Origin of the sequence: Vibrio sp. 10N.247.311.13 (genome assembly GCF_041467595.1) — a bacterium.
Lineage (GTDB): Bacteria > Pseudomonadota > Gammaproteobacteria > Enterobacterales > Vibrionaceae > Vibrio > Vibrio crassostreae_C.
On the sequence record NZ_JBFSUX010000029.1, the window covers coordinates 1 to 55,259 of the forward strand.

The window sequence follows — 55,259 nt, forward strand, 5'->3', positions numbered from 1 at the left end:
CTGAGCCCGTAGAGGACTTTCACCTCCTAGATCAACGCCATGCTCGGCGCACAATTTGAAAGCCACCAAATGCAAATTTGGTGGCTTTTTTGTTTTCTAAAGATCTACAAAGAAAATACGAATGAAACACCTACAGCTTCGAAGCGCAAACACTCTCGAAGCGAAGCCTATCTGCATCTTTAGGGTAAAGTCCGTACTCGTATCTTTCTTTAACCGTTAGTGCTTTCGAAGATCTTGTCAGCCGATGCTGCCACAAAACCGGTATAAAGCTCACCATTAGCCATCGCATAACGCTTAGCGAACTCATAGAAGCCGCCAGGAATCATCTCATTGCCTTCAACAAATGAAACTGGGACTTTGTCTGCCATTGTTGATGATTGCTCTAATAAGACCTCTGGAGAGCCTTTAACCTCACCGCCAGATGCGTTGATAGTAAAGCCAGACTCGCTCAGGTAGTCATTCACCGCCTGCACTTCATCAAAGTTATTCAGCTGGTTCACACTTACCGTAAAGTGGTTTGCACCATATCCATGAGCCGCGAGCCAAGATGCGTATTCGCTCTCTTTAGCTAGTACTTGGAAATCAGCGAAGCTCAAATCCCATTGGCGACCGCCAAACAAGAACTCATGACCTTGAAACTTGCTTGCATCAACCTGCTCAACTAACTTAGCAACGATCTGTTGTAATTCACTAGAACACTCTTCGACCTTCAATTCACTAATGAACACTTTTGGCTGCTTCGGGTCTGGGTGCTCGTAGTGTTTAGCCACTAGCTTCTTGCTCTCAAACAGGTAGTCGCCACACGCCTTGTAACCCAGTTCCAGGAAAGGCTTAGCTAGTGTTTCAATACCGAGAGGGGCAACATTAAAAGTACGCAGTGCAATATGGTCGTTGATCAGCGCTTCATCTTCTTTCAGCAAGTGATGCACTTTCTCAGCCGATGGACACAGCCTGTGAATGTAATCGTCCCAAAGTGATTTAAAGAGTAGATCGGGCGTCATGGTGACTCCTTGTCAGAGGTTCTAGCAAGCTAGTAATTTGGATTAGAAAGGGAGAGGCTGAGACACAGAGTCAGCAGCCATCAGCCTGTGACATACTTTTCTATTATTATCTACCGCCCAATCTAGGTGTTGGGCGTGATGGAAAAAGGAAGCGATAGCACCGCTTCCTATTTCAAACTTGACGCATAAGCCTAAGACTCATTAGCCTAAATTAAAGCTCAATACCTGGGCTAAACGTTGCCGGAAGTTGAGTTTCGCCACCTTCCATTGAAGCCATAGGGTAAGCACAGTAGTCAGCCGCGTAGTAAGCACTTGGGCGTAAGTTGCCCGAAGCACCTGGACCACCAAATGGAGCATCGCCACTTGCGCCTGTTAGCTGGCGGTTACGGTTAACAATGCCCGCACGGATATGGTCAACAAAGTATTCCCATTCAGAATCATCTGTTGATACTAAGCCAGCAGATAAACCAAAGCGTGTGTCGTTAGCTAGCTCAACCGCTTGCTCTAGCGATTGATAACGGACCACTTGTAGCAATGGACCAAAGTACTCTTCATCCGGCAGTTCAGCAATGTTGGTTGCGTCGATAATACCAGGAGAAACAAACGCCGCCTGACCCGCTTTTGCTTCTACTAGACTTACACCGCCTAACGATTGCAGATTCGCTTGTGCGTCCAGAATGAACTTAGCCGCAGCTTCAGAGATCTGTGGGCCCATGAAGGGTGCTGGCTCAGCGAATGGCTGATCGACACGAATTTTCAAGGTCGCAGCAACGAGCTTATCCAGTAGTTGATCGCCCTTATCTCCTATTGGAACATACAAGCGACGTGCACATGTACAACGTTGACCCGCACTGATGAAAGCTGATTGGATGATAGTGTATACCGTTGCGTCTGCATCACCGTATTGGTCGCTGATCACCATAGGGTTGTTGCCGCCCATTTCTAGTGCCAGCATCTTGCCCGGTTGGCCCGCGAATTGACGATGCAGGATATGACCGGTATTGGCACTACCTGTGAACAGCACGCCATCAAGGCCTTTAGCATCAGCCAGTGCGATACCTGTCTCTTTAGCGCCTTGCACTAGGTTGATTACGCCAGCAGGAAGACCCGCTTCTTGCCATAGCTTCATTGCGAATTCACCCGTCCAAGGTGTCTGCTCTGAAGGCTTGAATACTACGGTGTTGCCCGATAGCAGAGCTGGAACAATATGACCGTTAGGTAAGTGACCAGGGAAGTTGTAAGGCCCAAATACCGCCATCACGCCCAATGGACGGTGACGAAGTACAATTTGGTTGCCAGCCGCTTCACGTGAAGCTTCACCTGTACGCTCGTGGTAAGCACGGATAGAGATAGCAATTTTGCCTGCCATCGCGCCCGCTTCAGTGCGAGTTTCCCAAATCGGTTTACCCGTCTCTTTTGCAATAATCTGTGCAATCTCTTCGCTGTTCTCTTTTACCTTCTCAGCAAAGTTCAACACGATCGCTTCACGCTCTGCAAAGCTCAATTTTTTCCAAACCAAGAAGGCTTCACGAGCTGCTGCTACTGCAGATTCAACCTGCGCTGGTGTTGCGCTATCACCCTGCCACACTACTTCATTGTTGTATGGGCTTACTGATGTCATGGCGTCACCTTGACCTGCCACCCACTGTCCTGCTATCCACTGAGTCATACTTCTATCCTTAAAATCTTCGACAGATAATCGCCGCTCTTACTGAGCCAACATGCGAACGAATTCGCCTTCTTTTACTTCAAGAGCGCTCGCTACTTCAGATGATAAAATCACTGTGTCGCTTGCTTGGTCATACGCACCTTTCGCGGCTACTGCGCGGAAGTTCTCAAACGAGGTATTACCAATTAGGAAGTCTTTAGAGCTAGAGTGCTCTGCAATTTGAACCTGTGCTCGAATTGAGTGACGCACAGATTCGATGTTTCTTAGATCACACTCAACCGTTGGGCCTGCATCAAAGATGTCGACATAACCACGGTTGGTGAAACCTTCACGTTCCAGCAACTTAAGTGCAGGGCGCGTATTGTCATGTACCTCTCCGATCACCGCTTGAGCTTCTTTGCTCAGTAGGTTCACGTAGATAGGTAGCTTAGGCATTAGGTCAGCAATGAAGCCTTTCTTACCAATACCGGTTAGGTAATCGGCAAGCGTGAAGTCAATCGAGAAGAAATGTTCTTGCAGCCATTGCCAGAAAGGAGAATTGCCTTCCGCATCTGATACACCACGCATCTCAGCAAAGATCGTTTTTGAGAAACGCTCTGGGTGCTCAGCCATCAGTAGGAAACGACACTTAGACATCAGTCGACCGTTTAAGCCTTTGCGGTAATCAGGACGTAAGAACAGCGTACAAATTTCGCTGCAGCCTGTGTAGTTATTACCAAACGTCAACAGCTTAACCACGTTATTCACTTTAAGGCGCTGTGAAGAGTGAACCACTTTACTGATGTGGTACGAGTAAAAAGGCACATCCCAGCCAATGGAAGCTTCGATACCCGTTGTACCAGCAACTTCGCCAGTTTCAGCGTCGAAACCCACCATTAGATAGCCTTCATCACCGGGTTCGGTCACGTCTGCTTTCGCAAAGCTGTATTCAGAATGGGTAATTCGGTTAGTTAACAATTCTTCGTTAACCGGAAGAGATGTGAATCCATGACCTGATTCAACTGCACAGGTGTGCAGCGCATCGTAATCAGACAGTTTTATTGGGCGAACAACTAGCATCAATATTCCCTCCAGATGCAAAATAGGCCCAAAACCAGAAGCTTGGGCCTTTAGCAGTACGTCATGAGATCGCTCTAATGGCGATCATTCCTATGACGCCGCTCAGGCTAAACTAGCGTAGCGATTGCTTTGTCTAGTTTTGATAAACCTTCTTCAATTTCTTGTTTAGTGATAACCAGTGATGGAGTAAAACGAACCACGTTTGCACCCGCAACCAGTACCATTAGGCCTTGCTCGCCTGCTGCTACTAATACGTCACGCGCACGCCCTTGCCATTCGTCATTCAGTGCAGCACCTAACAATAGGCCTTTACCACGAATCTCACTGAAAATTTGGTATTTGTCGTTAATCTTAGTTAGACCATCACGGAATAGCGCTTCACGCTCTTTTACGCCTTCTAGAGTCTCAGGTTGGCTAACTACGTCAACCACTGCTTCAGCTACCGCACACGCCAGTGGGTTACCACCGTATGTAGAACCGTGCGTACCAACCTTAAGGTGTGTAGCCAGTTCAGACGTCGTCAGCATTGCGCCGATAGGGAAACCGCCACCTAGAGACTTCGCTGTGCTTAGAATGTCTGGCGTCACGCCCAGACCTTGGTAAGCATAGAAGTTACCAGTACGACCATTACCTGTTTGTACTTCATCAAAAATCAACAATGCATTGTGCTTGTCACACAGTTCACGAACCGTATTCACGAACTCAGCCGTTGGAGAGATGATACCGCCCTCGCCTTGCAGAGGTTCCATCATGATGGCACAAGTGCGATCAGAGATATGCGCTTCTAGAGCGGCAATATCGTTGTAAGGTAGGTGAGTTACATCGCCAGGTTTTGGACCGAAGCCATCTGAGTAAGCTTCTTGACCACCAACGGTTACAGTAAAGAAAGTACGACCGTGGAAACCTTGTTTGAATGCAATGATTTCAGATTTCTCAGGACCGTGAACATCCGCAGCCCAACGACGAGCTAGCTTAAGTGCTGCTTCGTTCGCTTCTGCACCAGAGTTCGCAAAGAATACTTTTTCTGCAAAACATACGTCAGTTAGCTTCTTCGCTAGACGCAGTGCAGGTTCGTTAGTCATTACATTACTTAGGTGCCAAATCTTGTTTGCTTGCTCGGTAACAGCATTAACCATTGCTGGGTGACAGTGACCCAAACAGCTCACAGCGATACCACCAGCAAAGTCGATATACTCTCGGCCTTGTTGGTCCCAAACGCGTGCGCCTTCCCCTTTTACTGGGATCATTTCCATTGGGTTATAACAAGGCACCATCACCTCATTAAACAGACTACGTTCTACTTTATTTTCCACTGTCATCGTACATTCCTTCTCGATACCGCAAGCTTCGCAAATAAGCGTAATGGTTCATAAGTGAGACAAAGATATTTTGTCTCGCCATAATCCCGCTGCAGCATTATATTTACATTTAATTAACCTTTTCAATAGTAGATTATTCTTTAGCCATCCCTTACAACCAGCTAAACGTCACTACCTATGACTATTTATGCATCAATTAATCTGTTTTATGAAGCTTTTTTTACCTAAACGTATAACCAGCAACAGCAAAGCCTTACTGGCATTGCGGTATATTGGGTTCGAGACGAAATAACGCGAATAATTTTGCATAGGCTAAAAACTTAGCCTGACGAGGGAGAAATGTTATAAAAAGTGATCGGCGTCAGAGGGATGAAGACGCGTAGCGCCCGAATTTAAACGCTTAACGGGTAATGGAATACGTTAAACTGGCTTATTTAGACGGAGAAAGAGTCAAATTTAAACACTCAGCGTGCTAGGAAGTTAGCGAGAAGCTGGTGTCCTTGCTCTGTTTTAATCGATTCAGGGTGAAATTGGACGGCATCAATCGGCAAGGTTTTGTGTTGATAACCCATGATCTCATCCATGCTACCATCTTCAAATTCCGTCCAAGACGTCAGCTCAAAACAGTCTGGTAATGTGCCGTTTTTCACCACTAAAGAGTGGTAACGAGTCACAGTCAGAGGGTTATTGAGACCTTGAAAAACACTCTTCCCGTTATGACGAATAGGCGAGGTTTTACCGTGCATCACTTGTCTGGCTCTCACCACTTCACCACCAAAGACTTGAGCAATGGCTTGATGACCAAGACACACACCTAAGATCGGCAGCTTACCAACGAAGTGTTCAATCACCTGCAGCGAAATTCCCGCATCATCGGGCGTACATGGGCCCGGCGAGATAACAAGATGGCTAGGATTTAGCGCTTCGATGCCCGCAATATCAATCTCATCGTTGCGAACAACTTTTACAGTTACCCCTAACTCACAGAAATACTGATACAAGTTATAGGTAAAAGAGTCGTAGTTATCGATGATAAGTAACATGGGTCGAAATCGTTTGCTAAATACTAAAGGATTGGGAGATATAGGGGCGGTATTGTGCAATACCCATAGCGAAAGGCAAGTGGAAACTGCATTTCGCCAATAATTAAGGCCAACCTAAGTTGACCTTAATTGTTTACAGATAGCGTTAAGTTATCTGAATTGGCTTACTTGTATGGCAAGCCAATCTATTTGTGATTGAGCTACTTACGACGACGCCACATTGCTAAGCCAAATAGTGACATAAGAGCACCGAAGCCAAATGAACCGCCTACTCTTAGCTCAAGAACGGCAGGATCATGATCCGATGAACGGAAGTGATCTTGGTACTTAGGTAGGTCACCTTTGTACTCTTCGTTGTAGTCAAACAACGTCGACTCACCACCATTGATGTGCCAATCGGTAGCATCGACAACCCTATCTTTCAGGCTTTCGCTGATCAGCAGGTGGTCTAGAGCGCCAACTTCATCATTGTATGAGTAGCTCCAGCTGTCTGGGTGCTTTTGAGCCACAGCATTGATATAACCGTAGTTCTTCGTAATCACCGCACCGCTATCACCAAACTGCTCAACACCATCAATGTAGGTATTACGAGCTGCTTTGATCTGCTTGCCGTATTTCTCTTCCGAGTAATCGGTTAGCACCAGCATTGGATCTTCCATGCCGTACGAGTTCATATCACCCAGGATCACTTTGTGACCTTTGATGCCATCGAGCGCTTCACCTAATGCAACCGCCGCAGCAACACGGAAGTTCTCACATGAACCTTGCTTATCGGCATCAACGCCGCCTTGGCCGCCCTGCTCAATCGGAGCAGCATCTTCCCAACACTTAGAGCCTTTCGATTTAAAGTGGTTGATCGCTACGGTGAGTTTCTCTTTGGTGCCTTTAACTTTAAAGGTTGGCGCCAATGAGTCACGTTGGTAGTTCTTACCGTCTTCAATCACCTTGCCTGAATCGTCTAACACCTCTGGTGCTTGTTGGCTTGGCATCGCGATAACACGGCTGTCTTTAAGCTTAACCACCTTCTTACGGTAGATAACACCCGTTGTGATAACGTCAGTACCAATAGAGTCCATCTCGTCGGTTACGCCGTCTTCGTTCGAGTCGACAGCCACAAAGGTATAACGGTCTTTCTTACGCTCAATGCGATCATTCAGTTGGTTTACAAGTTGCTGAATGGCAGAGCCTTCACCAAAGCCATTGTTCTCAATTTCCATCAAGCCAATGATGTCTGCATCTAAGCGAAGAATCGCGTTCACAATCTTCTCTTGCTGCATCTCAAACTCAGTGATGGTGTTCGCGCCACGGTTATTGCCGTGCTGATTCGCGTCGCCACCAAATGGAGAGTTGAAGTAGTTCAATACGTTGAAGGTCGCAATACGTAGGTCGCCTTCATCCATGTCTGGTTTGTCGGTACGCGGATCGTTACGCACATAGTTTTCAGCCGAGATCTGGTTAGTCGCAATTAAACGGTACTCACCGTAGCTGTAAGTCAGCACGCCTTCTAGGCCAACAATGGTGTCATCAATGCGGATGTAATCTTCTGTTGAACCATCTTGGTCGATATCAGTGCGGCCAAAATCTGGGTAGAAAGGGACTTGTCCATCAGCCGCTTTTTGATCGGTTTCAACGAAAAGACGGCGGTCTGCGTTGTCTTCAGTTTGCTGCTTCGCTTCGTCAGATCCCGCGGCGAAAAGCTGGTTCGGCTGCATGTTAATACGCTCATGCGCCAGTACCATGTTGTTACGACGACCTGCGTAGTCATAACCAAAGGCACGCGTCACACGCATATCAAGCGCTTCGGTTGTTTTCACCAACATGCCTTCGTAGCGTTCAAGCGTTGCAGCGAAGTTCTCGTCACTGTCTAGCACTTCAATCGCCGTAGCTTCAGGTGCCTGCTGCTCGCCCTGTTTTAGCCATTGGTTGTTTTCTACTTTCAGCTGAGTGTGGCTGTAGTATTCTTGAACCTTGCCTTTCACACACACTACATCACCGGCTACTAGCTCTGAGCTCGACTGGTTGGTATGAATAAATAGACCCTCAGAAGTGCTTGAGTTGAAATCATCCTCAAGTGCTTGCAGGTAGAAGCCTTTAGTTAGGCCTGTTGTTACCGCACTTACCACACCTTTTACGAAATATTCATCGTCGGTGATGTATGGGTAGCCATCGATGAATGGCGATGTAGCGCCCTCACCTTGGATTTCTTGAATGGTGGTGAATACTGGGTCAGAGCCATCTTGTGTACAAGTGAACGCTTCTGGCAGTTCAACGCTGTCTAGTGAACCTAGGCCTTCAATGCTGTCTTTTGGTAGCGATACCCATTGTGAAGCATCAAACGTCGCAGAAGGTGTTTGTGTCGCACGAACCAAAGTAACATCTTTGCCCCAGTCCACATCGCCCATCAAACCAACAACATCATGTACCGAGCCGTCTGAATTCAAGATAGCCAGCGGGTCGTCACCATTATGATTGGCGATAGAGGCATTAATGATGTCAGCTTGAGCTTTAATCTCATCACTCGCACTAGAATGTGCGACCACGAGTACTTCACCGGGTGCTAAAACGTGTCCATCTAAAGGTAAAGTGGCACCCCATGATCCGTTGCCATTGGCAGATTTCGCCAATGAGTAACCATCTAAACTAATGCTGCTATCGCCACTATTGGCAATCTCAACCGCTTTGTTATAGCTGCCGCCTTCCACATATTGTGAAATAAACAAATCAGCGTGTGCGCTTGTAGTTAACAAGCTACCAATTGCCACTGCTAGCAATGAAGGTTTGTGTAAAAGAGCCATCCGTTTCACCTGAGTTCATCGAGTTATAGTCACTGCCATCTATGGGCAGTCATGTATTTTGTGGTAACTATCAGGTTTATTTATGAAAGGAATAAGTCAGTTGGCAAGAAAATGAGGAACTTATCACTTTGGAATCATCAATTGTTTGGCACGTTATATATTTCCAACATATATAGAAACGAGTATGATTTTATAAAGCTTGAGGGTACCAAATAAGATCATCTGCACAGCATTACAGCGATGGATATGCTAGCTAAATACTGGGTAAATTATCAATTCAAACAAGGGGGTTTCGAGGAAGGCAAATGGAATGGGCATGAAAAAGCCCAAAGTAAACAACAGCTACTTTGGGCTCAAATTCTCAAGCGAGTTGTGTTAGTTCACCCTATGGGCGAGTAACAAAACCTACTGCTTCGTATGCTTTTTTCAGTGTCACTGCAGCACGTTCAGAGGCTTTTTCAGCACCGGCTTTCATTACTGCGTCCATGTAGGCACGGTCAGCACGGATACGGTGATATTCAGCTTGAATCGGCTCAAGCATCTCAACCAATGCTGCGCCTACGTCTTTCTTGAACGGACCGTACATTTCAACGCCTTGGTACTGCGCTTCGATCTCTTCGAACGTTTTACCTGTCGCTGCAGAGTACAGACCCATTAGGTTAGAGATACCCGCTTTGTTTTCCCAATCGTGAGCAATGCGTGGTGGTGTTTCTGCATCGGTTTGCGCTTTGTTGATCTTCTTGATGATCGACTTAGGTTCTTCTAGCAAAGTAATCACGTTCTTACGGTTGTCGTCTGACTTAGACATCTTCTTCGTCGCATCTTGCAGGCTCATTACACGTGCATTCACTGTTGGAATGTAAGGTTCTGGTACTTGGAAGATTGGCGTTTCAGGACCGTAGATGTTGTTGAAGCGAGTTGCGATATCACGCGCTAACTCTAAGTGTTGTTTCTGGTCGCTACCTACAGGCACTTGATGAGCACCGTAAAGCAGGATGTCTGCAGCCATCAACACTGGGTAGTCGTATAGGCCTACGTTTACGTCATTTGAGTGGCGTGCAGACTTATCTTTAAACTGAGTCATACGGCTCAGTTCACCCATTTGCGTGTAACAGTTAAGAAGCCAACCAAGTTGAGCATGCTCTGGTACGTGTGACTGAACAAATAGCGTGCTCTTCTTTGGATCAACACCGACAGCAAGACAGATTGCTAGTGCGTCTAGAGTCGCTTCATGCAGTGCTTTCGGGTCTTGGCGAACCGTAATTGCGTGAAGGTCTACAACACAGTATTGGCAATCGTAATCATCTTGCATCTGTTGCCATTGACGTAGAGCACCCAAGTAGTTACCGATACTTAGTTCACCAGATGGTTGAACACCACTCAATACGATGGGCTTGCTCATGGTTTTAATTCCTTTGCTTATTCGCTAAGTTTATTGAACGCTTAGCTTCTTAACTTAAATATAGAAAAGCCGCACAGCTCTTCTGTACGGCTCATCCAGTGTACTCATTGATAAGTATTTTGCTAGTAGGTTAGCTAACTTTTGTCCGCTTTATGCTGAAACTAGAACGACATCTAGTAATTGCGCGACGTTATCCGCGACATAGTCAGGGTTTGATGCTGAAATCGGCTCGCCGTGGTTATAACCGTAAGTCAGACCAAACGAGTGACAACCTGCATTCTTAGCCGCTTTAATGTCGTTGCTTGAATCGCCAACCATCAACATCTCTTCCGCTTTTACATTGTGCTTTTCTAGCAACCAGTTCAGAGCGACTGGGTTCGGTTTTTTCTCTGGGAAAGAGTCGCCACCCAACACATCAACAAAGTACTTATCAATACCGTGTTGCGCCAGTACGTCTGGTACAAACTTCGATGGCTTGTTGGTAACCAGCGCCATAGTGAAGCCGGCTTTATCCAGCTCAGCCAGCGTCTCTTTAACCGATGGGTAAAGGTGACTTAGCTTGTGACCGCCCTGCTCATAGAAATCATCAAACAGGATGCGTGCTTTTTTCAGTAGCTCTGGCTCTAGGCTTGGGTCAACCGTCAAGTTACGGCTGAGTGAACGTCCGATAAGAACATCAGCACCATTACCTACGTAGTCGCGAACTTGTTCTTCGCTCACTGAAGGGAAGCCCAACTCCTGACAAGCTTGGTCAGCAGCAACGGCCAAATCAGGCACGCTGTCTAACAAGGTTCCATCCAAATCAAAGGCGATCAGTTTTATTGAGCTTAATGACATCTTACTTTCCTATTTATTATGTTCATCTTATGAGTTGAGCTAATAAGACGTAAAAAAGGGGCAAATTAGCCCCTTAATATTCAATCTATCTGTAGTTTTACGATTATGCGTTTACTTTTGCAAGCTCTGCACGCATCTCATCAATCACTTCTTTGTAATCTGGTTGATTGAAGATAGCTGAACCCGCAACGAACATATCTGCGCCCGCTTCTGCGATTTCACGGATGTTATCCACCTTCACACCGCCATCAATCTCAAGGCGAATGTCGCGGCCTGACTCATCAATCAGCTTACGAACAGCACGTAGTTTATCTAGCGTGTGAGGAATGAAAGATTGACCGCCGAAGCCTGGGTTCACAGACATTAGTAGAATCATGTCTACTTTGTCCATGATGTAATCTAGGCAAGAAAGCGGTGTTGCAGGGTTAAGAACCACACCCGCTTTACAGCCGTGCTCTTTGATTAGCTGTAGAGTGCGATCGATGTGCTCTGAAGCTTCAACGTGGAAGGTAATCATTGATGCGCCGGCTTTAGCAAACTCAGGCACGATGCTGTCTACTGGCTTAACCATAAGGTGAACATCGATAGGAGCCGTAATACCGTAGTCGCGCAGCGCTTTACAGATAGGCGCGCCAAAAGTCAGGTTAGGTACGTAGTGGTTGTCCATCACATCGAAGTGCACAACATCAGCACCAGCTGCGAGTACTTTTTCTACGTCTTCACCAAGACGAGCAAAATCTGCAGACAAAATCGATGGAGCGATTAGAAAATCTTTCATACCAAACCTCTTAAGAGTGAGTAAATTGCGAATATCACCGCCTTGTGACATCTCATATACAAATACAAGACTCAATTCCAAGACTATTTGGTGTGCAATTCTACCTAAGCAACTAAGCAGATCCTAGCAGTTCGAAAGATTAGTTTATGAAAGTACCCGTTGGTCACTCAATTTAATGAGTTCGAGGGTTATGTTGGCCGCTACAATTCTTCTGAAGCGTGTTGCTGGTTTTTCTCTTTATGAAAAAGTGCCAGTAACTCATCGACTTTATTGCGCCCTGCGCCATTACGGCTAATGGTGCGCTTAACCTTGACCACGTTCAGTTCTGCACCATGGTATAAACGGCGCGTTAAGGTGGTGTCATGGTTTGAGATCAAGACAGGGATGCCTCGTTCCATCGCTGCTTTTTCAGCAACATCCGCCAGTGCAGCTTGGTCATCTAAGCTAAAGCCATTACCTGCGTAAGAGGTAAAGTTTGCCGTGTTCGACAGTGGTGCGTATGGAGGATCGCAGTAAACCACACAGCCTTTGCGCGCGCGGCTAAAGGTTTCATGGTATCCCTCACAGACGAAGGTGGCTTTTTTCGCTTTCTCGGCAAAAAATTCCAGCTCAGCTTCTGGGAAGTAAGGTTTTTTATAAGAACCAAATGGAACGTTAAAACCGCCCTTCTTGTTGTAACGACATAGGCCATTGAAGCCAAATCGGTTCATATACAAGAAAGCCAATGAACGATACATGACGTTATCTGTACCATTGAACTCAGCGCGAATATCTAAGAAGGCTTCTTTACGGTTGTTCTCAGGACAGAACCAGCGCTTCGCTTCCGTGATATAAGTTTCAGGATCGGTTTTAAGCAGGTTGTACAGGTTGATAAGATCGGGATTGATATCTGCAAGCAGGTACTGTTCAAAGTCAGTATTCAGAAATACTGAGCCGGCACCGACAAACGGTTCTACCAATTTACGAGCAGGTGGCAGGTGACGTTGGATGTCTTCAACTAGGCCATATTTACCACCAGCCCATTTTAGAAAGGCACGCTGCTTTTTCATTTACTGCTCTATCTATCAACTCAAAAATAAGGCTGCGGAATGTAACATATTTTGAGGCTAAGCTCAGGGTTATTTCGCACGTTCTATCTCTCGATGCACTTGATTCATCGATTTTGCCCAAGGTTCCAACTGTTGAAGGGGTTTTGATAACGCACTTACCGCGTCTCTCGCCACTTGAATCGTTGGGTAATCTTGATAAGTGATAATAAACCACTTGGTGTCGTTGCGAAGTGTTGGGTAAATACGAACCTTGTTCTCAAGGTCATACTCTTCAATGAAAGACTGTACGTCGTCCAATGAGGTCATCGCACTCAACTGCAAAGTATAAGCTCGCGGAGAGATAGCTTGTAACTCTTCGCGAGAAAATGAGAATGTAATTTTCTTAGTCGGTGGCGTGGACTGTGTTAGGTCTGTTGCTTCATCGGCTGAAGGCTGTGACTCCACTTTGTCTGCATCTGATTGCGAACTCACCGCGGCACCTGTGTTTTCTTCAACAGCAGCATCAATCGCACTGGTATCGGCACTTTCAGGTTTATCATCAAGCAAGGCATCAACCACATCAGAGGTGATTACGACACGCTGCTGATCTTGTTCGACTTCTCCAACACTCGCGGTATCTTCAACGACAGTCGGTGGCAAAGATGAGCTGTCGTCATCAGCACCTTGATAACTCATGTCAGCTTCGGCTTCAGAATCGTCCATTCCGTCGATTCCAGCTTGCTCGGTACCACTTTCCACTTCAAAAGTTGGGATAGCTGTCTGTTCAATCGGAGCGATAAGAGATTGCGCTTTATCGTCAGGGGTTGGTTGACTGAACATCCACCAATAACCACCACCAATTAAAATCAACAGCAAGGCCACCACAATCGCGATATTGATGGGTGAGCCAATAATTGAGCGAATAATAATCCTTTTTTCCACTTTCAATTCTCCTAAAGCCATTAACTCACCGGGCAGAGGTTGCGCTTTATTAAACGCACGTCGCACGCAAGTTTCAGACTCATCATCAACATATCGAATCACCAGTGATTCAAAGAAATGTTCAGCTTCTGGTTGCGAAAGGTCATCGATCTCAAGATCGATAGGTTTGTGTTGTTGACCGTAGCTCAAACGCGTTAATAACGTATCTAAGTGGCCAGGTTCCGAGAAGAGAACGATATTGATCGTCCATTGAGGGTTTGATTGAGCTTCCAGTACCAACATCCATAATTCGGATACCAATAGCTCAGAAAGTCGTTGGGCATCATCAACGACGATAACCACATTACACGGTTCTCCATCCAGTAACCTTGTTAGGCTATCCGATAAAGAATCATGTTGATTAAACAGGGGATCAGAAACAATTTGGCTAAGAATGAGCGCACGGCGTTGTTGATCGTCTTGGCTTGGATGACAAAGCAGTAAACACTGATTTTTTTCTGTCGACCATGCTTCAAGATAACGCTGAGCCAACCAAGATCGGCCAGAGCCAGCTTTGCCCGCCACCGTCACAAGGTTTGAACCAAAGTTAGTCAAAAGCTGTAAGCGCTCTAGCAGCTCAACTTGAGATTCTAACTCTAATACTCTTAATTCATGAGCCAAACTCATTGGGGATCCCTACTGATAAGATCGATCAGTAAAACGCTTCAGTTGCCTAGAGTTTAGCTAGGCAACCTCACAACCAAATTTAAAGAGTACGGCAGAAATCGATCGCTTGTTTAATGATGTCTTGAGGCACATCAGCAACCACTTCAGCAGTACCAATACTTGTTGGTAATACCAAACGCAACTGACCAGACAGCACTTTTTTATCGCGCATCATGTGCTTCATAAAGTCTTCAAAAGACATGCTTTCTGGCGTATGGATTGGTAGTTTCGCATTCTTGAGTATAGAAATAATTCGCTCAAGTTGCTGCTGAGAGATCAGTCCCTGTAATTGAGCTGTTTTAGCTGCCATTACAGTGCCTGACGACACAGCTTCACCATGTAGCCAATTACCATAGCCTAGTTCTGCTTCAATCGCATGACCAAATGTATGACCTAGGTTCAATAACGCTCTGATTCCTGACTCTTTTTCATCTAGAGCCACCACTTCAGCCTTAATTGCACAACAACGAGCAATCGCGGTAATCAGTGCTTCTTCATCAAGTTGATAAAGTTTCTCTAGATTCTGCTCCAACCAATCAAAGAAGGCTTCATCGTAAATGATGCCGTATTTGATCACCTCAGCAATGCCCGCTGCAAACTCACGCTCTGGAAGCGTTGATAAACAGTTGGTATCGATGATCACAGATTTCGGTTGGTAAAAAGCGCCGATCATATTCTTACCAAGAGGATGGTTTACTGCGGTTTTACCACCAACAGAAGAGTCCACTTGAGAAAGAAGGGTCGTCGGGATTTGAATGAAATCAATACCGCGCTGGTAACAAGAGGCAGCAAAACCGACCAAGTCACCGATAACACCACCTCCTAAAGCAATCACCACCACATCGCGGCTGTAATTTCCTTCAAGCATGTAGCTCATCACTGAATTGAACGTTTCAAGGGTTTTGTACTGTTCACCGTCTGGCAGCTCGAGAAGAGATGTCTGACAGCCGACTTGATCCAATAGCGATAAAATTTTATCAGCATAAAGAGGCGCTACTGTCACATTACTGATAACAACAACTTTCTGCTTACCTGATAAAAAAGAAAGGTACGCCGGGTCTTCAAATAACCCGGCGCCAATAGAGATAGGGTAGCTACGCTCAGCTAGATTGACCGTAATCCGTTCCATGGGTTTGCTCTCCGAAAAAATGAACTTAACGTTCTTCTAGCATTTTTACGATCTGGTTGGCTACCACTTTTGCACTTTGGTCGTCAGTACGAACTGTGTAGTCCGCCACTTCTTCGTATAGTGCGTTGCGAGATACAGCTAGATCTTCTAGCACATCACGCGGGTTGTCTGTTTGAAGTAGAGGGCGTTTCTTGTCGCGGTTAGTGCGAGCAAGTTGCTTTTCAATTGTTGTCTCTAGGTATACAACAATGCCTCGTGCAGATAGACGGTTACGGTTTTCTTTGCTCAACACTGAACCACCACCTGTCGCAAGAACAATACCTTGTTCTTCTGTCAGATCATTGATTACAGATTCTTCGCGCTTACGGAAACCTTCTTCGCCCTCAACATCAAAAACCCATGCGATGTCTGCGCCAGTGCGCTCTTCGATCACAGTGTCAGAGTCTAGAAACTCCATATGAAGTTGGGAAGCTAGGTGTCTACCAATTGTACTTTTGCCGGCGCCCATTGGGCCAACAAGAAAAATATTGCGTTTCTCAGCCATGTTTTTAGCAGTAATTTACAACGTTAATTCAATGACATCGCCACAAGGTAGGTCAGTACAAGTACTGAAATTAAAAGGCCCGTGGCACCGATTCCTCACAGATAATTCGTGATAAGACCCGAAATTATCAAGGTTAGGTGCCACTAATGCAACTTTATTTTTAATCTAATTGTTCATTACTGAATCACAACTTTGGGTGTGACAAAAATAAGTAGTTCACTTTTACCCACATTTTCATAGCTGCGACGGAACAATGCGCCCAAAACTGGCAGGTCCCCCAACAGAGGAACTTTATCCACTGTACTGCTCACGCTGTGCTGAAATATCCCGCCAAGCACGACAGTTTCACCATTATTAACAAGCACTTGCGTACCTATTCTTTGCGTATCAATGGCGACCGCTTCACCGGTTCCAGTTTTTACCACTTGCCCTGGCCTATCTTGAGTCACGCTCAAATCCAATACCAAACGATTGTCGGGTGTGATCTGCGGTGTCACCTTAAGACTCAACACGGCTTTCTTAAATGCAACCGACGTAGCGCCACTTGAAGATGACTCTAAGTAAGGAATTTCAGTACCTTGCTCAATATAAGCCGGCTTTTTATTGGTGGTGATTAAGCGTGGACTAGAAATGATTTCAGCTTTTGACTCTTGTTGCAGTGCCGACAGTTCAAGATCGAGTAAGGTATCTGAACCCAGTTTGGCCACCTGAAACGCAATACTCGAGGCGTTCGGCGATGTTGCCCCTAAATTGACGTTGAGATAGTCATCAATCACGCTGCTGCCGCTATCGTCGTCATACGGCGTAATCGCTGATGGGTGGTTACCTTCGATTGAGCCACCAACGGTGAAGCTTCCGTTGGTTGAGGAAACGCCCCAGCGCACGCCAAGCTCATCAAGATTACCCTCAGTAACCGTGACAATACGTGCCTCTATCTGTACCTGCTTCACGGGAATGTCTAACGATTCAATGATGCCTCGGATCACGGCAATGTTTTCTTCCAATTCACGAATGAGCAGTGAGTTGGTGCGCTCATCAATGGTAATCGAACCACGATCGGACAACATGCTGACCGCACCTTCACCTCCAATCATGTCAGCGATGTCGGTGGCTTTAGCAAAGTTAATCTTGATGATTTCCGATTTAAGCTCCCCTAACTCCTCTTCTAAGCGCGATTTCTCTAACGCTTGTTGCTCTCGAAGGTCGAGCTCCGCTTTCGGCGCGACCAAGATAACATTGCCATCAACACGCTTATCCAAGCCTTTAACTTGCAAGATAATGTCGAGAACTTGCTGCCAAGGTACGCCATCTAAGCGTAACGTCAGGTTTCCGGCTACCGAATCAGACACCACGAGATTGAAGTCGTTGTAATCGGCAATCAGTTGCAGGACATTTCGTACCGGGATATCCTGGAAGTTAATCGATATCAGCTTGCCCTCTTTCTCTAGAACGCTTTTTTCTTTGGTCGCTTCATCGAGCACCGGTTTGCTGATCACCACCTCAATAAAGCGCCCCTTTAGGTTGTATTCATACTGATAGTCATTGCTAATCGTCGCTAGAAGCCGAGTGCTTGGTGTCTCTTTATAGACTTCAATGCCTTCAACCAAGGTAGCGAAATCCTTCACATCCAGCAGGTAGAGCTTGTCATCATCAACTTGAGTATTGATTAGCTCGATACTTAACCCTTCCTGAGCTCGTTGAACATCCACCACTGCTGTGCTGGTCGCCAGCTCAATAATGATGACGGCGTCTTTATCCTTATTGACCCTAAAATCAATATTCTCCAATTTGTTCGGTAAGCTCTCGGCATGGCTGAGCACGCTAACAACCAACATCACAGACACAGCAAAACCTTGTAGAGCCTTGCTCACTAATCCACTTATTCCTTCAATCATATTTACATCTCATATCCACATCATGTGACATTGGTTTACTTCAGAGCCAGCCTAACGTTGCGCTTATGCCAACAACCTAAGCCATCTGGAAGAGTTTCATTAATCTGAACGTATTGGCTCGTCACCTTAGTAACTCGGCCATTGTTTAAGCCGATAAACTGGCCTTTCTTGACGTTTACCACGTTGCCTTTGGGTGTTTGCACTAAGCCGAACACGCTTGAGCCACTGCCCATCACGCCTCTTAAACGAAGCTTACTCAGCGGGTACTTCTCTAACTTTCCGTTACGAGAGCGAGCGCTAGGTTGCCAGCAGTCTTTCTTAACCAAAGGCTGGTTTTGCACAATGGCTTCTTTAGGGAGTTCAAAGGGAGGACGAAAGGCGCGGCGCTGATAAGTTGCTGCCAAGAACTCAGTCGCAGGGACAAGTTGCTCGACGTCTTTTCTCGCCTTGGCTTCAACCTGCACCACAAAGTCTTCGAGTGAGTCCTGATTGGCTTTGCAGCCTGACAGTGCAAGCAGCAACACGATTGAGTAAAGCGCGCTATTGGGTTTCATCATTGACCTCCGATTTAAACTGGTAGGTATAAGCTCGAACCCTAAAGTGCAACGTGCTGCTTTCTTGGCTGACTCGTTGCCAATTCACATCATCAAAGCTAATGATGCGCGGTAGCTTAGCGATGGCCGCAGAGAAGTCGCCAATCTCATGGTAGTCACCCGTCAGTTCGATATTGAGCGGTAAACGATAGAGGAACTCCTTGTTCTGCTTTTGTCCCCAATCGATTCGAGTGAAGGTCAGCGAGTTATCCAAGCCGAGTTCATTCACAGACGCCAACATACTGGCCAGCTCTTTTTGAACCGGCAGCTGCTCCAACAGATAATCGTAGCGACTAGTTAGCTCATCCAACTGGCTCTGCAACTTAGGTAAGGCTGCAACCTTGTTGGCCTTTATTCGCAAGGTCGCCTTTAAGGTTTGTTCTTGTTGCTTCATCTGTTGCAGTTCATCGTCGAGTGGCAACACATAAAGCCAAGTGCCGACACCTTGAATTAACACCATCAATACCAGAATGACTAAGAGCTGGGGCAGCAACGGCCACTCGGTGATCTCATCTATATCAAGCTCTTGCAGACTCATCATGCTTTGAAAGCTAGCCATGGTTAGCCCCCTTGCCTTTTCTATGTGCGGTCGTGCCCTCTAATGACACTGGACTGAACACAAAAGAGACCTTGAAGGTCGGAAACTCTTTATTGAAGCGCTTGCGATTATGAACGATAGAGTGCATCTCAACCCCTTCCAGAGAATCAGATCGTTCTAAGTTGTCCAACATAGTGGCGAGACGAGCCGTACTGTCGCTGATGCCCGACATCTCTATCTCCTGACCATTCATCTTTATCTTGTCGACATACACGCCCTCAGGGATAAGCTCCGGCATCAAGTTCATGAAGTCGGTGGTCTTATTGCGGCCAAGCTGTAAAGACTCCACTACATCCAGTCGAGTCAGAATGGCTTTGTGCTCTTGCTCGGCGACTTTCAGTGACTGAATTTGTCGATCAAGCTCAGCGATGTATTGATTGAGATAATTAAGGCGCGCTTGCTGCTTGGCTTGTTGGTCGTGAAAGTAGTTACCGACCGCCCATTGCCCACCAAGCGCAATGATGACGCCAAGAATGACCAGATGGATAAAACGCTTCTTGTGCTGAGCACGAATCTCATCACGCCACGGCAGCAGGTTAATTTGATGCAACATGCTTCTCTCCCTGCCACTTGAGTCCACTCATCGCCATACCCGCCGCGATACCAAAGTGTTGCCAGTCCATCGGCAGTCGGCGTCTCTTTGCGACCTTATTCTCAAACAGAGACAAAGGATTTAATGACTCACAGCTCAGCTGAAAATGCCGTTCTAGCTCTTCGGTTACCATAGGAATACTGGCGCCCTCGCCCATCAACCAAATCCCAGAAATAGGTTGTTGCGCATTTCCCGATGAATAAAGCTGCAATTGACGCTTGAGCTTCTCAATCAGGTTAACGATGAATTGATGTGTCTCTTCCATAGTACCGAACACGCTCTCGATATCACTCGGGTCATCTGAGCTGCGAAGATCTTGAGTGCCAAAGGCGATGTCTTTATAGAAAGGCGCCGAATTCTGCGGGATAACCCCTAGCGAGGTTTGGTCGATTCCAACATCCACTAGCAACCAGTTTTTCTTATCGGGATACAGGCGCGAGGCCAATTGCCAGATATTAAGTAGCCCATGCGCCTGTGTATCCACCACCACAGGTTTGAAGCCAGCCTTGGTTAATGCATCCGCTCGGCTATCCACAACTTCTTTACGAGTGGCGTATACCTGATAACTGCTTGTCGAACCTTTACCAAATCGTTTGTCTTCCAGCTTTACAAAATCTAAACTCAGCTCCTCGATAGGGAAGGGAGATTGATGGGCGAAGGTTTGATAGATAGAAAACTCTTTTTCTCTGTCTTCTAACTCACTCTCTATTTGCAGTACTTTGCTGATCACCGTGTTATCAGGTACCGAAATGGCGACGTTGCGACAGCCAAAAGGCAGTCCTTTCCTAAGTTCTTTAAGTTTCTTAACAGTTTTCTGATACTCCAAAGTATGGTTAGCTGTAAAAATGTCGTCCGAAATCGGCAGCTCTTTGTATCCCACTAGGGCATACAACTCCCCCACGGGTTTTAGTACCACGGCTTTGATGCTGTGATGATTTATATCTATACCTGTAATTAATGATGAACCCATGTGACCTAGCTCCTGAAGTGCCAAGCATTTCGTTGATTATCTAGGGGTTGTGATTATTAGTTAAATAAGCGTTAATAAACGAAAGCTAAGTTTTTAGCCTAGAGTACAAGGGTTTGCTGCTTATCAGCCTTAACTAATCAGGGATTATCCGGTGAAGTTCATAAAGCGATTATTCATATTTACATTGATTTGCATGATTCTTGGAGTCAGTACAATTTTCGGGTTTTATTTTTACGTAAAACCAGAGTTGCCTGATGTTGCCACTTTGCGCGACGTAGAACTCCAAACGCCGATGCAAGTCTTCAGTCAAGACGGTAAGCTGATCTCTAAATTTGGTGAAAAGCGTCGTAATCCAGTCACTTATGACGAGATTCCTCGCCACTTAGTTGAGGCTCTGATTGCCACCGAAGATAGCCGTTTCTATGAACACCCAGGTATTGACCCAATCGGTATCACACGTGCAGCACTCGTGGTTGCAATGTCGGGTTCAGCCAAACAAGGTGCGAGTACCATTACTCAGCAGCTTGCGCGTAACTTCTTCTTATCTAATGAGAAAAAGATTATGCGTAAGATCAAAGAGATCTTCATTGCGATCCACATTGAGCAACTTCTTAGTAAAGAAGAGATCATGGAGCTTTACGTCAACAAGATCTTCCTTGGTCACCGTTCGTATGGTTTTGGCGCGGCAGCACGTGTTTACTTCGGTAAAGATCTTCCTGATCTCACGCTGAGTGAAATTGCGACCCTTGCGGGTATGCCAAAAGCACCTTCGACAATGAACCCTATTTACTCTGTTGAGCGCGCGACTAACCGTCGTAACGTTGTATTGCGTCGTATGTTAGACGAGAAATACATCACTCAAGCAGAGTTCGATGACGCTCGTAGCGAAGAGCTTATCTCGAAATACCACGGTGCAGAGATCGAACTGAGCGCGCCATATGTTGCTGAAGTTGCACGTGCTTGGATGGTGGAACGCTATGGTGAAGAAGCTTATACATCAGGCATGAAGGTCTACACGACCGTTGATTCGAAACTGCAAAAAGCAGCGAACCAAGCCGCAATTAAGAACCTACTTGGCTACGATGAGCGTCACGGCTACCGTGGTGCTGAAAAAGTATTGTGGCAGACTGCGCAATCAGCGTGGGATCAAGAACAAATCGTTAAACACCTTAAGTCTCAACCAACCTATGGTGACCTAGTCCCTGCTGTTGTTACCGCGGTTGATTCGAAAAGTGCTCAAATTTGGGTTAAGAACCAAGGCGAAGGCACTATCGAATGGCAAGGCATGAACTGGGCGCGTAAATTCCTAACGGATAACCGCCAAGGACCAGCGCCTTCTCAAGCGAAAGAAATTCTGGCGGTTGGTGAACAAATCTGGGTTCGCCATGAAGCCGTTACCGGCGATGAAGTCTCTGAAGAGCCGACAGAAGAGTCAGCGACTGCAGAATCAGAAACACCGATTGTATGGCGACTAAGCCAAGTACCGAATGCGAACACAGCATTTGTTGCAATGAACCCGAACAACGGCGCGGTATTGTCGATGGTCGGTGGCTTTAACTTTGTCCACAACAAGTTCAACCGTGCAACGCAATCTATTCGTCAGGTGGGTTCTGGTATCAAACCCTTTATCTACTCAGCAGCGATTGAGAAAGGCTTAACGCTAGCCTCACTGATCAACGATGCACCGATTAACCAATGGGATAAGAGCCAAGGTACCGCATGGCGACCAAAGAACTCGCCACCGACTTACGTGGGTCCAACTCGTTTACGTATTGGCTTAGCTCAGTCTAAAAACGTAATGGCGGTACGTGTACTGCGCGAAGTAGGTCTAGATGATACTCGTAACTACCTAACTCGATTTGGCTTTGATATTGATGAAGTTCCGCGCTCTGAAACCATTGCTCTGGGTGCGGGTAGCTTAACGCCAATGAAAGTAGCTCAAGGTTACTCAGTATTCGCTAATGGCGGCTACTACGTTGAACCTTTCTACATCAGTCGCATTGAGACACCATTTGGTGAGACTGAATTTGAAGCGACACCAAAAGTGGTTTGTAAAGACGATTGCCAACAGCAAATGACCTCAGACCCAATGGCTGATGAGTTTGCAGAGCAAGATGTGGATGCCAAAGTACAATACGCACCTCAAGTTATCTCTGAACAGAACGCATTCCTTGTTCGTGAAATGATGTACAGCAACATCTGGGGTGGCGGTGATTGGAGCGCAGGTACGGGTTGGAACGGTACAGGTTGGCGTGCACAGCCGTTGAAGCGTCGTGACATTGGCGGAAAAACGGGTACCACCAACGATTCGAAAGATACTTGGTACAGCGGTTACGGCCCTGGCATGGTTGCAACGGTATGGGTTGGTTTTGATAACCACAACCGCAACCTAGGCAGAACCAAAGCGAACTCAAATCTTGGTAAGAACCAAATTACGGGTGCAGAAGCTGGCGCGAAAACAGCAGAACCTGCATGGGTTGATTTCATGGGTACGGCGTTAGCGGGTGTTCCTGCTGAGCGTAAAGAGATTCCTGAGAACATCGTCCGTGTTCGTATCGACCGTGAAACTGGCTTACTGACCAACAAGTTCGATAGCTCATCAATGTTCGAGTACTTCGAGAAAGGCACAGAGCCAACCGAGTACATCACTGAACGTTTCAATGATGACATCTACTCAACCTCATCAGGTGAAGCAGTAGAAGAACTGTTCTAACTAAGGTTTGTAGAACCTAGTAACATGAACCAACAAAAAGGGTTGATATGAATTCATATCAACCCTTTTTATATATCTATATCTGACCAGACTAGGCTCTAAATTCAAGCGCTAAGCCGTCTTCTCCAGTTGAGTTCGAATCGTCTCAGCCAGTTGCTCGAAACGTCCCTTCAATGGAGAGCCCGGACGATAAGCCACGACAATTCGACGTGAAGGTGTTGGATTCACCGCAGGTACGTAACACACACCATCTTTCTGCTTTTCCTTTGGCACCGATAACTGAGGTAGCAAGGTAATGCCCGCCCCCGCCGCGACCATGTTACGCAGCGTTTCTAAGCTGGTTGCCTTAAAGCGCTCGTCATCTTTGGCACCCGCAGCAAAACAGAAACCCAAGGCTTGGTCTCTTAAACAGTGACCGTCACCTAGCGCCAGTACGGTTTGTCCATTTAGCTGCAGCATATCGACAGTGTCTTGTTGAGCCCACTCGTGGTCACATGGAACGGCAACACTTAACGGCTCGTCATACACATCAATCTCTTTAAACACCGCCGTTTCATCAACCGCAGCCAGTACCAAGCAATCAAGCTTGCCGTCTTCCAGTTGACTCACTAACTGATGGGTCTGAGCTTCATGCAGGTAAAGCTCAAGATCTGGGAAGCTCTCTTTAAGATGAGGAACAATCTTAGGCAAGATGTAAGGACCCACGGTTGGAATAAAACCAATGTGCATTGGCCCCGTCATCGCTTCACCGTGTCCACTCGCCATATCTTTAAAAGTTTTCACTTCATTGAGAATACGCTTGGCTTGTTCAACAAGTTGTAACCCTGATTCTGTAAATATCACCTTCCTTGGACTACGCTCGGTTAACTGAAGTCCAATTTCATCTTCGAGTTTGCGTATTTGACCGCTTAGTGTCGGCTGACTGACAAAGCACGCTTCTGCCGCTTTTCGGAAGTGTTTATGCTCTGCGAGCGCCACCAAGTATTCAAAGTCACGAATGTTCATGATCAGTCTCTTACCTCAGGTTTTAATAAGAACAAGGGTTCTAATAGAAACATTTAAAAGAAAAATGCTCTTGATAGAATTTACCTATCAAAACCATAACATCAAACGATTAGAGCTATCAAAGGATTTATCTAATAATGGGCTCAACGAAACGAAACAGAGCGAAGAAAAACGTTAAGCTCTGATAGAACAAAATTAAAAATACTATTTAAGGAAATCAATATGTTTGCATCTAAAGAAGGTCAATCAATCCCTCAAGTAACATTCCCAACTCGCCAAGGTGATGCATGGGTTAACGTAACTACTGAAGAGCTATTCAAAGACAAGACAGTTATCGTATTCAGCCTACCAGGTGCGTTTACGCCAACATGTTCGTCAAGCCACCTACCTCGTTACAACGAGCTACACTCTGTATTCAAAGAAAACGGTGTTGATGACATTCTGTGTGTTTCAGTAAACGACACATTCGTAATGAACGCTTGGAAAGCAGACCAAGAAGCGGAAAACATCACATTCATCCCAGATGGTAACGGTGATTTCACAGACGGCATGGGTATGCTAGTTGAGAAAAACGACATCGGCTTCGGCAAACGTTCATGGCGTTACAGCATGCTGGTTAAAAACGGCGTGGTAGAAAAAATGTTCATCGAAGAAGACGTACCAGGCGACCCGTTCAAGGTTTCTGATGCAGATACTATGCTTAACTACCTTGCTCCTGAGCACAAAGAGCAAGAGTCAATCACAGTATTCACTAAGCCAGGCTGTCCTTTCTGTATGAAAGCAAAACAGAACCTAATCGACAAAGGTCTGAACTACGAAGAAGTGGTTCTAGGTAAAGATGCAACAACAGTAAGCCTACGTGCAATCTCTGGTCGCACTACCGTTCCTCAAGTATTCATCGGTGGCAAACACATCGGTGGTAGTGAAGAACTAGAAACTTTCCTAGGCTAATCGCTTCATCGCCGATATAGGCTTAGAAGTATCAGCTAACCCACCCTCTTGTGGGTTAGCTATTCCAAACACTCTTATCTGAGTTTTGGGAAAAAGAATATAGCTGGTGACTCGCCTGTCTTTTACTAACCTATAGTTAGCAATAAAAGCAGAGTCACAAGCTAAACCTAATAAAACAGAATCACAAAACTGACCCGCAATCCTGACTCTCAAAAAATCATCAGAGTTGGAGGGGTTCGTTCAAACCAAATTTAGCCATTGCGAGAAAATTATTATGAAACAAGTCAATGTAGATGTAGCAGTTATCGGGGGCGGTACGGCAGGTTTAGGTTCTTACCGCGCTGCAAAAGCACACACTGACAGTGTCGTGATGATTGAAGGTGGCCCTTACGGTACAACCTGTGCTCGTGTTGGTTGTATGCCATCTAAACTGCTTATTGCAGCTGCGGAAAGCGTACACCAAATCGAGAAAGCTCCGGCTTTTGGCGTTCACCCACAAGGTGATATCGTGATTAACGGCCGTGAAGTGATGGACCGAGTGAAGTTTGAGCGTGACCGTTTTGTTGGTTTTGTTTTAGAAGGCGTTGATGAAATCCCAGAGCAAGACAAGATCTCTGGCTACGCAAAGTTCTTAGATGACAACACACTACAAATTGATGACCACACGGTTGTCACCGCTAAGCGTATTGTTATCGCGACCGGTTCTCGCCCTGCATACCCTGCCGTTTGGAATGAGCTTGGCGATCGCCTGATCATTAACGACGACGTGTTCAGCTGGGATGATTTACCAGAATCGGTTGCGGTATTTGGCCCTGGTGTTATTGGTCTTGAGCTTGGTCAGTCACTGCACCGCTTAGGTGTGAAGACCAAACTGTTCGGTTTAGGTGGTCAAGTTGGCCCAGTAACTGATCCAGAGATCATGGCTTATGCAGATAAAGCTTTCAATGAAGAGTTCTATCTCGATGCCGACGTGAAAATCGAAAGCATGAAGCGCATTACCACTGAATCGGGTGAGCCACGTGTCGAAATCCAGTTCATCAATAAACAAGGTGAATTAGAAACTAACGTCGTTGAATACGTACTAGCAGCAACAGGTCGTCGCCCTAACACTGACAAGCTTGGCTTAGAGAATACCTCTCTAGAGCTTGATGAACGTGGTGTGCCAATCGCAGACCACTACACGCTACAAACATCACTACCATCAATATTTATCGCTGGTGATGCGAGTAACCAACTGCCTCTACTGCATGAAGCAGCAGACCAAGCTCGTATTGCGGGTGACAATGCAGGTCGCTTCCCAGAGATTCGTGCAGGCCTACGCCGCTCTAAAATCTCGGCAGTATTCTCTGACCCGCAAATCGCGATGGTTGGTGAAACCTACAAAGAGATCACCACACGCTTAGGCACATGTGGCTGTTTCGCAACGGGTGAAGTGTCTTTCGAAAACCAAGGTCGTTCACGAGTGATGCTTCGCAACAAAGGTATTCTGCACGTATACGGCGAGCAAGGCACAGGCCGCTTCCTTGGTGCTGAGATGATGGGACCAAACGCAGAACACTTGGCTCACTTATTAGCATGGGCACACCAGAACAAGATGACGGTTTCTGAGATGCTAGACATGCCGTTCTACCACCCAGTAATCGAAGAGGGTGTACGAACTGCCCTACGTGACCTGAATGCGAAACTGCACCTAGGCCCAGAGATGGTGAAACACTGCCTAGATTGTGGCCCTGGTTGTTAATCTCAGACTAGCGCCAGTCAATTAGCAGTTAACAAACGTTAGATACTAAAAAGGAAAGCCATTGGCTTTCCTTTTTGTTTTTGGCAACGAGTAAACTATAGATTCCCGATTACGCTCCTTCGTCGCTCTCGGGAATGACAGCAATTTTCATACACGTCTAGGCGAAGCTAACCAGAATAACGGTGCTTTTCAAAACGCGTCTAAACTGAAACAAATCAAAGTGACGCATCAGCTAAACCAAAACTAAACTCGTCATTCCAGAACCGAGGGACGAGGTATCTGGAATCTCTTGAAGCCATTGCGTCACTAAAAGCTTTAAGCAATTACTTCTCAGCAGCAATCACAGAGATCTCAACCAATAGCGCTTCGCGAGCCATGTCGCCAGTCACACATGCGCGAGCTGGAGCGTGACCTTCTGGTACCCATGCATCCCACACTGCATTCATTTCTTGGAAGTCTTTCATGTCTTTCAAGTAAATCGTTGCTGACAGCATGTGCTCTTTGTCGCTGCCTGCTTGCTCAAGTAGCGCTTCTACTTTATCTAACATGGTTTGAGTTTGTTCAGTGATGTCTTTAGTTGCATCAGCACAAACTTGGCCACATAGGTAGATAGTACCGTTGTGTTTAACAATACGGCTCATACGTTGCTTGGTTTCTTGGCGCTCAATCATCGACTTTCTCTCTCTGTGTCACCGTGATCCAATATCTTGTGACGTGTTATTATCAGGGCAACAAGCATAACGCGAATCAAACCCAAGATGACATGCATTCATTGCAATAACAGTGAAAAAATCCGTAACAAACTCGGTCGCTGCCAGCGTTGCATGAATCAGCTGATGGTGTTGTCGATTTTGAGTTGGGGAGTATGGTGGCTGTTTTTCAGAGAAGACCCGAAAACCATCAATGCCATCGCTTTGATGATGGCGGCTTTCGCATTCAGTGGCTTGTTATCGCTGCATTGGATAATGAAGTTTGTAGTGCTGCCTTTTAGGAACAAAAAGCGTTAGCTGAGGTGTTTGTTGGATAGGCAATAATGATTAGATGATAGGTTCAATATTCCAATAATTGGTCACAACCATCGAACGAGTATAATTCTCCAAACAGCAGATAGAAAAAAGCCCCAGAACCAATCGATTCTAGGGCTTTCTTAGAAAATTCTAAGAAAAAGCAGTGGTACTTTAATAGACCGGGCTTTTCTTAATTTGTTCCCAAAAAAGATCAGATTTTTGATCTTTTTTTTAGGGACTATAAAATCAATGCCTTATGCAACATTTACCTTAGCGATAATCTGCTCGACCAAGTTCACTTCCAATGCCACTTCATCACACGCATGTTGACGAGGACACTGGTCACAATCTTTCAGTACCTTCTCAGGCAACAGAGATTTCGATGTCGGTAAGAAATCATGCTTCATGAAGAACTCAGGTGTACGAGTCAGCACAAACACCTTCTTGATGGCCATTTGTCGCGCTTTCTCAACCAAGTGCTGCACAATTGCGGTACCCTGCCCTTGACCTTGCCAGCCAGCTTCGACACCCAGTGAACGGATTTCCGCTAGGCCAGAGTCATACACATAGAGTGATGCACAACCTGTCACCTCACCATGATGCTCTGCGACCGCAAACGAGCCAATATCACGCACCAGTTCATTACGAGAACGAGGTAGGTTTTCACCCATGTTCGCCCAGTAAGCGACCATACCTTCCAACGCTTCAATATCGGTCAGACGAGCAGGACGAACCTTGACGATGGACGTATCACGCTGTGATAAACGTTTCTCAGCTTGGTCAACCGCGTAAGCCACTTGCTGTGGAGATACACCGCCTAGCGCGCTACGTTTTTCAAGACACGATTCAATGGTCAGGATGTCATACACATCTTCCTCAATCACCTCAGAGAACTCTTTCATCTCTGCGATGGTTAATTCTTCTAATGCACAGCCTTTAGCAATCGCCGCCACTACCGTCACACCAACAATATGGTGAGCTTCACGGAAAGGAATCCCTTTCGCTACTAGGTAATCAGCCAATTCAGTTGAGTTCGCGTAGCCTTGTTTCGCGGCTTCAAGTGTACGTTCGCCGTTCACTTTAATGCCGTCAAAACAGAGTGCTGCCATTTCCATACAATCATTCCAAGTATCTAAAGCGTCGAACAGACCTTCTTTATCTTCTTGCATGTCTTTGTTGTACGCCAAAGGCAGAGCTTTTACTGTCATCATCATTGCCGCTAATGAACCGTAAACACGGCCAGTTTTGCCACGGATAAGCTCTAGCGCATCTGGGTTTTTCTTTTGTGGCATCAGAGATGAACCTGACGTCACGGTATCCGCTAACTCGATGAAGTTTGATTCACCTGAGTTGTAGAAAATCATATCTTCTGCAAGACGCGAAAGGTGAAGCATAGAGATAGAAGCAATCGACATTAGCTCCATCACATGGTCGCGGTCAGAAACTGAATCTAGAGAGTTGCGCGTTGCACGACGGAAACCTAAGTTGTGAGCTAACTCTTCACGGTCCATCGGGTAAGCTGTTCCAGCAAGGGCACCAGAACCCAGCGGACATGTGTCTAGACGCTTAATCGCATCATTCAAACGTGAATAATCACGCTCAAGCATTTCAACGTAAGCCAAGCACCAGTGAGCAAAAGTTACCGGCTGAGCACGTTGTAAGTGAGTGTAGCCAGGAAGCACGGTTTCTTGATGCTGAGAAGCAACGTTCACCATTTGGCTTTGTAGGCGATCCAATGCTAGTAGCAGTTGGTTACCTTGCTGACGACACCATAGTTTCAGGTCTGTCGCCACTTGGTCGTTACGAGAACGGCCAGTGTGAAGTTTTTTGCCCAAGTCACCGACTTTGCCGATAAGTTGCTGCTCAACCCAGCTGTGAATATCTTCTGCATCAGAACGTAGAATCTGTTCAGGATCTTCCATCACCTCAAGTTTTAGCTCATTCAGCGCTAACTCAAGCTTCTGTTGCTCTTCTTCTGTTAATACGTTGACCGACAGTAGAGCTTTAGACCAGGCAATTGAGCCCACAATGTCTTGCTCAGCCAATCGGTAATCAAAACGAAGAGAATCGTTAAAATCTTTGAACCGGGTGTCTGCTGCTTGGGTAAATCTACCGCCCCATAATGCCATTGTGTATCTCCTAATTGCACAGTGCTCACTGTTTTTGCAAATGATAATTCTGATTAAGATTCAGTATTTTTCTGATGGTTTAAACTTACGGCAATTCAAAATGAAAATAAAGTATTAATTCATTATTTTCACATATTTATTCACCAACAGTTCAATCCATTGATTATTTTTAGCGTGGAGCGCGAATTATATGCCATCCGATAGGAAAAACCGAAGCTGATTTATTAGGCAAATAGAAAGTAAAAAGCCCACTCACTAATCAATAGTGAATGGGCTTTGCATAATAATGTCTGTTTACTAACCTTCAATCTTTCATCAAAGGCTAACTCACTAACTCATTGTTAGGATTACTTTTGGCTATTCAAAGCACGGATACGGCTTGATAGCGAGTAAAGGCGGATGAAGCCTTCAGCATGGCTTTGGTCGTAAACTTCATCTTCACCAAAGGTTGCAAACTCTTCTGAGTACAGGCTGTTGTCAGAACGCTTCTGAGTCACCGTTGCATGGCCTTTGTAAAGCTTGATAACCACTTCACCATTCACGTCTTGTGCTAGCTCTTCTGTCGCGGCAAGGATTGACTTACATAGTGGAGTGAACCAACGACCATCGTATACAAGGTGAGAAGCCTTAACACCGAGCTCTTCACGGAATTCGAATGCCGCTTTATCAAGAACCAGTTGCTCTACTGCACGCAGTGCTTCCATCATGATTGTGCCACCCGGAGTTTCGTAACAACCACGAGACTTCATGCCAACAAGACGGTTCTCTACGATATCGATACGACCAACACCGTGCTTAGCACCTTTCTCGTTTAGGTAAACCAGTGCGTTGTATGGCGTCATTGCTTCGCCATCAACCGCAACCACTTCGCCTTTTTCAACTTTAAGCGTCACTGTTTCAGATTCGTTTGGCGCTTGCTCAGGGTCTACAGTCCAAGCCCAGCAATCTTCGTTAGGTGCATTCCATGTGTTTTCTAGAACGCCGCCTTCTGTTGAGATGTGCCATGCGTTTGCATCACGCGAGTAAATCTTAGTAAGAGAAGCCGTACAAGGGATGTTACGCTCAGCCAGGTAATCTAGACACTCTTCACGACTCACTAGATCCCATTCACGCCATGGTGCAATTACGTGTAGATCAGGTGCTAGTGCAGCAAATGCGCCTTCAAAACGAACTTGGTCATTACCTTTACCAGTACAGCCGTGACACAGTGCGTCTGCACCTACTTTACGTGCGACTTCAACCTGTGCTTTCGCGATGATTGGACGCGCCATCGACGTACCTAGTAGGTATTTACCTTCGTAGTAAGCGCCCGTTTTCAGCGTTGGGTAGATGTAGTCAGCAACCATCTCTTCTTTAAGGTCTGCGATGTAACACTCAGATGCACCAGAAGCTTTTGCTTTCTCTTCGATACCAATCAACTCTTCGTCGCCTTGACCAACATCCGCAACAAACGCAACCACTTCACAGTCATAGTTCTCTTTCAACCATGGAATGATTACTGATGTGTCTAGACCGCCAGAGTAGGCTACTACAACTTTCTTTACGTTAACTTTGCTCATTTTCTTTCTCCTAGTTTCCATACTGCACATGGCGGTCAGCGTTGGAAATGACTTCATAATTATATGTTTATTTAATTTGTCTAAATTCTTTAAGTAGTGACTCGTTGTGAGACCTACTGAGGTAAAAACTGTGTTCCTATGCTTTTACCTGAAAACAGTTGTGTTAGCTTTTCTGGGTATCGCCAAGTGGCAACTTCGATTGGTCGTCCAAGGTCGTTAGCGGCTTCTAGTGCGGCTTGAACCTTAACGATCATGCCGTCGGTAATCACTTTGCCTGTAATAAGGTCATCAGCTTGTTGTTGATTAAGGCTTGGAATGAGGTGACCTTTGCCATCCAACACACCACTTACATCAGAAAGCAGTACCAGTTCAGCATCAAGTGCGCCTGCAACGGCAACCGCAGCTTGGTCGGCATTGACGTTCATCAGTTGGCCTTGCTCAGTCAGACCAATCGAGCTAATGATAGGCAGTGCGCCCGCATTAAGAATCGCTTGCAGAACGGTTGAGTCGCCCGGCTCCGCTTTTCCTACCGCCCCCAGTTCAGGGTTCAGTTCGCTCACTTTGCATAAACCACCGTCTGCTAGGCTTAAACCAACGGCATTGATACCGTCTTTAATCGCCTGACCTTGAAGTAATTTATTCGCCGTGCCCGCTAATGCACCAGCGATCACTGGGATCTGATCATAAGGAGTAACACGTAGCCCTTCTTTCTTAACGGTTTCGAGGTTCAACTTATTCATCAAATCATCAACAAGGTAACCGCCGCCGTGAACAATCACGATTGGTCGTTGTGCCTGTTGTTGGTAAGCAGAGATAGCACCAAATAACTTGCTAAGTGTTTCACCACAAGATAGCGCAGCGCCACCTAACTTTATGATTAATGGTTGATTATTAAGGCTCATATCTAGATTTCCTTACACTAACGCAGTTAATGGCGCAAAACCATAACGTAAATTTAAACACTGCATCGCTTGGCTAGATGCACCCTTTAATAAGTTATCAATCGCTGAAACAACGATGATGTGTTGACCTTGAACCTTCCAACCTAAGTCGCAGAAAGGTGTCTGTTCTACATCTTGAATTCTTGGCAATGTCTCTTCGAGTAATCTCACTGCTGGTTTACCTTGGTAAGCTTGTTCAAAGGCATCTTGTATCTGTTGTTCTGTCACGCCTTCAGCCAGTTTCATGGTGATGGTCGCTAAAATACCGCGCTTAAAGTTGCCGAGGTGTGGAGTGAAAATCACATCACATCCTAAATGTGCAGCCATTTCAGGTTGATGACGGTGATTGAAGACGCCATAAGCTTGCAAGCTCACTTCGCAGAAGCTGTTGACCATCGTCGCCTTGCGGCCTGCACCAGTCACACCGCTGGTTGCGTTAATCACTGGCCATTGGTTTTCATCCAGTAACTTGGCTTCAACCAAAGGCTTAATCGCCAGTTGTGATGCGGTTGGGTAACAACCCGCGACAGCGACAAGCTGAGCTTCTTTAATTTCTTGTTCGTTCCACTCAGCTAAACCGTAAGCCGCTTTGTCTAGCCATTGTTCGTGTTGATGTTCAAAACCGTAAAACTCTTGATAGAAGTTTTCGCCTTTAACTCTGAATGCACCCGATAGGTCGAAGACTTGGCAATCGTTCTCTAGAAAAATTGGCGCTAGGTCGTGACTGACTTCGTGTGCCGTTGCTAAGAAAATTACATCAGATTGTTTAGCTACTTCTTCCGGATTTGTTAAAGGTTGTACTGGCATATCAATCAAACCAGCTAACTTACCGTGCAGTGCCGCAATAGGTTTACCTGCGTCTACACTATTGGCTGAGACATATAAACCTGATAGCGTGAGCTCAGGGTGTCTGTTTATCATTAGAGCCAGTTCTGCTCCTGTGTAGCCGCTTGCGCCAATGATCGTGGTTTTCAACATCTCAATACATCCATTTTTGAGGTAAGTTACATTTCAAATTTGACTATTCATACTTAATTTTTAGCTTTATTTGATTTCTTATGCATTAAATGTGATTTAATATGTGTTTTACCGACTTATGGTTTTCCTGTCAATAGTAGAAGTGAAGTTATTATGCAATTACCGAGTTTTCTTGAGGTCTACAAAGGCCTAATTTCCACAGACTCTATTAGCTCGACCGATCCAAGCTGGGATCATGGCAACGAGAAAGTGATCGAAAAAATGGCTCAATGGTTTAAAGACGTAGGCTTTAGCGTTGAAGTCGTGGAAGTCGAACCCGGCAAGCATAATATGGTCGCTAAGATGGGATCGGGCGAAGGTGGCTTGCTACTCGCAGGACACAGCGACACAGTGCCATTTGATGAAGGACGTTGGAACTTCGACCCTCACGCACTAACAGAACACAACAATCGCTTCTATGGATTAGGCACAGCCGATATGAAAGGCTTTTTCGCTTTCGTTTATGAAGCGGCAAAGAAGATGGATTGGAGCAAACAGACCAAGCCGCTATATGTATTGGCAACCTGTGACGAAGAGACCACCATGCTGGGTGCGCGTCATTTCACTGAAAATGCACCGTTTAAACCGGATTACTGCATTATTGGTGAGCCAACCAGCCTTGTGCCGATTCGTGGCCATAAAGGCCATGTTGCTAACGCTGTGCGAGTAACGGGTAAATCAGGTCACTCTTCTGATCCTGCATTAGGTGTCAACGCCATCGAGATCATGCATGAAGTGTTGTTCGCTTTAATGCAACTGCGTGACAAGCTAGTCAAAGAGTATCACCACCCGGGTTTCGCAATTCCAAGCCCCACTCTAAACCTTGGCCATATTCACGGTGGCGACAGTGCCAACCGTATCTGTGGTTGCTGTGAGCTGCACTATGATGTGCGTCCTTTGCCAGGTATCAGCCTAGATGGCTTGGATAACATGCTGCGCAGCGCACTTAAAGAAGTGGAAGCAAAATGGCCGGGCAGAATCGAGATTACGCCACTGCACGAACCTATCCCAGGTTATGAGTGCCAACACGACCATCCATTTATTGGTGGCATGGAATCCGTTTGTGAGATTGAATCGCAAACCGTCAACTACTGCACTGAGGCACCTTTCCTTCAAGAACTTTGCCCAACCTTAGTGCTGGGTCCAGGCTCTATCGACCAAGCTCACCAACCAGATGAGTTCCTAAGCTTCGATTTTATCGATCCAACGATTGATGTTCTGAGTAAATCTATTCGTAAATATTGTTTCTAGTTATTGCTACCCTTGCGATACTTTTTTATAAAAGCTGCCCTAAAAGGTGGCTTTTATTCTGTTATCCCAGCCAAAGCCTGATCTTGTAATTAAATTTCACTTTATTCCGAAGTCTTGGAAAATTTACTTCTCCCGCATTTCGAAAACTAATAATTGCAAACTTAGAATGCTTTATTTGACTAGATACAGCACTTTTCGCTAGATTGTGTACTTAACAAGGAACAATGGATGTAATTTTTTTACGAGGCAGGATGACAATGAACGAGAAATACGCCGCTCTCAAGAGTAACGTAAGCATGCTGGGACGCTTGCTAGGTAACACAATCCAAGATGCACATGGTGACGTTATCTTAGAGAAAGTGGAGACTATCCGTAAACTTTCCAAATCCGCCCGCGCAGGCAACAAAGCTGACCGTGACAGCCTAGTTGAAGAAATCAAAAACCTGCCGAACGAACAACTCACTCCTGTTGCTCGTGCATTTAACCAATTTCTCAACCTCACCAACATGGCAGAGCAGTACCACACCATCTCTCGCCACTGTGAGGAGCATGTTTGTGAACCAGACGTGCTGCAATCTCTATTTTCCAAATTAAACCAGAATGACATCAGCAAGCTAGACGCGGCTCAAGCCGTTCGCGACCTGAACATTGAACTCGTTCTGACTGCACACCCAACAGAAATCACTCGTCGCACCATGATCAACAAGCTAGTTAAGATCAACGAGTGTCTGTCTAAATTAGAATTAAGCGACCTATCACACAAAGAGCGCGTGAAAACCGAACGCCGCCTAGAGCAACTGATCGCTCAAGGTTGGCACTCAGATGTGATTCGTCAGCAACGCCCTACGCCACTTGATGAAGCGAAATGGGGCTTTGCGGTTGTTGAAAACTCACTTTGGGAAGCGGTACCAGATTTCCTACGTGAAATGGACGGCCGACTAAAAGGCTACCTTGGTGAAGGTCTACCAATTGATGCGCGCCCGGTACACTTCTCATCTTGGATGGGCGGTGATCGCGATGGTAACCCATTCGTAACGCACACCATCACCAAAGAAGTACTGCGCCTATCTCGCTGGAAAGCCGCTGACCTTTACCTAGGTGACGTAAACGAGCTGATTACCGAACTATCGATGACTAAGTGTAATGATGCCGTTCGTGAACTAGCGGGTGATGAGCATGAAGCTTACCGAGCAATCCTAAAGAGCCTACGTACTCTGCTGAACAACACGTTAGAAGTGCTCGATGCAAAACTGCATGATGCTGAAGTACCGAAGAAAGAAACACTACAGAACATCGACCAACTTTGGACACCGCTTTACGCATGTTACCAATCGCTGCACGAATGTGGCATGGGCGTAATCGCAGACGGTTCTCTGCTTGATACTCTGCGCCGCCTAAAAGCGTTCGGTGTACACCTAGTTCGTCTCGATGTTCGTCAAGAAAGTACTCGTCACTCAGATGTACTGTCTGAACTGACTCGCTACCTAGGCATTGGCGACTACGACCAATGGAACGAGCAAGACAAGATTGCTTTCTTAACCAATGAATTAAGCTCTAAGCGTCCGCTTCTTCCTCGCGATTGGGAGCCATCTGAACAGGTTAAAGAGGTTTTAGACACCTGCAAGGTTATTGCTGCTCAACCTCGTGAAGCCTTCGGTGCTTACGTAATTTCTATGGCTCGTACTGCATCAGATGTACTGGCTGTTCACTTACTACTGCAAGAATGTGGCTGCCCATACCGCATGGACGTATGTCCGCTGTTCGAAACGCTAGACGACTTGAACAACTCGGAAGCAGTAATGAAACAGCTAATGAGCATCGACTTGTACCGTGGCTTTATCCAGAACCACCAAATGGTGATGATCGGATACTCTGACTCAGCGAAAGATGCGGGCGTAATGTCTGCAGGTTGGGCTCAATATGATGCAATGGACAAACTGGTTAAGGTTTGCGATGAAGAAGGCATTGAACTGACTCTATTCCACGGTCGTGGCGGTACGGTTGGTCGTGGTGGTGCTCCGGCGCACGCTGCTCTTCTTTCTCAGCCACCTAAGAGCTTGAAAGGCGGTTTACGTGTAACAGAGCAAGGCGAAATGATCCGCTTTAAACTTGGCTTACCAGACGTTGCTGTAAACAGCTTCAACCTTTACGCAAGCGCGATTCTAGAGGCGAACCTTCTGCCGCCACCTGAGCCAAAACAAGAGTGGCGCGACCTAATGGAAGTGCTATCTCAAGTATCTTGTGAGGCTTACCGCAACGTGGTTCGTGGCGAAGAGAAATTCGTACCTTACTTCCGTCAAGCGACACCTGAACTGGAGCTAGGTAAACTGCCTCTTGGCTCTCGCCCTGCGAAACGTAACCCGAACGGCGGCGTAGAAAGCCTACGTGCGATTCCATGGATCTTCTCTTGGAGCCAAAACCGTTTGGTACTGCCTGCATGGTTAGGCGCTGGTGAAGCGATTCAGTACTCTGTAGATCAAGGCCATCAAGCCCTGCTCGAAGAGATGTGTCGCGAGTGGCCGTTCTTCTCTACCCGTCTCGGTATGTTGGAAATGGTGTACTCGAAGTGCAACATGGAAATCGCTAAGTACTACGACCAACGCCTTGTTGACGAAGAGCTATTACCATTAGGTGAGTTACTGCGTGAACAGCTGCAAAAAGACATCAAAGCCGTGCTAAATGTTGAGAACAACGAGAACCTAATGCAGAGCGACCCTTGGGGACTTGAGTCAATCCGCCTACGTAACATCTACGTTGAGCCACTAAACATGCTTCAAGCTGAACTGCTTTACCGTACTCGTAAGTGTGAAACACCACCAGCAGAGCTTGAAGAAGCGCTAATGGTGACGATTGCAGGCATTGCAGCAGGCATGCGAAACACTGGTTAATTAGTGATTCCTACCATTCAACGGACAAAAGGTCGCCTAGTGCGACCTTTTTATTTCACAAAATAAGCAATACTGAGTTTTTTGTCAGTTTTTTGGGTTATTTTGTCCATGTATTCTACTTTATGCTTATTATTTAGATATACTACCGCTCCGCTGCGGAAACACTCCAAAAAATAATCTGCAGCATCTTGACCAATAAACTGGTCAACCTAGGTGATAAACGGCTTTGTAAGGTGACATAACCAACCGATGAGTTGGTGCTACTTAGACATAACCAATATAACGTGCCATTAGAAGCACACTTGTTGTTTAAGTATTTGTTTACTGTTTACCATTTGGATTTCAGACATGTCATTACCACACGTAATTCTAACCGTTTTAAGTACACGCGATGCTACTGGTTACGATATCACAAAAGAATTCTCCGCAAGCATTGGTTACTTCTGGAAAGCTAGCCATCAACAAGTTTACCGCGAGCTAAATAAAATGGCTCAGAACGACCAGGTAACTTGCGTGCTTGAGCCTCAAGAAGGCAAACCTGATCGTAAAGTTTACTCTATCACTGATGCTGGCCGTGGCGCGCTAGGTGAATGGTTTGAACAACCAACTGCACACCCAACCGTTCGTGACGAGTTCTCAGCTAAGCTAATGGCTTGTGCTGTACAACCTTCTGACGCTTACCGTGTACAACTTGCTGAGCTAGTAGAAGAGTCTCGCAAACTGGTTTCTCACTACCGTGAAATCGAAGCAGCTTACTACGCAACGCCATCGACACTAGACAAGCAAGCACGCCTTGAGCGTCTAACACTTCGTCGTAACCTACTTATCCGTGAAGCATGGATTGTATGGGCTGAAGAAGTACTGCTTGAACTTGGCGCTCTAGCTTAAGTTAAGCTAGAAAAGCAAAAGGCTTGAACTCTATGAGTCCAAGCCTTTTTTGTATCTATAGGATTTGAAATGTTACTGCCAGAGGCTTTTTACAAGTGCTTAGGCTTTACTTCTTAGACTTTTCTTACAGCGCAGCGACTTGCGGACGAACACCTAGCGTATGGCAAAGTGCATAAGTCATTTCTGCACGGTTTAGCGTGTAGAAGTGGAAATCTTTCACACCTTCACGGCTCAGTGTACGAACCATATCAATTGCTTGGCTAGCACCAACAAGCTGACGAGTCGTTGGATCATCATCCAAACCTTCAAACTGCTTCGCCATCCAGCCCGGTACTTTTACGTTGTTCATCGCAGCAAAGCGAGATGCTTGCTTGAAGTTAGAAACCGGCAGAATGCCCGGTACAATCTCAACATCAACGCCAGCCGCTACACAGCGGTCACGAAAGCGTAGGTAGCTCTCTACATCAAAGAAGAACTGAGTGATGGCACGGTTGGCACCCGCATCCACTTTACGCTTTAGGTTAATAAGATCAGATTGAGCGCTTTTTGCTTCAGGGTGAACCTCAGGGAATGCCGCTACTGAGATATCAAAATCGTGGCGAGATTTAAGTAGCTCGACTAGGTCAGATGCGTACATCTCTGGCGCGCCGCCGCCTGCTGGAATATCACCACGTAGCGCAACAATACTCTCGATACCATTTGCCCAGTAATCGTCGGCAATTTGAATCAGCTCTTCACGGCTTGCATCAATACACGTTAGGTGCGGTGCAGCCACTAGGCCAGTTTGGTTTTTAATTTCTTTAATGATTGAGTGGGTACGGTCACGTTCACCCGAGTTTGCACCGTAAGTTACCGATACAAATTTTGGTTGAAGTGTTTTAAGGCGGTGAACAGAGTTCCACAGGGTCTCTTCCATCTTCTCACTGCTCGGTGGAAAAAACTCAAATGACACATTGATGTTGTCAGAAAGCTCAGCGATATTCTGATTTAAAGCGTCGATATGACTAGCGTGTGTGTATCCCATCTTACTCTCCCTGTGGCAAAAGCAACCACTAAAAACTCAAATCCTTAAACGACGTTTAGACGTCTATATGTCTGTAGAATGTATTGAATACGATTTAATGTCAACAGATCCATTATGAATTTTTCTCAAGTAGATCGTGAGTAAAACTCAAGTCGTTAGATGGGTCGCAAAGCAGAAATAATGTAGAAAAAAGGCTGAAAAACACATCGTGCTTTCAGCCTTATTTATCTTAGTGAATAGTATGCCATTTACGTACTAAAACAATTGATCTGAGTTTCAAACCAACCGATCTGAGTATCAGAACAGGCTAGACATTCTGTTTAAATCAGATTGAATTGCACCTGCCGTTACTTCACGACCGGCACCTGGGCCACGAATAACCAATGGATTATCTTTGTACCATTTGCTCTCAATCGCAAAGATGTTGTCGCAAGGCAACAAGTTCGCCAGAGCATGTTCTTTAGACAGTGCTTCAACGCCTACGGTTGCCTTACCGTTCTTCTCCAAACGCGCTACGTAACGCAGAACTTTCTGTTGAGAGTGCGCTTTCTCTAAACGCTCAGCCAGCTCTTCGCTCAGTACAGAAGCTTTGTCGAAGAAGTCATCCACAGATAGATCTTGCAGCTCTGCAGGTACGAGCGATTCCACTTTTACGTTTTCAGGTTCGATATCCAAACCAGATTCACGCGCCAGAATCACCAGCTTACGCATCACGTCTGAGCCATCTAGGTCAGCACGAGGGTCAGGTTCCGTAAGGCCTTGTTGCCATGCTAAGTCAACCAACTCGCTGAACGGCACGGTGCCATCAAACTGTTGGAACAACCAAGACAACGTGCCCGAGAAAATGCCAGACAACGCAATGATGTCATCGCCACTTTCACGTAGGTCACGTACCGTGTGGTTAATCGGCAATCCAGCACCCACTGTCGCGTTGTACAACCAATGACGGCTGATCTTAGCGAAAGCATCTTGTACTTGATGGTAATACTCGCTCGATGCAGAACCTGCCACCTTGTTCGCCGAGATTAGGTGAATACCTTGTTGTGCGATTTGCAGATACTTTGCTGCAAGCACTGGGCTCGCAGTCACATCCAGAACCACTGCTTCGTCATAACCTTGAATAGAGCCCAAACGCTCTAACCAGTCGTTACCATTGTTAGCAATAGATTCGTCGTCAAAGCGCTTACCTACCGAAGTCGCATCAATGCCTTGATCGTCGAACCAATAGGTTTGGCTATCAACCACGGCAACCAATTCAAAGTTCATTCCACGGCGCTTTTCAAGTTCCGCTTTTTGCTCAGCAAACAGGCTTAACCAGCTTGAACCAATATTGCCCTTACCACACAAGGCAATCGCAACACGCTTCTGCGCTTGGAACAGTTGAGAATGAATGCCTTTCACTAGACTGGATGTTTCACTCTTACGAATCACAGCCACCAAGCTTAAGCCTGAGTTCGCTTCTGAGATGAACTCAACCGGCGAGCTCTTAAGCTGCTGGTAGAAACCGTAGCAATGGTTAGGGTTCTTAGTCACACCCGCACCCACTGCAGCAATCAGAGAGAAACCTTCTTTTAGCTTAATCTCAGCTTCAATCGCATGGTCTTGGAGATATTCTAATGCACCACCAGCGATCTCTTCTGTGTAGGCAAGACGCAAACAGTGTTGATCCGGTTCAAGCTCATAAGCAAGCGGCTCAAGTTGAGCACGCTTAAGCCCTTCAAGCACTTCACTCTCTAGACGGTCGAAATCATGGCCGTGACCAAAGGTCAGTTGCACGATAAGCACTTCATCCAAAGAGGTAATGATTTTTGCGCCACGACCCGATGCCAGTACACGCTCGATCTGTGTAGAGCCCGCCTCCGGCTGATAGCTGCAGCGTAAGCTGAGATCCATAGCACTTTGAGCCACAGGCTGTAGCGTTCGGCTGTGAAGCACTGGAGCGGCAAGACGAGCCAATTCGCTGGCTTCATCAAGGCGAAGTAGAGGCAATAGACACGCATCTGAAACCAGACGAGGGTCAGCGCTGTAAACGCCTGCCACATCACTCCAAATCGTCACGCGTTCAACTTCAGCCAAAGCACCAATCACGGTTGCTGAGTAATCCGAACCGTTACGGCCAAGCAATACCGTTTCACCCTCGCAGTTCTGAGCCATAAAGCCCGTAATCACCACGCGGCAATGTGCATGCTGCGCCAAGGCTTCTTTGATCAAAGGGTAAGAACGTGCGCGGTCGACTTCGGGTTGAGCGCCCACTTCTGCACGTAAAAAGGCACGCGCATCTTGAGCAACCGCTTGTAAGTCATGCTGGCACAACAAAGCAGCGAGTAGACGTGAAGACCAAACCTCACCGTGTCCAAGCACTTTTGCTTTTTGTGCTTCGCTCAAGGGAGCCGTTAGCTCACCCAAAGCGGTAAATTCTTGTTGAATGGTTGCAGTAAGTTGTGCGGCTGATTCACCCTCAAGCAGTGCTTCAATCAGATCGAGTTGGAACTGACGAAGTACTTGTAGGCATTCATGGGCGATACGACCATCTTTGTCGAGCGCTTCAACAAATTCAATTAAACGGTTGGTTGTTTTGCCTGCTGCCGATACCACCACCAAATCAGTTGCTGATGAGTATTCTCTAAGAATGTTGACCACGCGCTGGTAACATTCAGGATTCGCTAAACTGCTGCCACCAAATTTATGTAGCTGGCGAAAGGTTGCCATTATTAACCCTCCCCTTCAGCGATAAAGCGCTGTGTTCTTTCAAACGCTTGCTTGAGGTCATCGATTAGGTCTTCTGCATCTTCAAGGCCAACAGATAGACGCAGTAGTTGCTGAGAAACACCCGCTTCTGCTAATGCTTCTTCGCCCATCGCGCGGTGAGTCATCGACGCAGGGTGACAAATCAGGCTTTCAACACCGCCCAATGATTCTGCCAAAGAAAACAGCTCTAACTTATCAACAAAGTATTTAAGCGCCTCGAATGAGCCCGCAAACTCAAAACTGAGCATGGAACCAAAGCCCGATTGCTGTTTCTTCGCGATATCATGACCCGGATGTTCAGGAAGGCTTGGGTGGTAAATAGTGCCAACAAGATCTTGTTGCTGCAGAGACGCTAGAATTTCACGTGAGCTTTCTTCGTGAACTCGCATACGCGCACCTAGCGTACGAATACCACGTAAAGTCATGTAGCTATCAAATGGTGTGCCGGTCGCACCAATACAGTTGCCCCACCATGCTAGCTCTTCAGCGTGTTCTTCTGTCTTAGTGACCACAACGCCACCAATAACATCTGAGTGTCCATTGATGTACTTAGTTGTAGAGTGGATAACAAAATCAGCACCCAGCTCTAAAGGCTTTTGGAACACAGGTGTCAAAAACGTGTTGTCGACAGCAACCAGAGCACCAACCTCTTTCGCTTTACGGCAAGTTTCTGCAATATCAACCACGCGAACCAGTGGATTCGATGGGGTTTCAATTAAGATCAACTTTGGCTTAAGCGCGAGCGCCGCATCCATCGCTGCTTGATCCGATTGATCAACGAACAGAACTTTGAAGTCACCTTTTAGCGAGCGAGTGTTAAACAGACGGTAAGTACCGCCGTAGCAATCGTGCGGTGCAATAATAAGATCATCGCCGCCTAAGAAAGCCGAAACCCATAAGTTAAGCGCCGAAGTACCACAGTTAGTCACAACCGCGCCTTTGCCTGATTCAAGCTCAAACAGTGCCGTCTCTAATAAACCGCGGTTTGGGTTACCAGAACGGGTGTAATCGTACTTTGGCACTTCACCAAAAGCGGGAAACCCATAGTTAGTCGAAAGATAAATGGGTGGGACAACGGCATGGTGTTGCGTGTCTGACTCGATACCAGTACGTACTGCGATTGTTGCTGGCTTCCGGCTGCTCATAGGTGCTTCCTTACAAGTTTTGCGTCTGAGAATCACAGCGGCTTGTCGGCATTTTGCGGCTGTGTTAGATATATGTTATTCACTTTACTTTCATAAACGTGAGACGTCAACACTTCTAGACGTCTATATGTCTTTGCTTATGGCAGTAAATCCCGCTAAAATCACCACTATTAATTTATTCTAACAACTAAAGTGATGAAGGTACGCAATGGCCGACTGGAATGGTGAATACATAAGCCCATATGCTGAGCATGGAAAGAAAAGCGAACAAGTAAAGAAAATTACAGTTTCTATCCCTCTAAAAGTGTTAAAGGTTCTTACTGACGAGCGTACTCGCCGCCAGATTAATAACCTACGCCATGCAACAAACAGTGAGCTACTGTGCGAAGCCTTTCTACATGCGTACACAGGCCAACCACTACCAACGGATGAAGACCTTCGTAAAGACCGCCCAGACGATATTCCTGCTGAAGTGAAAAAGCTGATGACAGAGATGGGTATCGAGTTCGAAGCGTTTGACGAAGAATAAAAACAACTCAGTCACTGCCTTCATTATTGATTCGCTCTAGCTGAACCTTATTTATCACATCGCGCATAGCTTTTTATGATTGCGCTGTGAATGATAGACATAAAAAAACCGACTCCAGATGAGTCGGTTTTTTATTATTCTTTTTGGCTCAATAGAGCAACAGCTATTAAGCCATATAGTTAGCAGGCATCTCGATACGAGCTACGCCAGATTCAACAGCCGCTTCCGCAACTGCTCGTGCTACGCGAGGAAGTAGACGTGGGTCCATTGGCTTAGGAATGATGTAACCCTTACCGAACTCCAGTGCAGTCTCGCCCGCAGCTGCTAGTACTTCAGCTGGAACTTCTTCTTTCGCCAGTTCACGAATCGCTTTAACCGCCGCTAGCTTCATTTCGTCATTAATTTCGCTCGCACGCACGTCTAGTGCACCACGGAAAATGAATGGGAAACAAAGTACGTTGTTTACTTGGTTAGGGTAATCACTGCGGCCTGTACCCATGATTAGGTCAGAACGAACTTCGTGTGCAAGCTCAGGCTTGATCTCTGGATCTGGGTTTGAACATGCAAACACAACAGGCTTATCAGCCATCAGCGTTAGTGCTTCAGCAGGCAGTAGATTCGGCCCCGATACACCCAAAAACAGGTCAGCGCCTTCGATAACATCTTCAAGCGTACGCTTATCAGTGTTATTTGCGAACAGCTCTTTGTATTCGTTTAGGTCATCACGACGAGTATGGATCACACCTTTACGGTCAAGCATGTAGATTTTTTCACGCTGAGCGCCACACTTAATCAGTAGTTCCATACAAGCAACCGCCGCTGCGCCAGCACCTAAACAAACGATCTTACACTCTTCAAGTTTCTTACCTTGAAGCTCGATCGCATTCAGCATACCCGCTGCCGTTACAATCGCTGTACCATGTTGGTCATCGTGGAATACCGGAACATCACAACGTTCAATCAGGCGACGTTCAATCTCAAAACAGTCTGGTGCTTTGATGTCTTCCAGGTTAATACCGCCGAATGTATCTGCGATATTCGCAACTGTATCAACGAACTCATCGATTGTGCGGTGTTTTACTTCAATATCGATAGAATCTAAACCAGCAAAACGCTTAAACAGGAGCGCTTTGCCTTCCATAACAGGTTTAGAAGCAATAGGGCCAAGGTTACCTAGGCCAAGAATCGCTGTACCGTTAGAGATAACTGCAACCATGTTGCCTTTACCTGTGTACTTATAAACGTTATCAACGTTCTGTGCGATCTCGCGAACAGGCTCAGCCACGCCTGGGCTGTATGCAAGTGCTAGGTCTTCTGCAGAGTTTGCAGGCTTCGTCAGTTCTACGGCAATTTTGCCTGGAATTGGGAACTCATGGTAATCAAGAGCTTGCTGACGGAATTGTTCTTGAGGTGATAATTCTTGAGAGGATTGAGCTTGGCTGCTGTCTTCAGACATAGGTGTAGGTTCCTAGGATATTATTATTTGGGGGATCTTGTTCATGTTAATGGATGTACTTCAAAGTTCCTAGGTGGTTGAAGCCTCTGTCTCATTAAAAAACGAGATTTCACTACTAATAAGACCAGTGAGCAGTTGAAATTACTATCGCTTGTTGAAGTTTCGTGCTGAATTTTGGTGAAGAGAGATACGCAAGGAATTGCCCTGAAATTGAATAGAGAGGCAACTTATCGTTGGGTGAGAGTGATGCTTGAATAGAAGTCAGTGCTTTCTCAAATTACAGGCAACAAAAAAGGACACCGAAGTGTCCTTTTTCATGTCTAAATAGCGAGAATTACTTCTTGCTAGAAAGAGCACCGAAACGCTTGTTGAAGCGATCAACACGGCCGCCAGTATCTACGATACGTTGCTTACCAGTGTAGAACGGGTGACATTTGTCACATACGTCTAGGTGGATTGATTCTTTTGCTAGCGTTGAGTTGAACTCAAATGTGTTGCCGCAAGAACAAGTTGCAGTAACTGCTTTGTATTCTGGGTGGATTCCAGCTTTCATGGGATAACCTCAAGTAGGCCGTGTCGCTATACGATTCTAAGCCGCACACCACACGTAGTTTAAAAAAAGAAATAAAGACACCGCATCGACACAAAAGAGTGATGAAGCCATACCTTTAAGGCGCAGTATAGTAATGAATCTATAAAGCAGGATCAACTGATTTGATACATTTTTCGCCAATATCGGCGTTATTTCCTTTGCTGGCTGTGATTCTTGGCTTGGCCCCAACCTCACCCGCTTCTCTGCCACATCACATTCAAACTGCTTCTCGAATTTAACCGCCTTATCCTTTAGACTGTTCGCTCTCGTCAATTCAGATAAAGCCGTCCCTTTATGCGTCCAATGATTGCCCGTGTGGCGCTGCCTGTTCCACTCGACAAGCAGTTCGATTACAAGATTCCAAACCACCTATTCCCGATTATTGGTGGTCGCGTCTCTGTGCCTTTTGGACGACAAACCTTAACTGGGATTGTCACGGCTCTGGTTAACGAATCAGAATTCGAGCTAGATAAGCTCAAGCCAATAAAAGCGCTATTGGATAACCAACCTGTTTGGCCGGAATCTGTCTATTCACTGTTAATGTGGTGCAGTCAGTTTTATCAGTACCCTCTTGGCGAAACCTTTGCTAACGCCCTTCCGAGCGCTCTAAGAAAAGGCAAAGCCGCCGACTTCGCGACGCTGGTTGAGTGGCAGTTAACGCCATCAGGCAAAGACCAACTGATGCAAGGTTTTGGTCGCGCGGTCAAGCAAGCCAAAGTGATGCACATGCTTGAACACGGCCCGGTTCCTCATCAAGATTTCATTGATGAAGAAGTTGGCAGCGCCGTACTCAAAACGCTAGAAGAGAAAGGCTGGATTGAATCGGTAGAGAAAAAGCCGAAGCGCCAACCTTGGCCAGTTGAACTTGAGAATGACCAAGACAAACCTAAGCTCAATGCCGAACAAGCCATCGCGATTGCGACCGTAAATAGCCAAACCGACTTTGGTTGTTTCCTGTTAGAGGGCGTTACTGGCTCAGGTAAGACCGAGGTTTACCTGAATATGATTAAGCCGATTCTCGATCAAGGTAAACAAGCGTTAGTGCTCGTGCCCGAGATTGGTCTCACTCCTCAAACGATTAACCGCTTTAAGCGACGCTTTAATGTGCCTGTTGAGGTTATCCACTCAGGTTTAAACGATTCAGAACGCCTGAATGCGTGGTTATCGGCGCGCGATAAAATAGCAGGCATCGTGATTGGTACCCGTTCAGCTCTGTTCACGCCATTTGCTGACCTAGGTATTATCATTGTCGATGAAGAACACGACGCGTCTTATAAACAGCAAGATAGCCTGCGCTACCACGCTCGTGATGTGGCGATCATGCGTGCGCACAAAGCGCAGATCCCGGTTGTGTTAGGCTCTGCAACTCCAGCATTTGAAACACTGCACAACGCTCAAATAGGTAAATACAGTTATCTCACCCTGACTTCACGTGCGGGTGTCGCACTGCCGACCACCAATAAGGTGTTGGATGTTAAAGGTGAATATCTAGAAAGTGGCCTGTCTGCGTCGTTAATTGCAGAGATGCAAAGACACCTCAAAGCAGGCAACCAAGTGATGCTGTTCCTCAATCGCCGAGGGTTTTCTCCGGCATTGATGTGTCACGATTGTGGTTGGACAGCCGAGTGTAAACGTTGTGATGCTTACTACACCTATCACCAATACAGTAATGAGATGCGCTGCCACCACTGTGGCTCTCAGCAGCATATCGTGCACAACTGCCAAGGTTGTGGGTCTGTGAACTTGGTGACCGTGGGTGTCGGTACCGAGCAGTTAGAAGCTCAACTTGGTCAACTATTCCCGGAATACAAAACCATTCGTATTGACCGCGACAGCACCCGCCGTAAAGGCAGCTTAGAAAGCGCGCTCGAGTCGATTCGTAAGGGTGAATTCCAAATTCTTATCGGCACGCAGATGCTTGCTAAGGGTCACCATTTCCCTGACGTGACACTTGTGGCGTTATTGGATGTGGATGGCTCTTTATATAGTAGTGACTTCCGTGCCTCTGAACGTCTTGCCCAGCTATTCATCCAAGTAGCGGGACGCGCAGGACGAGCAAGCAAACCCGGTGAAGTGATCTTACAGACTCACCACCCAGAACATGGGTTGTTGCAAGCCTTGCTACACAAAGACTATAACCACTTTGCTCAGACGGCGCTGGCAGAACGTAAGCAGGCAATGTTACCGCCCTATACCTTTATGACGCTGTTTAGAGCAGAAGCCAATGACACTCGCTTGGTGGAAGAGTTCTTGCGTCAGGTTCGTCACACATTGGAATCGCACCCGCTGTTTGACCAATATTGCATGGTGTTAGGGCCAACCCCGGCTCCGTTAGCAAAACGAGCGGGCAAATCGCGCTGGCAGTTAATCTTACAAACTCAGACGCGCTCGTTAATGCAGAAGCTATTGATGAGTGCCAAGCCGGCCATCAATATGTTACCTGCTGCGAAAAAAGTTCGCTGGTCACTCGATATTGAGCCGCAAGATTTGAGTTAAACCCACTTGGGTTAAAACTAATGATAAGTTTGTTCACAAATATTTCATATTTCTCGTGAGCAACTTCACACTAGTCATGTGATTTTTGTTAATCTAGCCGTAACTTTACACGGATTAAACGAATAAAATATTGCAATAAAAAAAGTGTTAGCAACACTTTCATAATATCTATTCGATTACATTTATTATTCACGCCTTAGATGCTTAGGCGGCAAAGGAACTTAAAAGAGGGTTTAATTTATGGCGACAATGAAGGATGTTGCCCAGCTAGCAGGCGTCTCAACAGCCACGGTATCACGTGCATTGATGAACCCTGAGAAAGTCTCAGTTTCGACTCGCAAACGAGTGGAAACAGCAGTACTTGAAGCTGGATACTCACCCAATACATTAGCTAGAAACTTACGTCGCAACGAATCAAAAACCATCATCACTATTGTTCCTGATATCTGTGACCCTTATTTCGCCGAGATCATTCGTGGTATCGAAGATGCCGCAGTAGAAAATGATTACCTTGTTCTACTGGGTGATAGCGGCCAGCAAAAGAAGCGCGAGTCTTCGTTTGTTAACTTAGTTTTCACCAAACAAGCCGACGGCATGTTGCTCCTGGGTACTGACCATCCGTTTGATGTCAGCAAACCTGAACAAAAGAATTTACCGCCGATGGTAATGGCGTGTGAGTTTGCCCCTGAGCTTGAACTGCCTACGGTACACATCGATAACCTGACCTCTGCCTTTGAAGCGGTGAACTACCTAGCTCAGTTAGGTCATAAGCGTATTGCTCAAATTTCAGGACCAGTATCGGCAACACTGTGTAAGTTCCGCCAACAAGGCTACCAGCAAGCGCTGCGTCGCGCTGGAGTCTCAATGAATCCAGCCTATAGCACGGTCGGTGACTTCACCTTTGAAGCGGGCGCTCAAGCGGTTCGTCAATTACTGGCACTTCCTGAACAACCTACAGCTATCTTCTGTCACAACGATGCGATGGCGATTGGTGCGATTCAAGAAACGAAGAAGCTGGGCTTGCGCGTTCCTCAAGACCTATCGATTGTCGGCTTCGATGACATCCAATTCGCTCAATACTGCGATCCACCGCTAACCACCATTTCTCAGCCTCGTTATGAGATTGGACGCCAAGCGATGTTGATGATGCTTGATCTATTAAAAGGCAACGATGTGCAAGCAGGTTCGCGTCTGCTTGAAGCTAAATTAGTGGTTCGAGGCAGTACAGCGCCACCTCGAATATAACCCTTAGAAATACCCTTATAAATCTGCGGCACATTTTGATGTGCCGCTTCCATTTCTGCACTATTATCCTCGCGCAATCTGGATTACCATGAGGGCAGAATCAGCAACTATTGAATTGTCTTGTGGCTAATAGAGATTATGTAAAGCGCGGTCGTGGCACGAAAAAACCGACCAAAAAACAAGCCCCTCGCCGTAAACCTTGGCGCAGTGGTCTTTTGGCGATCCTCCTTGCCGGTGGTTTTGGTTACGGACTTTACCTATTGAGTAATGATCCTGAGCCGCCTGCACCAACGCCTGTGGCAACCAAACCAAAACCTAAGCCAAAACCAGCGAAAGTGATTCCGCCGCCTCCTGAAGAGAAGTGGGACTACGTTGAAACGCTGCCAAGCCGCGAGATTGAAGTAAAAGCCAAAGAGCAACAGATCTCTAAGATCCCTTACATCATGCAGTGTGGCGCTTACAAAACCTCGTCGCAGGCAGAAGCACGTAAGTTGGATATTGCCTTCCAAGGTATCTCAAGTGAGATCCGCAAGAAAGATGGCAGTAGCTGGTACCGTGTGGTTTTAGGGCCATACAAGTTGAAGCGTGACGCAGAACGCGATCGCCATAAGCTGCAACGAGCGAAAATTGAACCTTGCGCTATTTGGAAAGACGGGTCTTAATCAACTCAATATATAATAGGGGGAAGAGGATTCCCCCTATTGCTGTTTGAAAGCGTTCAATAGTTCATCGCACAAGCAATAAGTATGTTAATCAAAAGAGTGCGTTTTAACGAAACTGAGGTACTTGTTCGTAGTACTCAAGCCCAAAGTCAGTCAGGTAGACCTGCTCCTTATTTATCTCGATGTAACCAAAAAAATCCAAGTGCGCTAAAACGTTAGGAAATGGACGTTTAAGAAAAACGTTGACCGAGTTTTTTAGATGTTCTGTTGAACACTCGCCCGCCTCCTGATACATCAGATGATGCAGTATAGACAGCTCATCCAGATCCATATCTCTATTAAAAAAACTGATATTGTCACTATTCATCACACTACTCCTTATGCAGTGAATACCACTGATTAGTGAACATCATTCCTTATAAATCAAACAAAAAGTGTTAACCATTTCACGTTAGAAATTTGTTTTATCTTTTTTTATATTTATCACAAACTATTAACCCACCAACCCTTGCCACACATAGGCTCAACAGGTAATGGATATTTGAAATAACTGGTAACATTTAGTTTTTTTGATATGACATACCATTAAAAGTGGCACTTGAATTCATGATAGTGGAGCCACATATAAGTAGTAACCATAAATAATAATCAAAAGAGGTCGACTCGTGACTACCATTGTATCTGTACGTCGTAATAATAAAGTCGTCATCGCGGGTGATGGACAAGTATCTCTGGGCAATACAGTAATGAAGGGCAACGCCCGTAAAGTACGTCGCCTATACAACAACAAAGTACTGGCCGGTTTTGCTGGCGGTACGGCTGATGCTTTCACGCTATTCGAAAAATTTGAAAGCAAGCTGCAAATGCACCAAGGCCATCTCACCAAAGCGGCAGTTGAGCTAGCGAAGGATTGGCGAAGCGACCGTGCTCTACGTAAGTTAGAAGCACTGTTAGCAGTAGCGGATGAGACCGCTTCACTGATCATCACAGGTAACGGTGACGTAGTTCAACCTGAGAACGACCTGATTGCGATCGGTTCGGGCGGAAACTTCGCTCAAGCAGCCGCTACTGCACTATTAGAAAATACTGATTTAGATGCGCGTGAAATCGCAGAGAAGTCGCTGAACATTGCAGGCGACATCTGTGTCTTCACCAACCATCACCACACTATTGAAGAACTAGAAAGCACCGTTGAACTGCCAAAGCCAGAGTAACTACCGCTTCCATCAATAACGTTGTATTCAACAGTGATTAAAGAATTAAGGAAAAACCATGTCTGAGATGACTCCTCGCGAAATTGTTCACGAACTCAATCGCCACATTATCGGCCAAGACAACGCTAAGCGCTCAGTGGCTATCGCTCTTCGTAACCGCTGGCGCCGTATGCAGCTTGAAGAAAGCCTACGTGTTGAAGTATCACCAAAAAACATCCTGATGATTGGCCCAACGGGTGTAGGTAAAACTGAAATCGCTCGCCGCCTAGCGAAATTAGCAAACGCGCCTTTCATCAAGGTAGAAGCGACTAAGTTCACCGAAGTGGGTTACGTTGGTAAAGAAGTTGAAACCATCATCCGTGATCTAACGGACGTTGCGATCAAGATGACGCACCAACAAGCGATGGAAAAAGTACAATACCGCGCTGAAGAACAAGCTGAAGAACGCATTCTTGATGCCCTTCTACCACCAGCGCGTGATGCTTGGGGTCAGAACGAGCAATCAACTGAAGACACAACCTCTTCAAACACTCGTCAGATTTTCCGCAAGAAACTGCGTGAAGGTAAGCTAGATGACAAAGAGATTGAAGTTGATGTAGCCGCACCGCAAATGGGCGTTGAAATCATGTCACCTCCAGGCATGGAAGAGATGACAAACCAGCTGCAAGGCATGTTCCAAAACCTAGCGGGCGACACCAAGAAAAAGCGTAAGATGAAAATCAAAGACGCATTCAAAGCACTGACGGAAGAAGAAGCTGCGAAGCTTGTGAACCAAGAAGAGCTGAAAGAGAACGCGATCTTCAACGCTGAAAACAACGGCATCGTATTCATCGATGAGATCGACAAAATCTGTAAGCGTGGCGACAGTTCAGGCCCAGATGTATCTCGCGAAGGTGTTCAGCGTGACCTACTGCCTCTTATCGAAGGCAGCACAGTATCAACCAAGCACGGTATGGTTAAAACTGACCACATCTTGTTTATCACATCAGGCGCATTCCAAGTGGCTAAGCCATCTGACCTGATCCCTGAGCTACAAGGTCGTCTACCAATCCGCGTAGAACTTGAAGCACTATCAGCACATGACTTCAAACGCATCCTAACTGAGCCAAAAGCATCTCTAACAGAGCAATACATTGCCCTAATGAAAACAGAAGATGTCAACATTGAGTTCACTGAAGATGGCATCAACCAGATTGCGGACGCAGCATGGCGCGTAAACGAAACCACTGAGAACATCGGTGCGCGTCGTCTACACACAGTGATGGAGCGTCTAATGGATGAGATTTCATTCGAAGCAACAGACAAAGCTGGCAGCAAGCTAGTGATTGATGAAGCTTACGTAACATCGAAACTTGGCGAATTCGTTGAAGACGAAGACCTAAGCCGCTTCATCCTGTAGCACACCAAACTCTAACTTATTGCTCTATCTCAAAGAAATAGCAGCTAATAAGCGAATTCAAGGCCCACTTTCGAGTGGGCTTTTTATTACCCGAAAAATGGGCGTATACTCAAATCACAGTATGAAACGAAGACTTACAAAGAATTAGACCTACGATGAAACAATCTCTACTGATCTGGCTTGATGCCGCACGACCAAAAACTCTGCCTCTCGCACTTGTCTCTATTCTTACAGGAAGTAGTTTAGCGTTCGCCGGTGGTCAGTTTTCTTTATCGATAGCCCTACTGGCATTTTTAACCGCCACCCTATTACAGATTTTATCGAACCTAGCCAATGACTATGGCGACGCCGTAAAAGGCACAGACAACGAAAATCGTCTGGGGCCAACACGTGCCATGCAATCTGGCGCGGTAACAGCGAAAACCATGAAGCAAGCGATCATCCTCAACATCGTGTTTACTATGGTCGCTGGGCTGATTCTTATTTTTCATGCCTTAACCTCGATTGAAAGTATCTTATCTTTCATTGCGTTAGGCATATTAGCCATTGTTGCTGCCATCGCTTATACCGTCGGTAATAAGCCTTATGGCTATATTGGCCTTGGCGACTTATCGGTATTTATCTTCTTCGGTTTATTAGGTGTTTCAGGGACTTACTTCTTGCACACTGGCCATGTTGAACCAAGCCTATTCCTTCCGGCATTGGGCTGTGGCTTGATGGCGGTTGCGGTACTCAATATCAACAACATGCGTGATATCGAAAACGACAGCGAATGTGGTAAGCGCACCATGGCGGTTCGCCTAGGACAACGCAAAGCCAAACACTATCATTTTGCTCTGCTTGGCCTCGCCCTTGCGTCTTTCGCTATCTACCTGCTTATTCAAGAAAAGCCGGTCTGGATCAGCCTGCCGTTTTTGCTGAGCATTATTATTGTTTACAAGCATGGCAAAGCCGTTTGGGAAACCGAAAAGCCAGCGCAAATTGCACCAATGATGCCCGTGATTGTGAAATGCTCACTGGTCACTAACCTATTGTTTGCAGGGGTTGTCGTAGCTCAAACTCTATTGAGTTAAATGAGACTAATCATTGCAAAGGGATCAAGCGCCGATATACTCAAAGTAAGCTCATTGTTCAAAAGGTATACTAATGGAATACAACACTTCAGCACTGTGCGACATATATTTGGATCAAGTTGATGTCGTGGAGCCAATGTTCAGCAACTTCGGTGGACGTGCATCCTTCGCAGGACAGAGCACGACATTAAAGTGTTTTGAAGACAACGCTTTGATTCGCTCTGTACTAGAGCAAGACGGTCTGGGGCGTGTGTTGTTAATCGATGGGGGCGGCTCACTACGTAAAGCGCTGATCGATGCTGAGATAGCCCTACTTGCCGAAGACAATGAGTGGGAAGGGATTGTGGTTTACGGGTGCGTTCGTGAAGTCGATGAGCTTGAAGACATGAACCTAGGTATCCAAGCCTTGGCTTCTATCCCTGTTGGTGCGAGCCAAGAAGGTGTCGGTGAATTAGACGTTCCAGTGAACTTTGGCAGCGTGACCTTCTTACCTGAAGATTACCTCTACGCAGACAACACTGGCATCATTCTTTCTGCCGAACCTCTAGATGTAGAACTCGATTTGGATGTCGAGGAAGAAGACGTCGAGTAACTCTCACTCAGCTTCAAATAATAAAACAAATCATAAGAACACAATCGAGTAGGAGGAGGCCTCACGGCCTCCGTCCTCTCACACCACCGTACAAG

46 protein-coding genes are annotated in these 55,259 nt (G+C 46.2%); 16 read left to right on the plus strand and 30 right to left on the minus strand.

Going from position 1 to position 55,259, the window contains the following annotated elements; translation table 11 throughout:
• Positions 1 to 209: 209 nt before the first annotated feature.
• From AB6E52_RS13350 to pilM, 18 genes are all read right to left on the minus strand, one after another.
• A complete protein-coding gene (locus AB6E52_RS13350) occupies positions 210 to 1,001 on the minus strand; it encodes a DUF1338 domain-containing protein (RefSeq protein ID WP_102319995.1) in 792 nt (263 codons plus the stop codon).
• 211 nt (positions 1,002 to 1,212) lie between these two features.
• A complete protein-coding gene (gene astD / locus AB6E52_RS13355; RefSeq protein ID WP_102319996.1) occupies positions 1,213 to 2,670 on the minus strand; it encodes a succinylglutamate-semialdehyde dehydrogenase in 1,458 nt (485 codons plus the stop codon).
• Positions 2,671 to 2,709: 39 nt separating this feature from the next.
• Positions 2,710 to 3,729, minus strand: coding sequence for an arginine N-succinyltransferase (gene astA, locus AB6E52_RS13360; protein ID WP_017061116.1), 1,020 nt, complete (start codon positions 3,727 to 3,729; stop codon positions 2,710 to 2,712).
• 107 nt (positions 3,730 to 3,836) lie between these two features.
• Positions 3,837 to 5,048 carry an aspartate aminotransferase family protein gene (locus AB6E52_RS13365; protein ID WP_017066202.1) on the minus strand — a complete coding sequence of 404 codons (1,212 nt, stop codon included), beginning with the start codon at positions 5,046 to 5,048 and terminating at the stop codon, positions 3,837 to 3,839.
• Positions 5,049 to 5,512: 464 nt separating this feature from the next.
• Positions 5,513 to 6,091 (minus strand): aminodeoxychorismate/anthranilate synthase component II, encoded by a 579-nt coding sequence (locus tag AB6E52_RS13370; RefSeq protein ID WP_009848915.1) that lies wholly within the window; start codon positions 6,089 to 6,091, stop codon positions 5,513 to 5,515.
• A 200-nt stretch (positions 6,092 to 6,291) separates the two neighbouring features.
• Positions 6,292 to 8,886, minus strand: a complete 2,595-nt coding sequence (locus AB6E52_RS13375; protein ID WP_102319997.1) for an ExeM/NucH family extracellular endonuclease — start codon at positions 8,884 to 8,886, stop codon at positions 6,292 to 6,294.
• A 385-nt stretch (positions 8,887 to 9,271) separates the two neighbouring features.
• Positions 9,272 to 10,288, minus strand: a complete 1,017-nt coding sequence (gene trpS / locus AB6E52_RS13380; RefSeq protein WP_016796005.1) for a tryptophan--tRNA ligase — start codon at positions 10,286 to 10,288, stop codon at positions 9,272 to 9,274.
• Positions 10,289 to 10,438: 150 nt separating this feature from the next.
• Entirely contained in the window at positions 10,439 to 11,125 is a 687-nt protein-coding gene (locus tag AB6E52_RS13385) for a phosphoglycolate phosphatase (protein WP_017061120.1), read from the minus strand.
• Between the two features lie 103 nt (positions 11,126 to 11,228).
• Positions 11,229 to 11,903, minus strand: coding sequence for a ribulose-phosphate 3-epimerase (rpe, locus tag AB6E52_RS13390; protein WP_017068835.1), 675 nt, complete (start codon positions 11,901 to 11,903; stop codon positions 11,229 to 11,231).
• A gap of 200 nt (positions 11,904 to 12,103) precedes the next feature.
• Entirely contained in the window at positions 12,104 to 12,952 is an 849-nt protein-coding gene (locus tag AB6E52_RS13395) for a Dam family site-specific DNA-(adenine-N6)-methyltransferase (protein ID WP_017061122.1), read from the minus strand.
• 69 nt (positions 12,953 to 13,021) lie between these two features.
• Positions 13,022 to 14,539, minus strand: coding sequence for an AAA family ATPase (locus AB6E52_RS13400; RefSeq protein ID WP_017068836.1), 1,518 nt, complete (start codon positions 14,537 to 14,539; stop codon positions 13,022 to 13,024).
• A 79-nt stretch (positions 14,540 to 14,618) separates the two neighbouring features.
• Positions 14,619 to 15,707, minus strand: a complete 1,089-nt coding sequence (gene aroB, locus AB6E52_RS13405; RefSeq protein ID WP_017061124.1) for a 3-dehydroquinate synthase — start codon at positions 15,705 to 15,707, stop codon at positions 14,619 to 14,621.
• 25 nt (positions 15,708 to 15,732) lie between these two features.
• The gene (aroK, locus tag AB6E52_RS13410) at positions 15,733 to 16,251 is read right to left on the minus strand and encodes a shikimate kinase AroK (protein WP_017061125.1); all 519 of its coding nucleotides are present in this window, start codon (positions 16,249 to 16,251) and stop codon (positions 15,733 to 15,735) included.
• Positions 16,252 to 16,427: 176 nt separating this feature from the next.
• On the minus strand, positions 16,428 to 18,146 hold the full coding sequence (locus AB6E52_RS13415; RefSeq protein ID WP_032547070.1) for a type IV pilus secretin PilQ: 1,719 nt from the start codon (positions 18,144 to 18,146) through the stop codon (positions 16,428 to 16,430).
• A 35-nt stretch (positions 18,147 to 18,181) separates the two neighbouring features.
• A complete protein-coding gene (locus tag AB6E52_RS13420; RefSeq protein WP_017066198.1) occupies positions 18,182 to 18,700 on the minus strand; it encodes a pilus assembly protein PilP in 519 nt (172 codons plus the stop codon).
• Positions 18,687 to 19,298 carry a type 4a pilus biogenesis protein PilO gene (locus AB6E52_RS13425; protein ID WP_102319998.1) on the minus strand — a complete coding sequence of 204 codons (612 nt, stop codon included), beginning with the start codon at positions 19,296 to 19,298 and terminating at the stop codon, positions 18,687 to 18,689. The genes AB6E52_RS13420 and AB6E52_RS13425 overlap by 14 nt, the downstream gene beginning before the upstream one ends.
• Positions 19,291 to 19,890, minus strand: a complete 600-nt coding sequence (locus AB6E52_RS13430) for a PilN domain-containing protein (RefSeq protein ID WP_102319999.1) — start codon at positions 19,888 to 19,890, stop codon at positions 19,291 to 19,293. The genes AB6E52_RS13425 and AB6E52_RS13430 overlap by 8 nt, the downstream gene beginning before the upstream one ends.
• Complete coding sequence (gene pilM, locus AB6E52_RS13435) at positions 19,874 to 20,899, minus strand: type IV pilus assembly protein PilM (protein ID WP_102320000.1); 1,026 nt, start codon at positions 20,897 to 20,899, stop codon at positions 19,874 to 19,876. Before pilM ends, AB6E52_RS13430 begins: the two co-directional genes overlap by 17 nt.
• A 151-nt stretch (positions 20,900 to 21,050) precedes the next feature.
• Between pilM and AB6E52_RS13440 the strand changes: the two genes are divergently transcribed.
• Entirely contained in the window at positions 21,051 to 23,612 is a 2,562-nt protein-coding gene (locus AB6E52_RS13440) for a penicillin-binding protein 1A (RefSeq protein WP_198594309.1), read from the plus strand.
• Positions 23,613 to 23,723: 111 nt separating this feature from the next.
• Here AB6E52_RS13440 and oxyR read toward each other — a convergent pair whose 3' ends face one another.
• Positions 23,724 to 24,617 carry a DNA-binding transcriptional regulator OxyR gene (gene oxyR / locus AB6E52_RS13445; RefSeq protein ID WP_017061132.1) on the minus strand — a complete coding sequence of 298 codons (894 nt, stop codon included), beginning with the start codon at positions 24,615 to 24,617 and terminating at the stop codon, positions 23,724 to 23,726.
• Here oxyR and AB6E52_RS13450 point away from each other — a divergent pair.
• The 3 genes from AB6E52_RS13450 (at position 24,616) to AB6E52_RS13460 (ending at position 27,309) form a co-directional block, all read left to right on the plus strand.
• On the plus strand, positions 24,616 to 24,795 hold the full coding sequence (locus AB6E52_RS13450; RefSeq protein ID WP_017096544.1) for a hypothetical protein: 180 nt from the start codon (positions 24,616 to 24,618) through the stop codon (positions 24,793 to 24,795). The two genes, oxyR and AB6E52_RS13450, sit on opposite strands and share 2 nt — an antisense overlap.
• Before the next feature lie 44 nt (positions 24,796 to 24,839).
• Positions 24,840 to 25,568, plus strand: a complete 729-nt coding sequence (locus tag AB6E52_RS13455) for a glutathione peroxidase (RefSeq protein ID WP_017061133.1) — start codon at positions 24,840 to 24,842, stop codon at positions 25,566 to 25,568.
• 274 nt (positions 25,569 to 25,842) lie between these two features.
• A complete protein-coding gene (locus AB6E52_RS13460; RefSeq protein ID WP_017061134.1) occupies positions 25,843 to 27,309 on the plus strand; it encodes a dihydrolipoyl dehydrogenase in 1,467 nt (488 codons plus the stop codon).
• A gap of 323 nt (positions 27,310 to 27,632) precedes the next feature.
• Here the strand turns inward: AB6E52_RS13460 and AB6E52_RS13465 are convergent, their stop codons facing one another.
• Positions 27,633 to 27,980 (minus strand): RidA family protein, encoded by a 348-nt coding sequence (locus AB6E52_RS13465; protein ID WP_004729674.1) that lies wholly within the window; start codon positions 27,978 to 27,980, stop codon positions 27,633 to 27,635.
• 87 nt (positions 27,981 to 28,067) lie between these two features.
• Here AB6E52_RS13465 and AB6E52_RS13470 point away from each other — a divergent pair, with 87 nt between their 5' ends.
• A complete protein-coding gene (locus tag AB6E52_RS13470; RefSeq protein ID WP_102320002.1) occupies positions 28,068 to 28,316 on the plus strand; it encodes a DUF3624 domain-containing protein in 249 nt (82 codons plus the stop codon).
• 254 nt (positions 28,317 to 28,570) lie between these two features.
• On the opposite strand, the gene argH is transcribed toward AB6E52_RS13470, so the two are convergent.
• The 4 genes from argH to argC all read right to left on the minus strand — a co-directional run bounded on the left by argH (position 28,571) and on the right by argC (position 33,923).
• Complete coding sequence (gene argH, locus AB6E52_RS13475; RefSeq protein WP_017061136.1) at positions 28,571 to 30,445, minus strand: argininosuccinate lyase; 1,875 nt, start codon at positions 30,443 to 30,445, stop codon at positions 28,571 to 28,573.
• A gap of 347 nt (positions 30,446 to 30,792) precedes the next feature.
• Entirely contained in the window at positions 30,793 to 32,004 is a 1,212-nt protein-coding gene (locus AB6E52_RS13480) for an argininosuccinate synthase (protein ID WP_102320003.1), read from the minus strand.
• Between the two features lie 113 nt (positions 32,005 to 32,117).
• Positions 32,118 to 32,906 (minus strand): acetylglutamate kinase, encoded by a 789-nt coding sequence (gene argB, locus AB6E52_RS13485; RefSeq protein WP_017061138.1) that lies wholly within the window; start codon positions 32,904 to 32,906, stop codon positions 32,118 to 32,120.
• A 12-nt stretch (positions 32,907 to 32,918) separates the two neighbouring features.
• Positions 32,919 to 33,923: an N-acetyl-gamma-glutamyl-phosphate reductase gene (gene argC / locus AB6E52_RS13490; protein WP_017063685.1), complete on the minus strand. Its 1,005-nt coding sequence runs from the start codon at positions 33,921 to 33,923 to the stop codon at positions 32,919 to 32,921.
• Positions 33,924 to 34,076: 153 nt separating this feature from the next.
• On the opposite strand from argC, the gene argE reads away from it, so the two are divergent.
• From argE to AB6E52_RS13505, 3 genes are all read left to right on the plus strand, one after another.
• Positions 34,077 to 35,213 carry an acetylornithine deacetylase gene (argE, locus tag AB6E52_RS13495; RefSeq protein ID WP_004729680.1) on the plus strand — a complete coding sequence of 379 codons (1,137 nt, stop codon included), beginning with the start codon at positions 34,077 to 34,079 and terminating at the stop codon, positions 35,211 to 35,213.
• A gap of 251 nt (positions 35,214 to 35,464) precedes the next feature.
• Positions 35,465 to 38,101 carry a phosphoenolpyruvate carboxylase gene (ppc, locus tag AB6E52_RS13500; protein WP_017071318.1) on the plus strand — a complete coding sequence of 879 codons (2,637 nt, stop codon included), beginning with the start codon at positions 35,465 to 35,467 and terminating at the stop codon, positions 38,099 to 38,101.
• A gap of 348 nt (positions 38,102 to 38,449) precedes the next feature.
• On the plus strand, positions 38,450 to 38,989 hold the full coding sequence (locus tag AB6E52_RS13505; protein WP_017061141.1) for a PadR family transcriptional regulator: 540 nt from the start codon (positions 38,450 to 38,452) through the stop codon (positions 38,987 to 38,989).
• Positions 38,990 to 39,113: 124 nt separating this feature from the next.
• Here the strand turns inward: AB6E52_RS13505 and metF are convergent, their stop codons facing one another.
• The 3 genes from metF to AB6E52_RS13520 form a co-directional block, all read right to left on the minus strand.
• Positions 39,114 to 40,013: a methylenetetrahydrofolate reductase gene (gene metF / locus AB6E52_RS13510; RefSeq protein ID WP_004729683.1), complete on the minus strand. Its 900-nt coding sequence runs from the start codon at positions 40,011 to 40,013 to the stop codon at positions 39,114 to 39,116.
• Positions 40,014 to 40,310: 297 nt separating this feature from the next.
• Positions 40,311 to 42,722 carry a bifunctional aspartate kinase/homoserine dehydrogenase II gene (locus AB6E52_RS13515; protein WP_102320004.1) on the minus strand — a complete coding sequence of 804 codons (2,412 nt, stop codon included), beginning with the start codon at positions 42,720 to 42,722 and terminating at the stop codon, positions 40,311 to 40,313.
• A gap of 2 nt (positions 42,723 to 42,724) precedes the next feature.
• Positions 42,725 to 43,906: an O-succinylhomoserine (thiol)-lyase gene (locus AB6E52_RS13520; RefSeq protein WP_102320005.1), complete on the minus strand. Its 1,182-nt coding sequence runs from the start codon at positions 43,904 to 43,906 to the stop codon at positions 42,725 to 42,727.
• Positions 43,907 to 44,114: 208 nt separating this feature from the next.
• Here AB6E52_RS13520 and metJ point away from each other — a divergent pair, with 208 nt between their 5' ends.
• Positions 44,115 to 44,435: a met regulon transcriptional regulator MetJ gene (gene metJ, locus AB6E52_RS13525; protein ID WP_004415993.1), complete on the plus strand. Its 321-nt coding sequence runs from the start codon at positions 44,115 to 44,117 to the stop codon at positions 44,433 to 44,435.
• A gap of 166 nt (positions 44,436 to 44,601) precedes the next feature.
• Here metJ and AB6E52_RS13530 read toward each other — a convergent pair whose 3' ends face one another.
• Positions 44,602 to 45,891: a malic enzyme-like NAD(P)-binding protein gene (locus AB6E52_RS13530; RefSeq protein ID WP_017061144.1), complete on the minus strand. Its 1,290-nt coding sequence runs from the start codon at positions 45,889 to 45,891 to the stop codon at positions 44,602 to 44,604.
• Positions 45,892 to 46,225: 334 nt separating this feature from the next.
• Positions 46,226 to 46,444, minus strand: a complete 219-nt coding sequence (gene rpmE / locus AB6E52_RS13535) for a 50S ribosomal protein L31 (protein WP_004737142.1) — start codon at positions 46,442 to 46,444, stop codon at positions 46,226 to 46,228.
• Positions 46,445 to 46,777: 333 nt separating this feature from the next.
• Here rpmE and priA point away from each other — a divergent pair, with 333 nt between their 5' ends.
• From priA to AB6E52_RS13550, 3 genes are all read left to right on the plus strand, one after another.
• A complete protein-coding gene (gene priA / locus AB6E52_RS13540; RefSeq protein WP_102320007.1) occupies positions 46,778 to 48,979 on the plus strand; it encodes a primosomal protein N' in 2,202 nt (733 codons plus the stop codon).
• Between the two features lie 240 nt (positions 48,980 to 49,219).
• Complete coding sequence (gene cytR / locus AB6E52_RS13545; protein WP_017061147.1) at positions 49,220 to 50,224, plus strand: DNA-binding transcriptional regulator CytR; 1,005 nt, start codon at positions 49,220 to 49,222, stop codon at positions 50,222 to 50,224.
• A gap of 122 nt (positions 50,225 to 50,346) precedes the next feature.
• Positions 50,347 to 50,886 carry an SPOR domain-containing protein gene (locus AB6E52_RS13550; RefSeq protein ID WP_017061148.1) on the plus strand — a complete coding sequence of 180 codons (540 nt, stop codon included), beginning with the start codon at positions 50,347 to 50,349 and terminating at the stop codon, positions 50,884 to 50,886.
• 106 nt (positions 50,887 to 50,992) lie between these two features.
• Here the strand turns inward: AB6E52_RS13550 and AB6E52_RS13555 are convergent, their stop codons facing one another.
• Positions 50,993 to 51,253: a hypothetical protein gene (locus AB6E52_RS13555; RefSeq protein WP_017061149.1), complete on the minus strand. Its 261-nt coding sequence runs from the start codon at positions 51,251 to 51,253 to the stop codon at positions 50,993 to 50,995.
• Between the two features lie 298 nt (positions 51,254 to 51,551).
• On the opposite strand from AB6E52_RS13555, the gene hslV reads away from it, so the two are divergent.
• From hslV to rraA, 4 genes are all read left to right on the plus strand, one after another.
• A complete protein-coding gene (gene hslV / locus AB6E52_RS13560; protein ID WP_004729692.1) occupies positions 51,552 to 52,100 on the plus strand; it encodes an ATP-dependent protease subunit HslV in 549 nt (182 codons plus the stop codon).
• Positions 52,101 to 52,158: 58 nt separating this feature from the next.
• The gene (gene hslU, locus AB6E52_RS13565; RefSeq protein ID WP_017061150.1) at positions 52,159 to 53,499 is read left to right on the plus strand and encodes an HslU--HslV peptidase ATPase subunit; all 1,341 of its coding nucleotides are present in this window, start codon (positions 52,159 to 52,161) and stop codon (positions 53,497 to 53,499) included.
• Between the two features lie 155 nt (positions 53,500 to 53,654).
• Entirely contained in the window at positions 53,655 to 54,572 is a 918-nt protein-coding gene (locus AB6E52_RS13570; RefSeq protein WP_017061151.1) for a 1,4-dihydroxy-2-naphthoate polyprenyltransferase, read from the plus strand.
• Positions 54,573 to 54,645: 73 nt separating this feature from the next.
• The gene (gene rraA, locus AB6E52_RS13575) at positions 54,646 to 55,164 is read left to right on the plus strand and encodes a ribonuclease E activity regulator RraA (RefSeq protein WP_102320008.1); all 519 of its coding nucleotides are present in this window, start codon (positions 54,646 to 54,648) and stop codon (positions 55,162 to 55,164) included.
• The last annotated feature ends 95 nt before the right edge of the window (positions 55,165 to 55,259 follow it).

What these genes read in the sequence shown, in the direction of transcription:
- astD (WP_102319996.1), bottom strand. Translation starts at nt 2,670, where the DNA reads ATGACTCAGTGGATAGCAGGACAGTGGGTGGCAGGTCAAGGTGACGCC.
- AB6E52_RS13450 (WP_017096544.1), top strand. Translation starts at nt 24,616, where the DNA reads ATGATCAGTCTCTTACCTCAGGTTTTAATAAGAACAAGGGTTCTAATA.
- AB6E52_RS13505 (WP_017061141.1), top strand. Translation starts at nt 38,450, where the DNA reads ATGTCATTACCACACGTAATTCTAACCGTTTTAAGTACACGCGATGCT.
- AB6E52_RS13430 (WP_102319999.1), bottom strand. Translation starts at nt 19,890, where the DNA reads ATGTTGCATCAAATTAACCTGCTGCCGTGGCGTGATGAGATTCGTGCT.
- AB6E52_RS13420 (WP_017066198.1), bottom strand. Translation starts at nt 18,700, where the DNA reads ATGAAACCCAATAGCGCGCTTTACTCAATCGTGTTGCTGCTTGCACTG.
- argE (WP_004729680.1), top strand. Translation starts at nt 34,077, where the DNA reads ATGCAATTACCGAGTTTTCTTGAGGTCTACAAAGGCCTAATTTCCACA.
- AB6E52_RS13370 (WP_009848915.1), bottom strand. Translation starts at nt 6,091, where the DNA reads ATGTTACTTATCATCGATAACTACGACTCTTTTACCTATAACTTGTAT.
- AB6E52_RS13555 (WP_017061149.1), bottom strand. Translation starts at nt 51,253, where the DNA reads ATGAATAGTGACAATATCAGTTTTTTTAATAGAGATATGGATCTGGAT.
- aroK (WP_017061125.1), bottom strand. Translation starts at nt 16,251, where the DNA reads ATGGCTGAGAAACGCAATATTTTTCTTGTTGGCCCAATGGGCGCCGGC.
- metJ (WP_004415993.1), top strand. Translation starts at nt 44,115, where the DNA reads ATGGCCGACTGGAATGGTGAATACATAAGCCCATATGCTGAGCATGGA.
- AB6E52_RS13480 (WP_102320003.1), bottom strand. Translation starts at nt 32,004, where the DNA reads ATGAGCAAAGTTAACGTAAAGAAAGTTGTAGTAGCCTACTCTGGCGGT.
- argC (WP_017063685.1), bottom strand. Translation starts at nt 33,923, where the DNA reads ATGTTGAAAACCACGATCATTGGCGCAAGCGGCTACACAGGAGCAGAA.
- AB6E52_RS13400 (WP_017068836.1), bottom strand. Translation starts at nt 14,539, where the DNA reads ATGAGTTTGGCTCATGAATTAAGAGTATTAGAGTTAGAATCTCAAGTT.
- AB6E52_RS13515 (WP_102320004.1), bottom strand. Translation starts at nt 42,722, where the DNA reads ATGGCAACCTTTCGCCAGCTACATAAATTTGGTGGCAGCAGTTTAGCG.
- AB6E52_RS13530 (WP_017061144.1), bottom strand. Translation starts at nt 45,891, where the DNA reads ATGTCTGAAGACAGCAGCCAAGCTCAATCCTCTCAAGAATTATCACCT.
- AB6E52_RS13455 (WP_017061133.1), top strand. Translation starts at nt 24,840, where the DNA reads ATGTTTGCATCTAAAGAAGGTCAATCAATCCCTCAAGTAACATTCCCA.
- AB6E52_RS13520 (WP_102320005.1), bottom strand. Translation starts at nt 43,906, where the DNA reads ATGAGCAGCCGGAAGCCAGCAACAATCGCAGTACGTACTGGTATCGAG.
- priA (WP_102320007.1), top strand. Translation starts at nt 46,778, where the DNA reads ATGCGTCCAATGATTGCCCGTGTGGCGCTGCCTGTTCCACTCGACAAG.
- AB6E52_RS13385 (WP_017061120.1), bottom strand. Translation starts at nt 11,125, where the DNA reads ATGTCATTAAGCTCAATAAAACTGATCGCCTTTGATTTGGATGGAACC.
- argB (WP_017061138.1), bottom strand. Translation starts at nt 32,906, where the DNA reads ATGAGCCTTAATAATCAACCATTAATCATAAAGTTAGGTGGCGCTGCG.
- aroB (WP_017061124.1), bottom strand. Translation starts at nt 15,707, where the DNA reads ATGGAACGGATTACGGTCAATCTAGCTGAGCGTAGCTACCCTATCTCT.
- AB6E52_RS13470 (WP_102320002.1), top strand. Translation starts at nt 28,068, where the DNA reads ATGACATGCATTCATTGCAATAACAGTGAAAAAATCCGTAACAAACTC.
- AB6E52_RS13570 (WP_017061151.1), top strand. Translation starts at nt 53,655, where the DNA reads ATGAAACAATCTCTACTGATCTGGCTTGATGCCGCACGACCAAAAACT.
- AB6E52_RS13425 (WP_102319998.1), bottom strand. Translation starts at nt 19,298, where the DNA reads ATGGCTAGCTTTCAAAGCATGATGAGTCTGCAAGAGCTTGATATAGAT.
- rpmE (WP_004737142.1), bottom strand. Translation starts at nt 46,444, where the DNA reads ATGAAAGCTGGAATCCACCCAGAATACAAAGCAGTTACTGCAACTTGT.
- AB6E52_RS13465 (WP_004729674.1), bottom strand. Translation starts at nt 27,980, where the DNA reads ATGATTGAGCGCCAAGAAACCAAGCAACGTATGAGCCGTATTGTTAAA.
- pilM (WP_102320000.1), bottom strand. Translation starts at nt 20,899, where the DNA reads ATGGGTTCATCATTAATTACAGGTATAGATATAAATCATCACAGCATC.
- AB6E52_RS13395 (WP_017061122.1), bottom strand. Translation starts at nt 12,952, where the DNA reads ATGAAAAAGCAGCGTGCCTTTCTAAAATGGGCTGGTGGTAAATATGGC.
- hslU (WP_017061150.1), top strand. Translation starts at nt 52,159, where the DNA reads ATGTCTGAGATGACTCCTCGCGAAATTGTTCACGAACTCAATCGCCAC.
- rraA (WP_102320008.1), top strand. Translation starts at nt 54,646, where the DNA reads ATGGAATACAACACTTCAGCACTGTGCGACATATATTTGGATCAAGTT.
- ppc (WP_017071318.1), top strand. Translation starts at nt 35,465, where the DNA reads ATGACAATGAACGAGAAATACGCCGCTCTCAAGAGTAACGTAAGCATG.
- AB6E52_RS13460 (WP_017061134.1), top strand. Translation starts at nt 25,843, where the DNA reads ATGAAACAAGTCAATGTAGATGTAGCAGTTATCGGGGGCGGTACGGCA.
- cytR (WP_017061147.1), top strand. Translation starts at nt 49,220, where the DNA reads ATGGCGACAATGAAGGATGTTGCCCAGCTAGCAGGCGTCTCAACAGCC.
- astA (WP_017061116.1), bottom strand. Translation starts at nt 3,729, where the DNA reads ATGCTAGTTGTTCGCCCAATAAAACTGTCTGATTACGATGCGCTGCAC.
- AB6E52_RS13415 (WP_032547070.1), bottom strand. Translation starts at nt 18,146, where the DNA reads ATGATTGAAGGAATAAGTGGATTAGTGAGCAAGGCTCTACAAGGTTTT.
- trpS (WP_016796005.1), bottom strand. Translation starts at nt 10,288, where the DNA reads ATGAGCAAGCCCATCGTATTGAGTGGTGTTCAACCATCTGGTGAACTA.
- AB6E52_RS13375 (WP_102319997.1), bottom strand. Translation starts at nt 8,886, where the DNA reads ATGGCTCTTTTACACAAACCTTCATTGCTAGCAGTGGCAATTGGTAGC.
- oxyR (WP_017061132.1), bottom strand. Translation starts at nt 24,617, where the DNA reads ATGAACATTCGTGACTTTGAATACTTGGTGGCGCTCGCAGAGCATAAA.
- AB6E52_RS13365 (WP_017066202.1), bottom strand. Translation starts at nt 5,048, where the DNA reads ATGACAGTGGAAAATAAAGTAGAACGTAGTCTGTTTAATGAGGTGATG.
- AB6E52_RS13350 (WP_102319995.1), bottom strand. Translation starts at nt 1,001, where the DNA reads ATGACGCCCGATCTACTCTTTAAATCACTTTGGGACGATTACATTCAC.
- argH (WP_017061136.1), bottom strand. Translation starts at nt 30,445, where the DNA reads ATGGCATTATGGGGCGGTAGATTTACCCAAGCAGCAGACACCCGGTTC.
- rpe (WP_017068835.1), bottom strand. Translation starts at nt 11,903, where the DNA reads ATGAAAGATTTTCTAATCGCTCCATCGATTTTGTCTGCAGATTTTGCT.
- metF (WP_004729683.1), bottom strand. Translation starts at nt 40,013, where the DNA reads ATGGGATACACACACGCTAGTCATATCGACGCTTTAAATCAGAATATC.